Origin of the sequence: Sinosporangium album (genome assembly GCF_900100605.1) — a bacterium.
Classification (GTDB): domain Bacteria; phylum Actinomycetota; class Actinomycetes; order Streptosporangiales; family Streptosporangiaceae; genus Sinosporangium; species Sinosporangium album.
In genome coordinates this window covers 1-57,671 of record NZ_FNCN01000035.1, presented here as the reverse complement: position 1 = coordinate 57,671, position 57,671 = coordinate 1, and the positions used below count along the sequence as shown (strand labels likewise).

The 57,671-nt window shown below is 71.7% G+C and carries 50 protein-coding genes and 2 pseudogenes (1 of these 52 running past the window's edge); 39 read left to right on the top strand and 13 right to left on the bottom strand.

Annotation, left to right across the window (positions count from 1 at the left end):
• Nucleotides 1-432, top strand: the end of a protein-coding gene (locus BLQ73_RS25840; RefSeq protein ID WP_093174305.1) for an FHA domain-containing protein. The gene continues 1,107 nt to the left of window position 1, outside the view; 432 of the gene's 1,539 nt are visible here — the last part of the coding sequence; the start codon falls outside the window, past its left edge; it ends in the stop codon at nucleotides 430-432.
• 57 nt (nucleotides 433-489) lie between these two features.
• Here the strand turns inward: BLQ73_RS25840 and BLQ73_RS25835 are convergent, their stop codons facing one another.
• Nucleotides 490-1,587 (bottom strand): GNAT family N-acetyltransferase, encoded by a 1,098-nt coding sequence (locus BLQ73_RS25835; protein ID WP_093174303.1) that lies wholly within the window; start codon nucleotides 1,585-1,587, stop codon nucleotides 490-492.
• A gap of 98 nt (nucleotides 1,588-1,685) precedes the next feature.
• On the opposite strand from BLQ73_RS25835, the gene BLQ73_RS25830 reads away from it, so the two are divergent.
• From BLQ73_RS25830 to BLQ73_RS25795, 9 genes are all read left to right on the top strand, one after another.
• Nucleotides 1,686-2,537, top strand: coding sequence for a tRNA (adenine-N1)-methyltransferase (locus tag BLQ73_RS25830; RefSeq protein WP_093174301.1), 852 nt, complete (start codon nucleotides 1,686-1,688; stop codon nucleotides 2,535-2,537).
• 225 nt (nucleotides 2,538-2,762) lie between these two features.
• Nucleotides 2,763-4,526: a proteasome ATPase gene (gene arc, locus BLQ73_RS25825; RefSeq protein ID WP_093174299.1), complete on the top strand. Its 1,764-nt coding sequence runs from the start codon at nucleotides 2,763-2,765 to the stop codon at nucleotides 4,524-4,526.
• A gap of 167 nt (nucleotides 4,527-4,693) precedes the next feature.
• Nucleotides 4,694-5,845, top strand: a complete 1,152-nt coding sequence (locus BLQ73_RS25820) for an acyltransferase family protein (protein WP_245691414.1) — start codon at nucleotides 4,694-4,696, stop codon at nucleotides 5,843-5,845.
• Between the two features lie 85 nt (nucleotides 5,846-5,930).
• Entirely contained in the window at nucleotides 5,931-7,445 is a 1,515-nt protein-coding gene (gene dop / locus BLQ73_RS25815) for a depupylase/deamidase Dop (RefSeq protein ID WP_275936321.1), read from the top strand.
• A 311-nt stretch (nucleotides 7,446-7,756) separates the two neighbouring features.
• Nucleotides 7,757-7,999, top strand: coding sequence for a CbtA family protein (locus BLQ73_RS25810; protein ID WP_093174295.1), 243 nt, complete (start codon nucleotides 7,757-7,759; stop codon nucleotides 7,997-7,999).
• A gap of 13 nt (nucleotides 8,000-8,012) precedes the next feature.
• Nucleotides 8,013-8,183 carry a hypothetical protein gene (locus BLQ73_RS32800; protein ID WP_176955681.1) on the top strand — a complete coding sequence of 57 codons (171 nt, stop codon included), beginning with the start codon at nucleotides 8,013-8,015 and terminating at the stop codon, nucleotides 8,181-8,183.
• 133 nt (nucleotides 8,184-8,316) lie between these two features.
• Nucleotides 8,317-10,392, top strand: coding sequence for a putative cobaltochelatase (locus BLQ73_RS25805; RefSeq protein ID WP_093174293.1), 2,076 nt, complete (start codon nucleotides 8,317-8,319; stop codon nucleotides 10,390-10,392).
• Nucleotide 10,393: 1 nt separating this feature from the next.
• Nucleotides 10,394-10,993 carry a cob(I)yrinic acid a,c-diamide adenosyltransferase gene (gene cobO, locus BLQ73_RS25800; protein WP_093174291.1) on the top strand — a complete coding sequence of 200 codons (600 nt, stop codon included), beginning with the start codon at nucleotides 10,394-10,396 and terminating at the stop codon, nucleotides 10,991-10,993.
• On the top strand, nucleotides 10,987-12,474 hold the full coding sequence (locus BLQ73_RS25795; RefSeq protein ID WP_093174289.1) for a cobyrinic acid a,c-diamide synthase CobB: 1,488 nt from the start codon (nucleotides 10,987-10,989) through the stop codon (nucleotides 12,472-12,474). Before cobO ends, BLQ73_RS25795 begins: the two co-directional genes overlap by 7 nt.
• Before the next feature lie 147 nt (nucleotides 12,475-12,621).
• Here the strand turns inward: BLQ73_RS25795 and BLQ73_RS35135 are convergent.
• Nucleotides 12,622-12,807, bottom strand: a pseudogene (locus BLQ73_RS35135) (VOC family protein); the annotation flags it as partial.
• A gap of 18 nt (nucleotides 12,808-12,825) precedes the next feature.
• Nucleotides 12,826-13,689: a serine/threonine-protein kinase gene (locus BLQ73_RS25785; protein ID WP_245691413.1), complete on the bottom strand. Its 864-nt coding sequence runs from the start codon at nucleotides 13,687-13,689 to the stop codon at nucleotides 12,826-12,828.
• Nucleotides 13,690-14,155: 466 nt separating this feature from the next.
• On the opposite strand from BLQ73_RS25785, the gene BLQ73_RS25780 reads away from it, so the two are divergent.
• The 15 genes from BLQ73_RS25780 (at nucleotide 14,156) to BLQ73_RS25710 (ending at nucleotide 32,029) form a co-directional block, all read left to right on the top strand.
• Complete coding sequence (locus BLQ73_RS25780; RefSeq protein WP_093174285.1) at nucleotides 14,156-14,365, top strand: ubiquitin-like protein Pup; 210 nt, start codon at nucleotides 14,156-14,158, stop codon at nucleotides 14,363-14,365.
• 249 nt (nucleotides 14,366-14,614) lie between these two features.
• Nucleotides 14,615-15,460, top strand: coding sequence for a proteasome subunit beta (gene prcB / locus BLQ73_RS25775; protein WP_093174283.1), 846 nt, complete (start codon nucleotides 14,615-14,617; stop codon nucleotides 15,458-15,460).
• A 42-nt stretch (nucleotides 15,461-15,502) separates the two neighbouring features.
• Entirely contained in the window at nucleotides 15,503-16,396 is an 894-nt protein-coding gene (prcA, locus tag BLQ73_RS25770) for a proteasome subunit alpha (protein ID WP_176955682.1), read from the top strand.
• Between the two features lie 91 nt (nucleotides 16,397-16,487).
• Nucleotides 16,488-17,018 (top strand): hypothetical protein, encoded by a 531-nt coding sequence (locus BLQ73_RS25765; RefSeq protein ID WP_093174279.1) that lies wholly within the window; start codon nucleotides 16,488-16,490, stop codon nucleotides 17,016-17,018.
• 167 nt (nucleotides 17,019-17,185) lie between these two features.
• Complete coding sequence (gene pafA / locus BLQ73_RS25760) at nucleotides 17,186-18,544, top strand: Pup--protein ligase (RefSeq protein ID WP_093174277.1); 1,359 nt, start codon at nucleotides 17,186-17,188, stop codon at nucleotides 18,542-18,544.
• A gap of 175 nt (nucleotides 18,545-18,719) precedes the next feature.
• Nucleotides 18,720-19,673: an FKBP-type peptidyl-prolyl cis-trans isomerase gene (locus tag BLQ73_RS25755; RefSeq protein WP_176955680.1), complete on the top strand. Its 954-nt coding sequence runs from the start codon at nucleotides 18,720-18,722 to the stop codon at nucleotides 19,671-19,673.
• A 438-nt stretch (nucleotides 19,674-20,111) separates the two neighbouring features.
• The gene (locus BLQ73_RS25750; protein ID WP_093174318.1) at nucleotides 20,112-21,185 is read left to right on the top strand and encodes an S-methyl thiohydantoin desulfurase family protein; all 1,074 of its coding nucleotides are present in this window, start codon (nucleotides 20,112-20,114) and stop codon (nucleotides 21,183-21,185) included.
• Nucleotides 21,182-22,738, top strand: coding sequence for a hydantoinase/oxoprolinase N-terminal domain-containing protein (locus tag BLQ73_RS25745; protein WP_093174273.1), 1,557 nt, complete (start codon nucleotides 21,182-21,184; stop codon nucleotides 22,736-22,738). The genes BLQ73_RS25750 and BLQ73_RS25745 overlap by 4 nt, the downstream gene beginning before the upstream one ends.
• Before the next feature lie 26 nt (nucleotides 22,739-22,764).
• Nucleotides 22,765-24,396, top strand: coding sequence for an ABC transporter substrate-binding protein (locus tag BLQ73_RS25740; protein WP_093174316.1), 1,632 nt, complete (start codon nucleotides 22,765-22,767; stop codon nucleotides 24,394-24,396).
• A gap of 4 nt (nucleotides 24,397-24,400) precedes the next feature.
• A complete protein-coding gene (locus BLQ73_RS25735) occupies nucleotides 24,401-25,417 on the top strand; it encodes an ABC transporter permease (RefSeq protein ID WP_093174271.1) in 1,017 nt (338 codons plus the stop codon).
• The gene (locus tag BLQ73_RS25730; RefSeq protein WP_245691411.1) at nucleotides 25,414-26,382 is read left to right on the top strand and encodes an ABC transporter permease; all 969 of its coding nucleotides are present in this window, start codon (nucleotides 25,414-25,416) and stop codon (nucleotides 26,380-26,382) included. The genes BLQ73_RS25735 and BLQ73_RS25730 overlap by 4 nt, the downstream gene beginning before the upstream one ends.
• The gene (locus BLQ73_RS25725; RefSeq protein ID WP_093174269.1) at nucleotides 26,379-27,143 is read left to right on the top strand and encodes an ATP-binding cassette domain-containing protein; all 765 of its coding nucleotides are present in this window, start codon (nucleotides 26,379-26,381) and stop codon (nucleotides 27,141-27,143) included. Before BLQ73_RS25730 ends, BLQ73_RS25725 begins: the two co-directional genes overlap by 4 nt.
• Nucleotides 27,140-28,129, top strand: a complete 990-nt coding sequence (locus tag BLQ73_RS25720; protein WP_093174267.1) for an ABC transporter ATP-binding protein — start codon at nucleotides 27,140-27,142, stop codon at nucleotides 28,127-28,129. The genes BLQ73_RS25725 and BLQ73_RS25720 overlap by 4 nt, the downstream gene beginning before the upstream one ends.
• 106 nt (nucleotides 28,130-28,235) lie before the next feature.
• Nucleotides 28,236-30,272: a hydantoinase/oxoprolinase family protein gene (locus tag BLQ73_RS25715; protein WP_093174265.1), complete on the top strand. Its 2,037-nt coding sequence runs from the start codon at nucleotides 28,236-28,238 to the stop codon at nucleotides 30,270-30,272.
• 56 nt (nucleotides 30,273-30,328) lie between these two features.
• Entirely contained in the window at nucleotides 30,329-32,029 is a 1,701-nt protein-coding gene (locus BLQ73_RS25710) for a hydantoinase B/oxoprolinase family protein (protein WP_093174263.1), read from the top strand.
• A gap of 187 nt (nucleotides 32,030-32,216) precedes the next feature.
• On the opposite strand, the gene BLQ73_RS25705 is transcribed toward BLQ73_RS25710, so the two are convergent.
• A complete protein-coding gene (locus BLQ73_RS25705; RefSeq protein WP_093174261.1) occupies nucleotides 32,217-33,284 on the bottom strand; it encodes a DUF3866 family protein in 1,068 nt (355 codons plus the stop codon).
• Between the two features lie 101 nt (nucleotides 33,285-33,385).
• Here BLQ73_RS25705 and BLQ73_RS25700 point away from each other — a divergent pair, with 101 nt between their 5' ends.
• The 8 genes from BLQ73_RS25700 to BLQ73_RS32795 all read left to right on the top strand — a co-directional run bounded on the left by BLQ73_RS25700 (nucleotide 33,386) and on the right by BLQ73_RS32795 (nucleotide 41,031).
• The gene (locus BLQ73_RS25700; protein ID WP_093174259.1) at nucleotides 33,386-34,384 is read left to right on the top strand and encodes a helix-turn-helix transcriptional regulator; all 999 of its coding nucleotides are present in this window, start codon (nucleotides 33,386-33,388) and stop codon (nucleotides 34,382-34,384) included.
• 61 nt (nucleotides 34,385-34,445) lie between these two features.
• Complete coding sequence (locus tag BLQ73_RS25695) at nucleotides 34,446-35,423, top strand: helix-turn-helix transcriptional regulator (RefSeq protein WP_093174257.1); 978 nt, start codon at nucleotides 34,446-34,448, stop codon at nucleotides 35,421-35,423.
• Between the two features lie 11 nt (nucleotides 35,424-35,434).
• On the top strand, nucleotides 35,435-35,617 hold the full coding sequence (locus BLQ73_RS25690; protein ID WP_093174255.1) for a hypothetical protein: 183 nt from the start codon (nucleotides 35,435-35,437) through the stop codon (nucleotides 35,615-35,617).
• Nucleotides 35,618-35,683: 66 nt separating this feature from the next.
• On the top strand, nucleotides 35,684-35,995 hold the full coding sequence (gene tatA, locus BLQ73_RS25685) for a Sec-independent protein translocase subunit TatA (protein ID WP_093174254.1): 312 nt from the start codon (nucleotides 35,684-35,686) through the stop codon (nucleotides 35,993-35,995).
• Between the two features lie 103 nt (nucleotides 35,996-36,098).
• Nucleotides 36,099-36,920 (top strand): twin-arginine translocase subunit TatC, encoded by an 822-nt coding sequence (gene tatC / locus BLQ73_RS25680; RefSeq protein ID WP_245691409.1) that lies wholly within the window; start codon nucleotides 36,099-36,101, stop codon nucleotides 36,918-36,920.
• 3 nt (nucleotides 36,921-36,923) lie between these two features.
• On the top strand, nucleotides 36,924-37,826 hold the full coding sequence (locus BLQ73_RS25675; RefSeq protein ID WP_093174250.1) for a diacylglycerol/lipid kinase family protein: 903 nt from the start codon (nucleotides 36,924-36,926) through the stop codon (nucleotides 37,824-37,826).
• A 107-nt stretch (nucleotides 37,827-37,933) separates the two neighbouring features.
• Nucleotides 37,934-40,681 (top strand): DEAD/DEAH box helicase, encoded by a 2,748-nt coding sequence (locus BLQ73_RS25670; RefSeq protein WP_093174248.1) that lies wholly within the window; start codon nucleotides 37,934-37,936, stop codon nucleotides 40,679-40,681.
• A 182-nt stretch (nucleotides 40,682-40,863) separates the two neighbouring features.
• Nucleotides 40,864-41,031, top strand: coding sequence for a hypothetical protein (locus BLQ73_RS32795; protein ID WP_093174246.1), 168 nt, complete (start codon nucleotides 40,864-40,866; stop codon nucleotides 41,029-41,031).
• 95 nt (nucleotides 41,032-41,126) lie between these two features.
• On the opposite strand, the gene BLQ73_RS25660 is transcribed toward BLQ73_RS32795, so the two are convergent.
• Nucleotides 41,127-42,551, bottom strand: a complete 1,425-nt coding sequence (locus BLQ73_RS25660) for an RNB domain-containing ribonuclease (protein ID WP_093174244.1) — start codon at nucleotides 42,549-42,551, stop codon at nucleotides 41,127-41,129.
• Between the two features lie 85 nt (nucleotides 42,552-42,636).
• Nucleotides 42,637-43,326 (bottom strand): TetR/AcrR family transcriptional regulator, encoded by a 690-nt coding sequence (locus tag BLQ73_RS25655; protein WP_093174241.1) that lies wholly within the window; start codon nucleotides 43,324-43,326, stop codon nucleotides 42,637-42,639.
• Nucleotides 43,327-43,494: 168 nt separating this feature from the next.
• Here BLQ73_RS25655 and BLQ73_RS25650 point away from each other — a divergent pair, with 168 nt between their 5' ends.
• From BLQ73_RS25650 to BLQ73_RS25625, 6 genes are all read left to right on the top strand, one after another.
• Nucleotides 43,495-44,961: an MFS transporter gene (locus BLQ73_RS25650; protein WP_218126020.1), complete on the top strand. Its 1,467-nt coding sequence runs from the start codon at nucleotides 43,495-43,497 to the stop codon at nucleotides 44,959-44,961.
• Nucleotides 44,962-45,024: 63 nt separating this feature from the next.
• On the top strand, nucleotides 45,025-45,249 hold the full coding sequence (locus BLQ73_RS25645; RefSeq protein WP_093174239.1) for an SDR family oxidoreductase: 225 nt from the start codon (nucleotides 45,025-45,027) through the stop codon (nucleotides 45,247-45,249).
• Nucleotides 45,250-45,331: 82 nt separating this feature from the next.
• Complete coding sequence (locus tag BLQ73_RS25640; RefSeq protein WP_093174236.1) at nucleotides 45,332-46,039, top strand: DUF2306 domain-containing protein; 708 nt, start codon at nucleotides 45,332-45,334, stop codon at nucleotides 46,037-46,039.
• Between the two features lie 205 nt (nucleotides 46,040-46,244).
• A complete protein-coding gene (gene crtI, locus BLQ73_RS25635) occupies nucleotides 46,245-47,771 on the top strand; it encodes a phytoene desaturase family protein (RefSeq protein ID WP_093174234.1) in 1,527 nt (508 codons plus the stop codon).
• Nucleotides 47,768-48,817 (top strand): phytoene/squalene synthase family protein, encoded by a 1,050-nt coding sequence (locus tag BLQ73_RS25630; protein ID WP_093174232.1) that lies wholly within the window; start codon nucleotides 47,768-47,770, stop codon nucleotides 48,815-48,817. The genes crtI and BLQ73_RS25630 overlap by 4 nt, the downstream gene beginning before the upstream one ends.
• Entirely contained in the window at nucleotides 48,814-49,875 is a 1,062-nt protein-coding gene (locus BLQ73_RS25625; RefSeq protein WP_420820040.1) for a Rieske (2Fe-2S) protein, read from the top strand. Before BLQ73_RS25630 ends, BLQ73_RS25625 begins: the two co-directional genes overlap by 4 nt.
• A 6-nt stretch (nucleotides 49,876-49,881) precedes the next feature.
• Here the strand turns inward: BLQ73_RS25625 and BLQ73_RS25620 are convergent, their stop codons facing one another.
• The 7 genes and pseudogenes from BLQ73_RS25620 to BLQ73_RS32790 form a co-directional block, all read right to left on the bottom strand.
• Entirely contained in the window at nucleotides 49,882-51,441 is a 1,560-nt protein-coding gene (locus BLQ73_RS25620; protein WP_093174230.1) for an FAD-dependent oxidoreductase, read from the bottom strand.
• The gene (locus BLQ73_RS25615; RefSeq protein WP_093174228.1) at nucleotides 51,438-52,157 is read right to left on the bottom strand and encodes a class I SAM-dependent methyltransferase; all 720 of its coding nucleotides are present in this window, start codon (nucleotides 52,155-52,157) and stop codon (nucleotides 51,438-51,440) included. The genes BLQ73_RS25620 and BLQ73_RS25615 overlap by 4 nt, the downstream gene beginning before the upstream one ends.
• A 58-nt stretch (nucleotides 52,158-52,215) precedes the next feature.
• On the bottom strand, nucleotides 52,216-53,400 hold the full coding sequence (locus BLQ73_RS25610) for a lycopene cyclase family protein (protein ID WP_093174226.1): 1,185 nt from the start codon (nucleotides 53,398-53,400) through the stop codon (nucleotides 52,216-52,218).
• Between the two features lie 252 nt (nucleotides 53,401-53,652).
• The gene (locus BLQ73_RS25605; protein WP_338056652.1) at nucleotides 53,653-54,906 is read right to left on the bottom strand and encodes a saccharopine dehydrogenase family protein; all 1,254 of its coding nucleotides are present in this window, start codon (nucleotides 54,904-54,906) and stop codon (nucleotides 53,653-53,655) included.
• Nucleotides 54,907-55,054: 148 nt separating this feature from the next.
• Nucleotides 55,055-56,365, bottom strand: coding sequence for a flavin monoamine oxidase family protein (locus tag BLQ73_RS25600; protein WP_093174222.1), 1,311 nt, complete (start codon nucleotides 56,363-56,365; stop codon nucleotides 55,055-55,057).
• Nucleotides 56,355-57,008: a TetR/AcrR family transcriptional regulator gene (locus BLQ73_RS25595; protein WP_093174220.1), complete on the bottom strand. Its 654-nt coding sequence runs from the start codon at nucleotides 57,006-57,008 to the stop codon at nucleotides 56,355-56,357. The genes BLQ73_RS25600 and BLQ73_RS25595 overlap by 11 nt, the downstream gene beginning before the upstream one ends.
• A 180-nt stretch (nucleotides 57,009-57,188) precedes the next feature.
• A pseudogene (locus BLQ73_RS32790) lies at nucleotides 57,189-57,671 on the bottom strand (FAD-containing monooxygenase EthA); the annotation flags it as partial.

Genomic DNA, 57,671 nt, shown 5'->3' with positions numbered 1-57,671 from the left:
ACCCCGCACGCCCCCTACTGCGCCGTGTGCGGGGTCGCGCTCGTGCAGAGCACCCTGGTGCCCTACCAGGGGCCGCGCCCGCCGCTCGGCCTGCTGGTCCTCGACGACGGCACGACCCTGAAGCTGGACTCCGACCACCTGCTCGGGCGCGACCCCGAGCGCGCGCCGGAGGTGACCGGCGGCAACGCCAGGCCGGTCAAGGTGACCAGCCCCGACGGCTCGGTCTCGCGCCGCCACCTGCGGGTGTCGCTGGAGAACTGGGATGTCAACCTGGTGGATCTCGGGTCGGTGAACGGCACGCAGATCCAGCCCCCGGGCGATCCGAACTTCTACGACATCCCGCCGAACGAGCCCGTCACCATCCTGCCCGGCACGGTCGTGCGGATCGGCGTGTCGAGGACCATGCGCTACGACGGCCACCGCGACTGGTGACCCGCGGTCGCCCCGTCCCGGGGAAGGGCGGGCCCTCTCCCGGCCCCTGCGGGCCGATCAGGCCCGCAGCCGCGCCCACTGCACGTTGTCCAGGCGCGTGCCGTCGGGCCCGGGCAGCATGCCCCGCATGACCGCCTCCCGGGTGAAACCGGCTCGCTCCAGCACCTTCTGGGAGGCGGCGTTGCCGGGAACCGTGCCGGCGACCACGCGTGACAGTGCCGTGCGGGTGAAGGCCCAGTCGAGCAGCAGGTTCACGGCCCGGGTAGCGAGACCCCTGCCCCGGAAGGCCGCGACCAGGCTGTAACCGACCATCGCCTCACCGAGTTCGGGAGTGACGCGGGTGAGCTGGATGTGCCCGGCGAACCCGCCGCTCGCGGCGTCGCGGATCGCGAGCTCGGCCCGCTCGCCCGCCAGCCACCAGGCCGTCGTGTAGCGGCAGCGCCGCTCGCTCTCCGCGAGCGAGGGCGGGACGCCCGCCGCGGAGTGGCGCGCCACCGACGGGTCGCTCGTCATCGCGAGGTAGTCCGCCGCGTCGGCCGCGGTCAGCGGCGTCAGCCGTACGACCCCGTCGGTCAGCTCGCCGCCGGGCAGGGGCGGGAGGTACGGCATGAGCCGCTCGCCGTCGTCCTCGGCGAGCCTGCCGAACACCACCAGGTCGCGGCGCGGTCCCTCCCGGTCCGCCTCGCCCGCCCGCAGCACCCCTTCGCGCCGGAACCCCGCCGCCATCGCCACCCGCTGGCTCGCCGCGTTCTCGACGGCGGCCAGCAGTTCCAGGCGGGGGACCCCGGCGGCGAAGGCCCGCGCGGCGAGGGCGCGCAGCGCCGCGGTCGCCACCCCGCGCCCGCGGGCCCGGGGCGCCACCAGGTAGCCCACCTCCATGGACCCGCGGACGGGCGGCTTCAGCCCGATGTTGCCGAGCCACGCCCCCGTCGCCGCGTCGGCCATGGCGAACTCCGAACCTCCACGTTCGCGGGCCTCCTCCACGTGCTTCAGATAGGCCAGTGCGTCGCCCCGGGTGTAGTCCAGCGGGATAAGGGGGATGAAACGGACGATCTCCGGGTCTCGGCAGGCCCGGACCATCGCCTCGGCGTCCGCCTCGGCCGCGGCGCGCAGCACCACGGGACCGGCGGGGATGACTTCGTCGCGGGCGAACATCCCCCATGGCTACCAGTCCGGCCGAGCCCCTCGCCAGCCGATAAACGGCTCATTCCGGCGGGATCGGGTCGGCCGCGATCGGCTATACCCTTTCGCCCATGGGTTTTCGCAGGCACGGGCCCTTCCAGCCCGGAGATCAGGTTCAACTCACCGACCCGAAGAACAAGCGGCACACGGTGACGCTGAAGGAGGGCGGTGTCTTCCACACGCACAAGGGGTCGATCCCGCATGACGACCTGATCGGCCTGCCCGAGGGATCGGTGGTGCGCTCCTCGGGAGGGACGGCCTACCTGGCCTTCCGCCACCTGTTGCAGGACTACGCGGTGTCGATGCCGCGCGGCGCGGCCGTGGTCTACCCGAAGGACGCGGCGATGATCGTGGCCATGGCCGACGTGTTCCCCGGCGCGCGCGTGGTCGAGGCCGGGGTGGGCTCCGGGGCGCTGACCTGCTTCCTGCTGCGCGCGGTGGGGGAGAGCGGGCACGTGACATCCTACGAGCGCCGTGACGACTTCGCCGAGGTCGCCACGAAGAACGTGCAGAAGTTCTTCGGCGGGCCGATGGAGCAGTGGCGCCTGGTGGTGGGTGACTTCGTGGAGGCTCTCGACGAGAACGACGTCGACCGTGTGATCCTCGACATGCTCGCCCCGTGGGAGTGCGTCGACGCGGCGGCCAAGGCCCTCACCCCCGGTGGCGTGATTTGCTGTTATGTCGCCACGACCACGCAGTTGTCGCGAACTGTGGAGACTCTGCGCGAACACGGAAGTTTCACCGAGCCGCATTCGTGGGAGACCCTCATCCGCGACTGGCATGTCGAGGGGCTGGCCGTCCGTCCCGACCACAGGATGATCGGCCACACCGGCTTCCTCGTCACCGCCCGTCGCATGGCGGAGGGCGTCGTCCCACCGCCGAGGCGCAGGCGTCCCGCCAAGGGCAACGAGGCGGCTACATGACGATTCGGCCACAGGCGTGACCAGATCGCCGAGAACAGGGGTGAGTAGGGGTTAAGGCGGGAACACATCGCCGTGTTTACATGCTCCCATTACTAGACCGGCTCTTAACGACTGATCACTGGTTGCTTCGCGTAGCCCTGCGAACACAATCCGGCTAGGTTACGGAAAGCTCAGAGATAGGTAGGGTCTTGAGTAGTCGCCCTCGACTGGGAAGGAGGTGACGGCGTGGCAGCTCGCGACGACGCTGAAGCTCGGGCCGCGCAGCGCGAACGGGAGGTCGCCGACCTCACAACACAGGTCTCCTTCCTGCAGGAGGAGATCGCCGCTCTGCGCCGCAAGCTGGCGGAGTCCCCTCGTCAGGCCAGGGTCCTGGAGGAGCGCCTCCACGACGCGCAGGAGAAGCTGGCGGTCGTGACCGGCCAGAACGAGCGCCTCGTGGCAACCCTCAAGGAGGCAAGAGACCAGATAGTCGCACTCAAGGAGGAAGTCGACCGGCTGGCGCAGCCGCCGTCCGGTTTCGGGGTGTTCCTGGAGGCCCGCGAGGACGGCACCGTGGAGGTGTTCACCGGCGGCCGCAAGCTGCGGGTCAACGCCAGCCCCGCCGTCGATGTGACCACGCTCCGGCGCGGTCAGGAGGTCATGCTCAACGAGGCCCTCAACGTGGTCGAGGCCCTCGGCTACGAGTCCGTGGGCGAGATCGTCATGCTCAAGGAGCTGCTCGAGGACGGCGCCAGGGCACTGGTGATCTCCCACGCCGATGAGGAGCGCGTCGTACGGCTCGCCGAATCCCTCGCCGACCAGCCCATCCGGGCCGGCGACTCGCTGCTGCTCGAACCCCGCTCGGGCTACGTCTACGAGCGCATTCCGAAGTCCGAGGTCGAGGAACTGGTGCTGGAGGAGGTGCCCGACATCTCCTACGAGGAGATCGGCGGCCTCTCGCGCCAGATCGAGCTGATCAGGGATGCCATCGAGCTGCCCTACCTGCACGCCGACCTGTTCCGCGAGCACCAGCTCCGCCCGCCGAAGGGCGTGCTGCTGTACGGCCCGCCCGGCTGCGGCAAGACGCTCATCGCCAAGGCCGTCGCCAACTCCCTGGCCAAGCAGGTCGCGGAGAAGACCGGCCAGTCCGGCAAGAGCTTCTTCCTTAACATCAAGGGTCCCGAGCTCCTCAACAAGTATGTGGGTGAGACCGAGCGCCACATCCGGCTCGTCTTCCAGCGGGCCAGGGAGAAGGCGTCCGAGGGCACCCCGGTGATCGTGTTCTTCGACGAGATGGACTCGATCTTCCGCACCCGCGGCTCCGGCGTCTCCTCCGACGTCGAGAACACGATCGTCCCCCAGCTCCTGTCCGAGATCGACGGTGTCGAGGGCCTGGAGAACGTCATCGTCATCGGCGCCTCCAACCGCGAGGACATGATCGACCCGGCGATCCTGCGGCCCGGCCGGCTGGACGTCAAGATCAAGATCGAGCGGCCGGACGCCGAGGCGGCCAAGGACATCTTCTCGAAGTACATCACCACGCAGCTCCCGCTCCACGCCGAGGACCTCGGTGAGCACGGCTCGTCCCGCGAGGCCACCGTACTGGCCATGATCCAGCGCGTGGTCGAGAGGATGTACACCGAGAGCGAGGAGAACCGCTTCCTTGAGGTGACCTACGCCAACGGCGACAAGGAAGTCCTCTACTTCAAGGACTTCAACTCCGGCGCGATGATCCAGAACATCGTCGACCGGGGCAAGAAGATGGCAATCAAGGAGTTCCTGGACACCGGGGTCAAGGGCCTGCGGGTGTCGCACCTCCTGGCCGCCTGCGTCGACGAGTTCAGCGAGAACGAGGACCTGCCCAACACCACCAACCCCGACGACTGGGCCCGCATCTCCGGGAAGAAGGGTGAGCGGATCGTCTACATCCGCACCCTGGTCTCCGGGAAGCAGGGCACCGAGGCCGGCCGTTCGATCGACACGGTCGCCAACACCGGCCAATACCTGTAAGAGCTCACACGTCCGCGGCCCCGCACCGTCCCCGGTGCGGGGCCGCCGCCGTATCCGGGGCGAGCGCGTGAGTGACCATTGGGAGAATTGGGGCTTCTGGGGCGGAACCTGATCACTGGGACGGCCGTCCAAGGGTGCGTGCAAGAACGTTTCGGTGCGGTTCGCGGGTGAACCGCTCGGTCGCCGCGTCGGATGGCCGTCTCGCTGAGCTGGACCTGCTCCGGTTCCTTGCCGCGCTCGCGGTGATGGCCTTCCACTACTTCGTGGCCTTCAAGTCGGTCTGGGGCGAGCGCCCGGCCTCGCTCTTCCCGGAGATCGCCCCCCTGGCCGGGCTCGGCATCCTCGGGGTCGAGCTCTTCTTCGTCATCAGCGGCTTCGTCATCCTGATGAGCGTGTGGGACCGCGGGATCGGCCGGTTCGCTATGTCCCGGGTCGTGCGGCTCTACCCGGCTTACTGGCTCAGCGTGCTGGCCGTCGCCGCGCTCTACGGGTGGACGTCGGCCACGGCTCTGGACCCCAAGCTGACGCCGGGGGAGTACCTGCTGAACCTCACCATGGTGCAGCGCGGTGCCGGCGTGGCGGACGCCAACGGGGTCTACTGGTCACTCTGGGCGGAGCTCAGGTTCTATGTCCTGATCGCGGTGCTGATGCTCATCGGCGTGACGCTCAAGCGGTGCATGGCCTTCATGGGCGTGTGGCTGGCGGCCTCGGTGCTCGCCGGCTGGATCGGCGGCGAGCTGATGGACCTGCTGTTCATGCCCAAGTACGCGCCGTACTTCATCGCGGGGATGGCGCTGTACCTGATCCACAGGTTCGGGTCGTCGGTGCTCCTGTGGGGGTTCGTCGTGGTGTGCTGGGCTCTTGCCGTACTCGCCGCGACGACGCGAGTGGCGGGCCGTACCCAGCTGGTGGGGCCGGAGGCGATGCCGGTGCAGGAATGGTCGGTTGTGGCGGCCGTGACGGTGATTTTCGTATTGATGGCGCTGATGGCAGTGGGTGCTCTGAGAAAGTTGCGGTGGCGGGGTTTCGGCCCGCTGGGCGGGATCACCTATCCGCTCTATCTTTTTCACACCCCGGTGGCGGTGCTGATGGTGCCGTCACTGCGCGAGGGAATGTCGCCGTGGGCGGCTTCGATCATGGTCTCGGTGACCGCGGTCGCGGTCTCCTATCTGATCTACAGGCTGGCCGAGCAGCCGTTGCAGCGGTTGATGCGGCCTAGACTGAGGGCTTCTGCGAAATTCCGGCGGTCGGGAAGGCTCACACCGAGTGCCCTTCCCGACAAGGGGGACAAATCCAGCGAAAAGGCATCTGTGCCGTAACTCTTCGCTCGTTGGGGATGAAGAAGGGTCTAGGCTCGGGAATGTATACGGCGGACACACGGCTCCGGACGAACAGAGGATGCGCATGACGGTGCGTCGAGTGATGGGCATCGAGACCGAGTACGGCATTTCCGTGCCCGGTCAGCCAGGCGCGAACGCGATGGTGACCTCATCCCAGGTCGTCAACGCCTACCTCGCCGCCTCAGCGGCGAGAGCGCGCCGTGCTCGGTGGGACTTCGAGGAGGAGAACCCACTGCGCGATGCCCGAGGTTTCGATCTTGCCCGTGAGGTCGCCGATCCAAGCCAGCTGACCGACGAGGACCTCGGGCTCGCCAACGTCATCCTGACCAACGGCGCGCGGCTCTACGTCGACCACGCCCACCCCGAGTACTCCACGCCCGAGCTCACCAACCCCCGGGCGGCGGTGATCTGGGACAAGGCGGGCGAGCGGGTCATGCATGACGCCGCCGTCCGCGCGTCGGCGATGCCGGGCAACGCCCCGATCCAGCTCTACAAGAACAACACCGACAACAAGGGCGCCTCGTACGGCTGCCACGAGAACTACCTGATGCGCCGGGCCACGCCGTTCGCCGACATCGTGCGGCACCTGACGCCCTTCTTCGTCTCCCGGCAGGTCGTCTGCGGGGCCGGCCGCGTCGGCATCGGCCAGGACTCGCGAAGCGAGGGCTTCCAGATCAGCCAGCGGGCCGACTTCTTCGAGGTCGAGGTGGGCCTGGAGACCACGCTCAAGCGGCCGATCATCAACACGCGGGACGAGCCGCACGCCGACCCGGAGAAGTACCGCCGCCTGCATGTGATCATCGGCGACGCCAACATGTCCGAGCTGTCGACCTACCTCAAGCTGGGCTCCACCTCGCTCGTGCTCGCCATGATCGAGGACGGCTTCCTCACCCGCGACCTCGCTGTGGAGAACCCCGTCGGCGCCCTGCGGGCGGTCTCCCACGACCCGACCTGCAAATACGAGATCCAGCTCCGCGACGGGCGGCGCATGACCGCGGTGCAGCTCCAGATGGAATACCTGGAGCAGGCCCGCAAATACGTCGAAGAGCGCGGGACGGCCGCCGAAGAGGTCACCAAGGAGGTGCTCGACCGCTGGGAGTCGGTGCTCACCCGGCTCGCCGAGGACCCGTTCCTGCTCTCCCGCGAGCTCGACTGGGTGGCCAAGCTGGAGCTGCTGGAGGGATACCGCACCAGGGACAAGCTGCCGTGGTCGCACCCGCGTCTGCAGCTGGTCGACCTGCAATACTCCGACATCCGCCCCGAACGCGGCCTCTACAACCGCCTTGTGGCGCGGGGCCGCATGCAGCGCCTGGTCACCGACCAGGAGATCGAGCGCGCGGTGGAGAACCCGCCGAACGACACGCGCGCCTACTTCCGGGGGCGCTGCCTGCGCCAGTACAGCGAGTCCGTGGCCGCGGCGTCCTGGGATTCGGTGATCTTCGACATCCCCGGCCGGGAGTCGCTCCAGCGCGTCCCCACCTTGGAGCCGCTGCGCGGCACCAAGGCGCACGTGGGCGAGCTGTTCGACCGCTGCCGCACCGCGGCTGACCTGGTGGCCGCCCTCACCGGCGACCGCTGACCACCGACCGGAACACCGCCAGACCACCGCCGACCGACCGCCGACCGCTCCTCGGGCCCTCGCCGATGCGAGGGCCCGAGGCCGCCGGCGGCCTCCCCGGGTGTCCACGGCGGTGTCCGCTGTGTGGGACCGGCTTGACGCTGCGTGATAACCCGAGGTACGTTCCGGGTGTTTTTGTGACGGCGTGAGGGAAATCCGGTGAAAGTCCGGTGCGGTCGCGCCACTGTTGACCGGGTCGTCGAACCCGGGGAGCCAGGTCACTCGGCCGTCACGCACCGACAAGTGGGACGCGTCATCCCAAGGAGGTCGCCGTGAGCCAGCTCTCCGCGCGCTGGACGGCCGCGGGCGCGGCCTTCCTCGTGCCCGTCGCCGCCGCCCGGCTGCTCCTGCCCACCGTCGACGAGGTGCCCGCAGGGTTCCCCGCCACGCTGCTGTGGGACCTCCGCCTCGCCTCCCTCGACACGCAGGCCGTCCTGTGGCTCGCCATCGGCGGCCTGTACGGTTCGGCCGCCCTGCGCGCCGACCGCCGCACCCCCATCCCGGCCCCGGCCTGACCGGGCGCGGACGGTGAACCGGCCGACCCTCGTCCGCCACCCCGCCGTGGTCCGCGCTGCCGTGGCCCGTGCCGCCGTCCGCGTGCTGGAGGCGCCCCCCGCCGCGTTCCGGCGCCTCGACCCCGTCCCGCCGTCCCGCGCGGCCCTCAGCCGCAGGGAAGGGAGGCGGAACGTACGGCTGTGACCTCCCCACGGCACGCCCCCGCGTGCGGTTCCCCCACGTCAAGGCCCCCTCACGAAAGGCTTCTCCCCATGCCCGACCGGCACACCGCGCCCACGCCGCCGCGAACGCGGCCTTCACACGGCGGGAGGGCGGGATGAGCACCTATCCGTTCACCGCGGTCGTGGGGATGGACGACCTCAAGCTGGCGCTCATCCTCAACGCGGTCTCCCCCCGCGTCGGCGGCGTACTCGTCCGAGGCGAGAAGGGCACGGCCAAGTCCACGATCGTGCGGGCCCTGGCCGCTCTGCTGCCCGCCGTACAGGTCGTCCACGGATGCCGTTTCTCCTGTGACCCGTCCGCTCCCGACCGCGGATGCCCGGACGGGCCCCACGAGGCGGAGGCAAGGGCGCAGACGCGGCCGGCGGCCCTGGTGGAGCTCCCCGTCGGCGCCTCGGAGGACCGGCTCGCCGGGTCGCTGGACCTGGAGCGGGCCCTCACCGAAGGCGTCAAGGCGTTCGAGCCGGGCCTGCTGGCCGCAGCCCACCGGGGCGTGCTCTACGTGGACGAGGTCAACCTGCTCCACGACCACCTCGTCGACCTCCTGCTGGACGCCGCGGCCCTCGGCACCTGCTACGTCGAGCGTGAGGGCGTCTCGGTACGGCACGCCGCCAGGTTCCTGCTGGTCGGCACCATGAACCCGGAGGAGGGCGAGCTGCGTCCGCAGCTTCTCGACCGGTTCGGCCTGACCGTCGAGGTGCGCGCCTCACGCGACCCGGGCCCCCGCGCGGAGGTGGTACGGCGCCGCCTCGCCTTCGAGGCCGACCCCGAGGGGTTCGCGGCCCGCTGGCGCGACGCCGAGGCCGACCTGGCCGCGCGCATCGCGGCGGCCCGCGCCCGCGTGGCCGGCGTTGCGCTCCCGGACGCGGCCCTGCGCCAGATCGCCACGGTGTGCGCCGGTTTCGAGGTGGACGGCCTGCGGGCCGACCTCGTCACCGCCAGCGCCGCCATCGCCCACGCCGCCTGGCGCGGCGGCGACGCGGTGACCGCGGAGGACGTACGGCAGGCGGCCCGCCTGGCCCTGCCGCACCGGCGCCGGCGCAACCCGTTCGACGCCCCGGGGCTCGACGAGTCCCTCCTCGACGACCTTCTCGACCAGGCCGAGGAGGACGACCCCGACGACACGCCTCCGGGAGGCGGGGGCGGCGACGGCCCGGGGGACGCGCCGCCGGAGGGCGACGCGGGCGGAGCCTCGGAGACGGCGGGGCCCGACCGCGAGGACGCCTCCGCGGGCGATCCCGCGCCGCCCCGGAACCAGGCGGACACCGATCCCGGGGCCGCCCGGCAGGCCCCGCGGAGCGGTCCCGCGGCGGAGACGGCCGGAGACTCCTCCGGCGACTCCTCTGGCGGCGACGGGCCCGAGTCGGTCGCCGCGGTGGCGGAGCCGTACCGGGTGCGGGCACTGCGGGTGCCCGGCGTCGGCGAGGGCGCGGAGGGCAGGCGGTCGCGCGCCCGCACCGGCAAGGGCAGGGTGACGGCGGCCCGCACACCGCGCGGCAGGCTCCAGTCGCCGCACCTGCTCGCCACGCTGAGGGCAGCCGCGCCCCACCAGCGGGCGCGGGGCCGGGCGGGGGCCGGGCTGCTCGTGCATCCCGGAGATCTGCGCGAAGCCGTACGTGAGGGCACCGAGAGCAACCTCGTGCTGTTCGTCGTGGACGCCAGCGGCTCGATGGCGGCGCGGCGGCGGATGGGAGAGGTGAAGGGCGCGGTGATGAGCCTGCTGCTCGACGCCTACCAGCGCCGGGACAAGGTGGGGCTGATCACGTTCAGGGGGGCCGGGGCCGTCCTGGCCCTCCCGCCGACCTCGTCGGTCGAGGCGGGCGCCGCCCGGCTGCGCGAGCTGCCGACCGGCGGGCGCACGCCGCTGGCCGCCGCGCTGGTCAAGGCGGCCGACACCCTGCGTGTCGAGCGGATGCGCGACCCCGCCCGCAGGCCGCTGCTGATCATCGTGACCGACGGCAGGGCCACGTCGGGGACGCTCGACGACGTCCACCGGGCCGCCGGGCTGCTGTCGGGCACCGCGTCGGTGGTGGTGGACTGCGAGAGCGGACCGGTGCGCCTCGGCCTGGCCGAGGGGCTCGCGGTCAGGCTCGGGGCCGATGCCGTACGGTTGTCCGATCTCGCCGCGGGCGGGCTGGCGGGCATGGTGCGTGATGTGAGGAGGGCGGCCTGACATGCCGCAGGGCAAACCGTCGGTCGTGCCCGAGGACGGGCTGACGACCAGGCAGCGGCGCACGCGGCCGCTGGTCATTGTGCACACCGGTCCGGGCAAGGGCAAGTCGACCGCCGCCTTCGGCACCGCGCTGCGCGCGTGGAACCAGGGGTGGCCGGTCGGGGTGTTCCAGTTCGTGAAGTCCGCCAAGTGGCGTGTCGGGGAGGAGCGGGCGCTCCAGGTGCTCGGCCGGTCCGGCGAGGGTGGCACGGTGACCTGGCACAAGATGGGCGAGGGCTGGTCGTGGATCCAGCGGGGCGACCAGGAGGACCACGCGGCCGACGCCCGTGAGGGGTGGGAGCAGATCAAGCGGGATCTCGCCGCCGAGACCTACCGGCTGTACGTCCTGGACGAGTTCACCTACCCCATCAAATGGGGATGGATCGACGTCGAGGACGTGCTGGCCGCCCTCGCGGCGCGGCCCGGCTCCCAGCACGTCGTGATCACCGGCCGCGACGCCCATCCGGACCTGGTGGCCGCCGCCGACCTCGTCACCGAGATGGCCAAGGTCAAGCACCCCATGGACGCCGGGCAAAAGGGGCAGCGGGGCATCGAATGGTAGCCGTTCCCCGGTTGGTCGTCGCCGCCCCGGCCTCGGGCACCGGCAAGACCACGGTCGCCACCGGGCTCATGGCCGCGCTCGCTGACCGCGGCCACACCGTCTCCCCGCACAAGGTCGGCCCCGACTACATCGACCCCGGCTACCACGCCCTCGCCACCGGCCGCCCGGGACGCAACCTGGACCCGTGGCTCCAGAGCGAGGACCTCGTCGCGCCGCTGTTCCTCCACGGCGCGGCGGGTGCCGACATCGCCGTGATCGAAGGGGTCATGGGGCTCTACGACGGCGTGGTCGGCATGGGCGACCACGCCTCGACCGCGCACGTCGCCCGGCTGCTCGACGCCCCCGTCGTGCTGGTGGTCGACGCCGCGGGGCAGGCCAGGTCCGTGGCCGCGCTCGTCGCCGGGTTCGCCGGGTTCGACACCCGGGTACGGCTCGGCGGCGTCATCCTCAACGGGCTCGGCTCAGAGCGGCACGAGCGCATCTGCCGTGACGCCCTGGACGAGATCGGCGTGCCGGTGCTCGGCGCGCTGCGCAAGACGCCCGGCGTCGCGACGCCCTCCCGCCACCTCGGCCTCGTCCCGGCCGCCGAGCGCCGTGCCGAGGCCCGGCGCACCGTCGAGGCCCTCGGTGAGCTCGTGGCCGCCGGCTGCGACATCCCCGCCCTCGTACGGCTCGCGCACAGCGCCCCCGGCCTCGCCGCCCGCCCCTGGAACCCCGCCGACGCCCTCGCCTCCGCCGGGGGCTACGTGCCGGCCGCCGGGATTCCGACTGCCGGGATTCCGGCCGCCGGGGGAACGGCCTCCGGGGAAGGCAGAGGCCGCGAAGCAGGGGCAGTCGCGGCCGGTTCGGGTGCTGGAGCGGGGGGAGGGGCCCGCGCCGAGGACACGCGGCCGAGGTCGGGACCGGGTCGGCCGGTGGTCGCAGTGGCGGGCGGGGCGGCCTTCACCTTCGGCTACGCGGAGCAGAGCGAGCTTCTCGCCGCGGCCGGAGCGGACGTCGCGGTGTTCGACCCGCTGCGCGACGAGGCGCTGCCCGACGGCACGCGGGCCCTGGTCGTCGGCGGCGGCTTCCCCGAGGTCTACGCGGCCGAACTGTCGGCCAATGAGCCGCTGAGGAAAAGCGTGGCCGACTTCGACGGGACGATCGCCGCCGAGTGCGCCGGTCTCCTCTACCTCACCCGCGAACTCGACGGGCTGCCCATGTGCGGGCTGGTCGACGCCGTCGCCACCATGACCCCGCGGCTCACCCTCGGCTACCGCGACGCCGTAGCCGTGCGGGACACGGCCCTCACCCGCGTCGGCGAACGCTACCGGGGCCACGAGTTCCACCGCACCGCGGTCAGCCCCGGTTCGGCCGACCCGCCGGTATTCCGCTGGCGCGACGGTGCCGACGGATTCGCCCCGGGCCGCGTCGTCGCCTCCTACCTCCATCTGCACTGGGCGGCCACCCCGCACCTCGCCCACCGCCTCCTGACCGCCTGACGGCAGGCGCCGGGTCGGCTGTTCGGGCGGATTCCGGTGGCATATGCCGTACGGCAGATGCCGCATCAGGCAGGAGCACGCCAGATTGGCCCATCGGGTGATCGTCCGCGTGGACAGGCCTTGGCCGGGGTTGAGGTGGAACCGGTTGCCCTCATGGTCGGTGAACACCGCGGGCCGGCCCCAGGGCTCCTCGGTCGGGGGGTGGACGAAGGCGACGCCTCGGGCGGTGAGCTCGTCGTAGGCGCGTGTGATGTCGGCCGCGGAGAAGAGGACGTGGCTCGTGACTCCTCCGCCTCCTGAAGGAGGCGGCTTCTCGCTAAGCCGCTTCCGCAGCCCGGCCGGCAGGTGAATCTACGATGTAAAGGCGCTGGGCGGGACCGCGGGGAGCCGGTACGGCTCGACCGAGACGCCCGCCTCCCGCAGCAGTTCGCCGAGCAGGGTGACGGCGCGGTCGGTGGTGAGGCGGCGGCCGGGGTCGCTCTGGAGGAGCGCCTCCAGGACGGGCCACAGGGGGCCGGCCTTCTCGGGGGGCCTCGGGCCGGACTTGATGCCGCTGAGGACTGTGATGACGTCGGCGCCGGTGAACGGGGGGTGGCCCTCGACCGCGAAATAGAGCGAGGCACCGAAGGACCACAGGTCGGCCGCGGCGGTCGGGGTCTCGGCGGCGAAGCTCTCAGGGGCGATGTAGGCCGGGGCGGGGCGTACGGCTGCGGCCGGGGAGAGGCCGTCGCGGCCGAGGCCGGCCAGGCCGAAGTCCGACAGGACGACGCGGTTGCCGGTGAGCAGGATGGTGGTCGGGCTGACGGCCTGGTGGAACACTCCCAGACCGTGGGCGTGGCGCAGGGCGCCGAGGAGTTGGAAGCCGATCCAGGCGGTCCAGCGCGGCGGCAGGGGCCCCACGTGGAGGACGGTGTCGCGCAGGGAGAGCCCCTCGATGAGCTCGGTCACGATCCACAGGCGCCCGCCCTCCTCGACCAGGTCGTGCACCGTGATGATCGCCGGATGGCTGAGCCGCCCGGCCGAACGGGCCTCCCGCAGCGCCTGTCTGCGGGCCTCGCGCGGCCCGGCGCCGCCCGCGGCGGACGAGGTGCGGATCTCCTTGATCGCCACGTCGCGCCGCAGCCGGAGGTCGTAGGCCCGCCAGACCTGCTCGCCGCCCCGGTTGAGTTGCGACTTCACCTGGTAGCGCTCTCCCACGAGCGGTGCGCTGTCCACGCTCTGGCCTCCACCCACAACGAATCCGGGGCCCATTCCGTCACCGGCTGGGATTCCTGTCAAACCGGCGATCGCCCGACGCGGCGCGTGCCGCTGGGACCTGCATCGCCTCCACAGGCGTTTTACCTCTCCGCCGGCCCGGCGGCGAGGACGTCCCTTACATCCTGCCTCAAGATCAGTGGCGAGTGTTCCCGTATCGGGTTAAATCTTCCCAGGGGTTACCGCAGCTCTCCTTCGCTTCGTGGTGGTGTGTCCTGGAGTCGTCATGGGAGTCCGATGCCCGGAGCACCGGGCCGGTCGCGGGCCCTCGGCCGAGGGGGACGATCCTGGATTGGATGGTTCAGTCATCCAATCCAGGGCGAATTGCCGTTCCGTCAATCCCGGAGCGAGGAACAAGGCGCAATCCGGGCGGGTTCGGGGAAGATAAGTTGGCAGAGGGACCGTCCCCCATACGGAGGTAGTGCACATGGCGACCAAGGACACGGGCGGCCAGAAGCAGACAGGCCGGCGCGAGAACGAGGTAGAGGAGACCGAGACCCAGGCGTCCCCTGAGGTTCAGGAGCGCCACGAGAAACTCTCCGAAGACGTCGACTCCATTCTTGACGAAATCGACGAGGTCCTCGAAGAGAACGCCGAGGAGTTCGTTCGTTCATATGTGCAGAAGGGTGGCCAGTAGACCGGCCGCCCCCGAGGAGCCGGTTGATCGGAGGGCCGGTCCGGCCGAGGCCGCCGGACCGGCCCTCCGCGCTCTGAGGCGTGCGCCGTACCACGGGCGCCGCGGCCGGTTCCGTCCCGTCCGCCCCGGCCACCGGTGAAGACCGTCGGCCGGGGCGGGTTCACGCGTAGCTGATCGAGGGAAGTGCAAGCAGCACGGCAACATGAGTAGGGTCGGCCGTATAGGACGTACTGTTTTGGAGGGAGTCGCGTGGCACCGCACAGGGACCTGCCCGCCGGCTTGACGAACCACCTTTTCCATAACACGGGGAGCCCCTCGTTCACCGAGTTCGTCGGGACCTACGCGCCCGGGCTGCTGCCCGGCCGCCATGCCCCGGCCACCCCGATCGGCGACCAGATCCCGCACGCCACCACGATCGTCGCGGCCACCTGCGAGGGCGGTGTGGTGATGGCCGGCGACCGTCGGGCGACCTCGGGCAACCAGATCTCGCAGCGCGACATGGAGAAGGTCTTCCGGGCCGACGACCACTCCTGCATGGGCATCGCCGGAGCCGCGAGCATCGGCATCGAGATGGCCCGCCTCTACCGGGTGGAGCTGGAGCACTACGAGAAGCTGGAAGGGCGCACGCTCTCGGTCGCGGGCAAGGCCAACCGCCTGGCGGCGATGATCCGCGGCAACCTTCCCATGGCCATGCAGGGGATGGTGGTGGTACCGCTCTTCGCCGCCTACGACGAGGTGTCGGGCGCCGGCCGCATCTTCAGCTACGACGTGGGCGGCGGGCCGTACGAGCAGCAGCGGTTCCACACCATCGGCTCGGGATCGATCTTCGCCAGGGGCGCGCTCAAGAAGCTCTACCGGGAGGGCTCCTCGCCCGACGACACCGTACTCACGTGCCTGCAGGCGCTCTACGACGCCGCCGACGACGACTCTGCCACCGCGGGCCCCGATGTCACCCGCGAGATCTGGCCCGTCGTGGCGATCGTCACCGCCGACGGGTTCCGACGACTGCCCGACGGGGAGGTCGCGGGCCACGTCCGGACGCTGCTCGACGGGCGTATGAACGCCCCCGACGGCCCCGCCGCCGATCTGCGCTAGCCTGCCCGCACTCCACCACGAGAGGAACACACACCGGTGTCCATGCCCTTTGGATATGCCTCGCCTGAGCAGATCATGCGGGACAAGGCGGATTACGCGCGTAAGGGCATCGCGCGTGGCCGCAGCGTGGTCGTGCTGCAGTACGAGCACGGCATCTTGTTCGTCGCCCCCAACCCGTCCAGGGCGTTGCACAAGATCAGTGAGATCTACGACCGCATCGGGTTCGCTGCGGTCGGCCGATACAACGAGTTCGAGGCACTGCGGCTCGCCGGCATCCGCTACGCCGACATCAACGGCTACACCTACGACCGGGGCGACGTGACGGCCCGCGGCCTCGCCAACGTCTACGCGCAGAACCTCGGCCAGATCTTCACCGAGTCGGTCAAGTCCTTCGAGGTCGAGATCGTGGTCGCCGAGGTGGGCGAGACGCCCGAGTCCGACCAGATCTACCGCCTCACCTTCGACGGGTCGGTCTTCGACGAGCACGGCACCTCGGCGATGGGCGGGCAGGCCGAGGCCGTGAGCGGGCGCCTCAAGGAGCGCTACCGCGAGGGCATGCCCCTCGCCGAGGCGCTGTCGGCGGCCCTGTTCGCGCTGACCGAGCCGGGCGGGGACCAGCCGCCCGCCACGCAGCTTGAGGTGGCGGTGCTCGACCGCAACCGGCCGCACCGCAAGTTCCAGCGGCTCACCGGGGCGCGCCTGACGGCGCTGCTCGCCGAGGGCGAGGCCGCGGCCCCCGCCGCGGAGGGCGAGCAGGAGGGCCCGGCCGAGCCGGACAAGCCCGCGGAATCCGGTAAGCCGGCGGAATCCGGCAAGCCCGCCGCAGGGAAGACCGGCAACGGCAAGACCGCGAACGGCAGATCCGCGAAGGGCAAGGACGACAAGGCACCCCCGACCGCTCCCGAGGGCGAGATCGACACCGGTTCTGGCGATTGACCGAGGCCGGGCCGGGGTTGACGCGGATCATGTGACCCACATCACCTGATCCGCGTCAACCCCGGCCCCGCCAGGGTCGTCTTATCCGGATGTGAAGACTTCCACTCTTACCCGCCGTGCCGCCCTCACCGCCGCGGCCGCGGCCGTCTCCCTCGCGACCGTGGCGGGGCTCGCGCCCGCCGCCGTCGCCACCCCCATCCCCAACCTCCCCGAGCCCGCGCCGTACGGCAGGAGCTTCCAGAGCGACCCCGGCCACGACTTCACCAAGGGCATCAAACCCCGCCGCGACAGCGTCCTGCGAGGCTGGTTCACGGTCTACAGAGCCGGGACCGCGGAGTACGTCCCCGTCAGGTACAAGCGGGGCAAGCACGTCGACAGCTTCGTCGCTCCCCCCGAAGGCGATGTGACGGCCTACGCGGCCCCGATCGCCCGCAACGTCGTCTTCCTCAGCGCTTACGGGTGCGACATGACGAAGACGACGATGGACAAGCGCGGCGTCGGCACCAAGCGCTGCTCCCGCGCCGAGCTCCTCAAGCGCATCGCCAAGGGGCAGAAGCAGCCTTCGCTGATCTGGACGGTGAAGGGCAGGATCGTGAAGGTCGCCGAGATCTTCACCTCCTGAGCGATCCCTGAGTGATCCCTGGGCGGGCTCTGAGTGATCCCTGAGCGGGCCCTGGCCCGATCCTGATCGGTCGCGACCGGGCCCGCCGAGGCGCGGGCCCGTGATCGCGCACAAAACGCCGGGTAAGATCTCTCCCCCGCAGCCTCCGCACCACATAGTGTGTTGTGATGGATCGTCGCATCTTCGGGCTGGAGAACGAGTACGGCGTCACGTGCACGTTTCGGGGACAGCGAAGACTGTCTCCTGACGAGGTGGCGCGTTACCTGTTCCGGCGAGTGGTGTCCTGGGGTCGGTCGAGCAACGTCTTCCTACGCAACGGCGCGCGTCTCTATCTCGACGTGGGCAGCCATCCTGAATACGCCACACCCGAGTGCGACAACGTCGTGGAGCTGGTGACCCACGACAAGGCGGGTGAGCGCATCCTTGAGGGCCTTCTCGTCGATGCCGAGAAGCGGCTCCGCGAAGAGGGCATCGCCGGTGACATCTACCTCTTCAAGAACAACACCGACTCGGCGGGCAACTCCTACGGCTGCCACGAGAACTACCTCGTCGGCAGGCACGGGGAGTTCGGACGGCTCGCCGACGTGCTCATCCCCTTCCTGGTCACACGGCAGATCATCTGCGGCGCGGGCAAGGTGCTCCAGACGCCGCGCGGCGCGGTGTACTGCGTGAGCCAGCGGGCCGAGCACATCTGGGAGGGCGTGTCCTCGGCCACGACCCGCAGCAGGCCGATCATCAACACCCGCGACGAGCCGCACGCCGACGCCGAGCGGTTCCGGCGGCTGCACGTGATCGTCGGCGACTCCAACATGAGCGAGGCGACCATGCTGCTCAAGGTCGGCGCCACCGACCTCGTGCTCCGCATGATCGAGGCCGGCACCGTGATGCGCGACCTCAGCCTGGAGAACCCCATCCGGGCGATCCGCGAGGTCTCGCATGACATGACGGGCCGCAGGCGGGTGCGCCTGGCCAACGGGCGGGAGGCGTCCTCGCTGGAGATCCAGCAGGAATACCTCTCCAAGGCCAGGGACTTCGTGGAGCGGCGCGGCGGCGACGACGTGGCGCACCGCGTGCTGGAGCTGTGGGAGCGTACGTTGCGCGCGGTGGAGACCGGCGATCTGGACCTCGTCGCCCGCGAGATCGACTGGGTCACCAAATACCAGCTCATCGAGCGCTACCGGAAGAAGTACGATCTGCCGCTGTCGTCGCCGCGCGTGGCCCAGCTCGACCTGGCCTACCACGACGTGCACCGCCGGCGCGGCCTGTTCTACCTGCTCCAGCGCAAGGGAGCGGTCGAGCGGGTGGCCTCCGATCTGAAGATCTTCGAGGCCAAGTCCGTGCCGCCGCAGACGACGCGGGCCCGGCTGCGCGGCGAGTTCATCCGCAAGGCCCAGGAGAAGCGGCGCGACTTCACCGTCGACTGGGTGCACCTCAAACTCAACGACCAGGCGCAGCGCACCGTGCTGTGCAAGGACCCGTTCCGCAGTGTCGACGAGCGGGTGGAGAAGCTCATCGCGGGCATGTAGCCCGACGCCTCCGAGCGGGCGGGACCGGCCCCGTCCGCTCGGATTCCGGCGGCGCGCGGGCGGCTTTGAAAAGTCGGGTCAACTATCAGCATGGCAAGTGTTTGCTTAGCCCGGCCCTACACCGCACTCGGGTATGGTTGCGCGAACCTGCCGTCTTCCCCAGAGGAATCCAACTATGCGCCGCCCATTGGCCGTTCTCGCCGCCGTGCCATTGCTTTTCGCCGCCGCCTGCGGCACGGACAAGGGCACTGGAGCGGGCACCGCCACTAACGCGTCCTCGTCCGCCATCAAGGTCACCGGTGAGGCGGGTAAGCAGCCGCAGGTGACCTTCCCCGGCGGCAAACCGGCGACGACGTCGTCCGTCAACATGGTCAGCGAGGGGCAGGGCACACCCTTCAAGAAGGGCGACTCGGTCATCTCCAACCTCACCGTCTTCGATTGGGACGGCAAGAGCAACACCATGGCCGGCTCCACCTACAGCGCCAAGCCCGAGCTGATCAAGGTCGACGACAAGCTGCCCAAGGTGCTGTTCGACGCCTTCCACAAGGTCAAGCCCGGCGGCCGGTTCGTCGCGGTGGTCGCGCCCGGCGACAGCTACACCAAGCAGGATCTGGAGCAGGCCAAGCAGCAGGGCATCGACGTGAGCGTGCCCAAGGTCTTCGTGTTCGACCCGGTGAGCGTGGTGACGCCGAAGATCAGCGGCACCGCCGGCGACCCCGGGGTCAAGGGGATCACGTTGGAGAGCCCCGAGGGCGCCGCGCCCAAGCTGACCACCAAGACCGACGCCCCGGCGCCCAAGGAGCTCGTCAACAAGACCGTCATCGAGGGCAAGGGACCCAAGGTCGAAAAGGGGCAGACGGCTGTTGTGCAATACACCGGCAAGATCTGGGGCAGCGACCGCGAGTTCGACTCCAGTTGGAGCAAGGGCGGCGAGCCGGTCTCCTTCCCGATCGGCGTCGGCCAGGTGATCAAGGGCTGGGACCAGACGATCGTCGGCGCCAAGGTCGGCAGCCGCCTGCTGGTGTCCATCCCGCCGGACCTCGGCTACGGCAAGCAGGGGCAGCCCCAGGCGCAGATCAAGGGCACCGACACCCTGGTCTTCGTGGTGGACGTGCTCGGGGCCTACTGATCGGACCCGGCCCGGCACATCGACCCGATCTCCTGACCGGACACCCTGACCGCGCACCCTGACCCGATTCCGTGACCTCCTGAGCGCCTGGCCTGATCCGACCTGATCCGACCTGATTTCCTGGCCCGGTCTTCTGGCCTGGTCTTCTGGCCTGGCCTCCGGGTCTGACGTGCCGAATTGACTTTATCGATCTCACCGATCTGGCCGCCCAGCCGACCCGCTGGCGGCCATTTCGGCTGTTTCGGCTATTTCGGTCCTGCCGTTTCGGCCATTCTTGAAGATTCGCCCCTCCCGGCAATGCCGACGCGGTCCGTTATGCGGATCGACGACGGACATGTCGGGGCGGGTGATTCTGTTGTTATCAATCGCGAATAAAGTGCAATTTCATGTCGTTGAGGACCTTGAGACAGATGTCCTGATTGCTCCATGATCTTCATCATGGAGGCGACCAGGTTCCTCACGTTGGACGATGTCGCGCCGTTGGCCCGCGGCTGTGCCGTACTCGGCACGGGAGGGGGCGGTGACGTGCGCTCCGCCGCGCTCGCCGCCGGCCGGGCCATCCGCGAATACGGCGAGGTGCCTCTCGTCGGCCTCGACGACCTGGACGACGGCGACCTGATCCTCCCGCTGGGGAGCATCGGCGCCCCGACCGTCGGCCACGAGATGATCCACGGCGACGATGAGCCGGAACTCATCCGGCGGGAGGCCGAACGCCTCTTCGGGCGGGCCCCCGCGGCGGTCATGCCCTCCGAGATCGGGGGCGGCAACGGTGTCCACCCCGTCGCCTGGGCCGCCAGGCTCGGCCTGCCGCTGCTCGACGCCGACGGCATGGGCCGGGCCTTCCCCGAGGTCCAGATGGTCTCGATGTTCGTCGCGGGACTTCCCCCCACCCCGATCGTCATGGCCGACGTCGTCGGCAACGTGACCACCGTGCGGCCCGTCGACGGGCTGTGGGCCGAGCGGATCGCCCGCGCGGTGTGCGTCGCCGCCGGATCGAGCGCGCTGATGGCCGACTACATCCTGCCGGTCGGCGAGGCCCGCGGCGCGGTCATCGAAGGCACCGTCGGCCTCGCCCTCGCCCTGGGCCGCGCCGTCGAGCGCACCGCCGCCCCGCTGGCCGCACTGGCCGCGGAACTCGGCGCCAAGATCCTCGTCAACGGGAAGATCACCGATCTGAGGCGCGAGACCACCGGCGGATTCGCCCGGGGCACCGTCACGATCACCGGAGTCGGCGAGGACCGCGACCGCGCCCTCACCCTGGAGATCCAGAACGAGAACCTCGTCGCGACGGAGGACGGACGGGTCCTGGCGACCGTGCCCGACCTGATCGGCATCGTCGACACCCAGACCGCGTCGGCCGTACAGACCGAGGGGCTGCGCTACGGGCAGCGCGTCAGCGTGCTCGCTTGGCCGTGCGACCCGCTGTGGCGCACACCCCGCGGAATCGCGACCGCCGGACCCCGTGCTTTCGGCTACGACCTGGATTACATTCCCCTCGAGGACATCACGTGAGCGACGACGGCAGGGCAGGCTCCGCGCTGCGCGTGGGCATCGACGTCGGCGGCACCAACACCGACGCGGTGGTGCTCGACGCGGGCGACCGCATCGTGGCCAGGGCCAAGCGCCCCACCAGCCCCGACGTGACCGGCGGGCTGCGGGACGCGCTCGACGCCGTCCTCGCCGAGGTGGGAGAGCGGGGCCGCGAGGTGGGCCGGGTGATGCTCGGCACTACGCACGCCACCAACGCGATCCTGGAGCGGCGCTCGCTCGGCCGCGTCGCCGTCGTGCGCCTCGGCGCCCCGGCGACCCGGTCGATCCCGCCGCTCACCGGGTGGCCCGAGGACCTGCGGCACGCGGTGTCGGCCGGCGAGATCATCGTGGGCGGCGGCCACTTCGTGGACGGGCGCCCGATCGCGCCGCTGGAGCGTGCCGGGATCCGCCGCTTCCTCGCCGGGGTGGAGGCCGACGCGGTGGCGGTGACGGGGGTGTTCAGTCCGGCTAACCCCGACCAGGAACATGAGGTCGCCGAGATCGTCCGGGAGGAGCTCGGCGGCGGCACGCCGATCTCCCTCTCGCACGAGATCGGCTCGCTCGGGCTGGTGGAACGTGAGAACGCCGCCGTCCTCAACGCCGCGCTGTACGGCGTGGCCCGCGACGTGACCGGCGCGCTGCGCGACGCCCTGGCGGGCCGCGGCCTCGCCCCCGCCACCTACTTCACCCAGAACGACGGCACCCTCATGGCCGTGGACCACGCCGCCCGCTACCCGGTGCTGACCATCGGCTCGGGACCGGCCAACTCCCTGCGGGGCGCGGTGTTCCTGTCCGGCGTGCCGGACGCGGTCGTGGCGGACGTCGGCGGCACGTCCACCGACCTCGGCGTGCTCGTGGGCGGCTCCCCCCGGGAGTCGTCCGCCGCCGTCGACATCGGCGGGGTCACCACCGGCTTCCGCATGCCCGACATCCTGGCCATCGCGCTGGGCGGCGGCAGCGTCGTCCGCGACGGGGCCGTCGGCCCGCGCTCGGTGGGCCACCGCCTCACGCGCGAGGCCCTGGTGTTCGGCGGGCCGACGCCGACGATGACCGACGCCGCCGTCGCCGCGGGCCGCGGACGCGTGGGCACGCGCCCGGTCCCGGCGGGGGAGGACGTGGCGAGGCGCCTGGCGGCAGCCGTACGGCGTGCCGACGCGATGGTGGCCGACGCGGTGGACCGCGTGTTGTTCGGGCGGGCCGACCGGCCGCTGGTCGCGGTCGGCGGCGGGGCGTTCATCGTGCCCGGCGCGATCCCCGGCGTGGGAGAGGTCGTACGGCCCCGCGACGCCGACGTGGCCAACGCCGTGGGCGCGGCCGTCGCCCTGGCCGGAGGGCGGTTCGACACGATCGTCGGGGCTCGCGGGGACAGGGAGGCCGCCATCGAGCGGGCCGGGAGGGAGGCCGCGGACCGGGCGGTGGCCGCGGGCGCCGACCCGTCGAAAGTGGAGATCGTCGAGCTTGCCGAGGTGCCGCTCAGCTACCTCGAAGGGCCCGCCGTCCGTGTGCATGTGAAGGCGGTCGGCCCGCTGAAGTGATCAGTGACGGAAAGGAACCCCCCACCATGCGCTGGCAGAGATGCCTGCTCGCCGCCGGAACCGCCGCCGCCCTGGCCCTCGCCGCCGCATGCGGCGGCGGGCAGGTGCGCGGAGCGGGCGACCGCTCCTCGGCCCCCTCGGGGGCGGGCGGCGCCGCGCCGCCCGCGACCGGCACCACCTTCGTCTACGCCCCCAACCTGGACGTGGTCACCGACTGGGACCCCGCCAGCTCGTATTCCAACGAGATCGTGGCGATGCAGAACATCTACGAGTCGCTCACGAAGTACAACATCCGGACGCAGAAGGTCGAGCCGCGCCTGGCCACCGCGTGGGAGTCGTCCAAGGACGGCAAGACCTGGACGTTCACGCTGCGCGAGGGGGTGAGGTTCCACACCGGCAAGCCGCTCACCGCCGAGGCGGCCAAGGACGCGATCCAGCGCACCAAGGACAAGGGGGCCGGCGCGGCCTACATCTGGGACTCGATCAAGAAGATCAAGGCCAAGGACGACCTCACGCTGGAGTTCAAGCTTAAATATCCGGCGCCGCTCGACCTGCTGGCCTCCGCGGACTTCGCGGCCTACATCTACGACACGGCGGCGGCGGGGTCGGGCGACCTGGAGAAGTGGTTCGCCGAGGGCAGGGACGCCGGCACCGGCCCCTACACGGTCGACTCCTGGCAGAAGGGCAAGGAGGTCGAGCTCAGCCTCACGGCGTTCGACGGCTACTGGGGCGGGTGGCAGGGCGCCAAGTTCACGCGGGTCGAGTTCCGCGTCACGCCCGAGCTGACCACCGCGGCCCAGCTCGTGCAGCGCGGCGAGGTGAGCTTCGTGCCGCGCCTCAACCCGCAGCTCTTCGCCCAGGCCGCCGCCCAGGGCGCGCAGACCACCCAGGCGCCGTCGTTCCAGAACCTCCTCGCGCTGTTCAACACCGAGAGCGGCCCTCTGAAGGACGAACGGCTGCGCAAGGCCGTGCAGCAGGCCATCGACTACGACGGCCTGGTCGCCGCGCTCAAGGGCGCGGGGGTGGCCGCCAGCGGCCTGGTGCCGCAGGGGCTGTTCGGCCATGTGGCCGGACGCACGCCCAAGCAGGACCTGGCCGGGGCCGAGGCGCTGCTGAAGGAGGCCGGGCACGGGCCCGGCGGCAAGCCGCTCACGCTCACCATGACCTACGCGCAGGGGGACGCCGACCAGCAGCTCCTGGCCACCCTCCTCAGCTCCACCCTCAGCACCCTCAACGTGAAGCTCGAGGCCGAGCCGCTCCAGTGGACCACCCAGTGGGACCGGGGCAAGTCCGCCGACACCGGCAAGCGGCAGGACATCTTCGTCATGTACTGGTACCCGGACTACGCCGACGCCTACTCGTGGTTCGCCAACGTGTTCCGCAGCTCCGACACGCCGTCGTTCAACCTCACCTACCTGAAGGACGACACGTTCGACGAGGCCGTTGACAAGCTCAACGAACTGGCGGCGGTGGACAAGGAGGCGGCGCTCACGTCGTACGCCGACCTGCAGACCCGGCTCATCGACGAGCTGGCCGCGGTGGCGGTGCCGTACGTCATGAACTACCAGCGGGTGCTGGCCGGGGGTATCGGCGGCTACGTGGACAACCCCGCCTACCCGAACGTGGTGTTCGTCTACGATCTGACGCCCGGCGCGTAATCCCGTGCTGCGCTATCTGACCCGCCGGCTCGGCCAGGCGGTCCTGGTCGTGGCCGGCGTGGTCACCCTTACCTTCACCGTCATGCGGCTGGTTCCCGGCGACCCCGCGGTGGCGTTCGCCGGCCCCCGGGCGACCCCCGCCGAGCTGGCGGCGGCGCGGGAGAGGTTCGGGCTGGACGACCCGCTGTGGACGCAGCTCTGGAACTACGCCCGCGACCTGGCCGGCGGCGACTGGGGCACCAGCCTGCACACCAGGCAGCCGGTCGCGCGGGATCTGACGCTGGCCTTCCCCGCGTCCCTGGAGCTCGTGGGCGCGGCACTGGTGGTGGCCGTCGCGGCGGGGGTGCCGCTCGGGGTGCTCGCCGCGAGGTTCAAGGCCGGGCTGCCGGACCTGTCCGTACGGTTCACCTCGATGCTGGCCGTGTCGGTGCCGGTGTTCTGGCTCGCGCTCGTCGTGCAGACGGTGTTCGCCGGAAACCTCGGATGGTTCCCCGTCGCCGGGGAGTACGACAGCTCGCTCGACCGCACCAGTCCGCTGACCGTCTACACCGACATCACGATCGTGGACGCGCTCATCACCGGCAACTGGCCTGTTTTCACCAGCACACTGTGGCACCTGGCGCTGCCGGCGCTTGTCGTCGCGGCCTACCCGGCCGGGGTGATCGCGCAGATGACGCGGGCGGCGCTCATCGAGGAGAGCGGGCAGGACCATGTACGGCTTTCGCGGGCCCTCGGGTTCGGGCGCACCGCCGTACTCGTCCGGTTCGCGCTGCGGCCCGCCGCCGGGCCGGTGCTGTCGCTGATCGCGCTGGTGTTCGCCTATGCGATCGTCAACGGGTTCCTGGTCGAGGCCGTGTTCAACTGGCCGGGGCTCGGACGCTACGCGGCCGCGTCGATCCGGTCGCTCGACACCCCGGCCATCGCCGGGGTGACGCTGCTGGTGGCGCTGCTGTACGTCGGGTCCAACCTCCTGGTCGACCTCGTGCAGGGCGTGCTCGACCCCAGGGTGAGGACGCGGTGACGGCGAGCCCCGAACCGGCCGGACCCGCCGAACCGGCCGGACCCGCCGAACCGGCCGGACTCGCCGGGCTCGCCGGACCCACCGGGCTCGGTCGGCGGCCGGCGCGTCCGCTGCGGCTTTTGCTGCGGCGTTTGCTGCGTACGGCCCGCGCCGATGTCCTCGCCGCCGCAGGGGCGGTCCTGCTGCTGGCGATCGTGGCCTGCGCGCTGCTCGCGCCGTGGATCGCGCCCTACCCCGAGGACGGCGGCACGGCCACCCACCCCACCGAGGCGCTGCTGCCGCCGAGCGCCGACCACTGGTTCGGCACCGACCAGGTCGGCAGGGACATCCTCAGCCGGGTGCTGTTCGGCGCGCGGACCTCGCTGTTCATCGCGGTGGCCGTGCTGGGCCTGGCCGCGGCGGCGGGCGTCACCCTGGGTGTGGTCGCCGGCTACGCGGGCGGCTGGATACGCGACGTGATCATGCGGGTCACCGACGTGTTCCTGGCGTTCCCCGCGCTGCTGCTGTCGCTGGCCCTGGCCGTCGTGCTCCAGCCGAGCGTCACCACCGTCGTGGTCGCCCTGGCGGCGACCTGGTGGCCGTGGTACGCCAGGCTGACGGCCTCGGTCGCCCAGTCGGTGGCCACCCGCGGCTACGTGGACGCCGCCCGCTGCCTCGGCGTGCCCGCGCCGCTGATCGTGTTCCGGCACGTGCTGCCGAACTCCGCCACCCCGGTGGCCGTCCAGCTCTCCCTGGACGCCGGCGGGGTGATCCTCACATCCGCCGCCCTGTCCTACCTCGGCATCGGCGTGCACGATCCGACCGCCGAGTGGGGGCTCATGGTCCAGCAGGGCCAGACGCTGTTCACGACCGACTGGTGGGTGGTGACCTTCCCCGGCCTGGCGATCCTTGTGACGGCGTTCGCCTTCAATGTGCTCGGCGAGGGCCTGCGCCAGGCCCTGGACCCGAGGGGGGCGACCCGGTGATCGAGATCCGTGACCTCGTGGTGCGCGCCGGAGGCCGGGTGATCTCCAGTGTCCCGGAGCTCGACCTCGCCGCCGGGCGCTGCACGGCCCTGGTGGGGGAGAGCGGCTCGGGCAAGACCACCGCGCTGCTCGCCACCCTCGGCCTCGTCGAGGGCGCCGAGGTCACCGGCAGGGTCACCGTGTGCGGCACCGAGGTCCTCACTGCCTCCGAACGTGCTCTGCGGGACCTGCGGGGAGCCAAGGCCGCCCTCGTCATGCAGAGCCCGCAGGCGGCCCTCAACCCCGTCATGCGCCTCGGCACGCTCATGCGCCGCGCCCTCGCCCGCCACGGCGTGAAAGGCGCCGCGGCGCGGGCCCGCGCGCACGAGGCGGTCTCCGCCGTGCTGCTCGACCCCGCCGTCCTGCGGCGCTACCCCCACCAGGTGTCGGGCGGGCAGGCGCAGCGGTTCGCCCTCGCGCTGGCCCTCGCGCTCGGCGCCGACGTCATCGCCGCCGACGAGCCGACCAGCGCGCTCGACGTCACCGTCCAGGCCGAGGTGGTCGCCGTGCTGCGCCGCCTGCGCGACGAGCGCGGCCTGGCCCTGCTGCTGGTGTCCCACGACCTCGCCCTCGTCTCCACCGTCGCCGACGACGTCGTCGTCATGAAGGACGGGCGGGTCGTGGAGAGCGGCCCCACCGCCCGCGTGCTCACCGAGCCTGCCCACCCCTACACGCGCGACCTCGTCGCGGCCGTCCCGCGGCTCAAGGAAGTGGAGCTGTGACCACCCCGAGCACCCCGCCCGCCCCGCCCGCCCCGCCCGTCTCGACCTCGCCCCCCGTGCTCGCGGCCGACGGCGTCACGCTCGCCTACGGGCCCGTCCCCGTCGTCCACGGCGTGTCGCTCGCCGTCGACGGCGGAGGCACCGGCCTCATCGGCGAGAGCGGCTCGGGCAAGACCACCCTCGCACGCGCCCTGCTCGGCCTCCTGCGCCCCCGCTCCGGCCGCGTCCTGTACGGCGGAGCCGACCTGGCCGGGCTGCCCCGCCGCCGGCGGGCCGAGTTCCGCGCCGCCGTACAGCCGGTCTTCCAGGACGGCAGCGAAGCCCTCGACCCGCGCATGAGCATCGGCGCCTCCATCGCCGAAGGCCTCACCGCGCACCACCGCCTCGCCGCCTCCGCGCGGCGGGCCAGGGTCGCCGAACTGATGGCCGACGTCGGGCTGGAGCCGGGCCTCGCCACCCGCCGCCCCCACCGGCTCTCCGGCGGGCAGCGGCAGCGGGCCGTGATCGCGAGGGCCCTCGCCGTACGGCCTCGCGTGCTCGTGCTGGACGAGCCGACCAGCGCGCTCGACGTCACCGTGCAGGCCAGGATCCTCGACCTGCTGGAGGGGCTGCGGGCCGGACACGGACTCGGCTACCTGCTCATCACGCACAACCTCGCCGTGGTCGACCGGCTGTGCCGTACCTCGCACGTGATGTTCGCCGGGCGGGTCGTGGAGAGCGGCCCGACGGGCGACCTGCTGGCGCGGCCGGCGCACCCCTACACGCTGGCGCTGCGCGACGCGGTGCCGCGCATCGGCGGCCCGCCGCCCGCCGCCGGAGGCCGCACCGAGATCGCGCCCGCCGGCAGCGGATGCCCGTTCCGGCTGCGCTGCCCCCTCGCCGACGACACCTGCCGCGAGCTCGCCCCCGACCCGCGCCCGCTGCTCGGACGCACGGTGGCCTGCCACCGGGCGGAGGAGGTCCTCGACGGTGCCGTACGACGGTGACCTGCCGCGCACCCCGCCCGGCCGGGGCGGGACGGGCGATGGTCCGCGCGCCGCGCGCAGGCGTGACCGCCCAGGCGTATCCACACCGAGGGTACGGTCCGGGGCTATGACGACGATCGGGGTTGACGTCGGCGGCACCTTCACCGACCTGGTGTCGCGCGACACCGACACAGGACAGATCACCGTGGCCAAGCGGCCCACGACCCCGGCGGCGCCCGAACTCGGGGTGCTGGCCGCCGTGGACGCCGCCGTACCGCCCGAGTCCCTGGCGCGCTGCGCCTACTTCGTCCACGGCACCACCGTGGGCCTCAACGCGCTCCTGGAGCGACGCGGGGCCACGGTCGGCCTCATCACCACCGAGGGGTTCCGCGACGTCCTGGAGATCCGCCGCGGCGACAGAGACGACCCCTACGACCTGTTCTGGACGCCCCCGCCGCCGCTCGTGCCGCGGCGGCTGCGCCGGGAGGTCGCCGAGCGGGTGGCGGCGGACGGGACGGTGGTGCGGGAACTCGACCCCGAGGGCGTACGGCGGGCCGCCGCCGTCTTCGCCGCCGAGGGCGTGGACGCGGTGGCCGTGGTGCTCATCAACGCCTACGCCAACGCGGCGCACGAACGCGCGGTGCCGGCGGCGCTGCGCGACGCCGGCTTCGCGGGGGAGGTGTCGCTGTCGCACGAGGTGTCCGGGGAATACCGCGAGTACGAGCGCACCACCACGACCGTCGTGGACGCCTTCGTACGCCACCGCATGGGCCCCTACCTCCGCAACCTCGACCGCGGGCTGCGGGCGCGCGGGTTCACCGGCAGACTGCTCGTCACGCGCTCGGGCGGCGGCGCGCTGACACTGGAGGAGGCCGCCGCCCGCCCCTTCGAGACCATCCTGTCCGGCCCGGTCGCCGGCGCCGCCGCCACCGCGCGCCTGGCCTCCTCGCTCGGCCGGTCCACCGCCATCGCGGCCGACGTCGGCGGCACCAGCTTCGACACCGCCCTCATCGAGGACGGCGTCCTGCCGCTGCTGTTCCAAGGGGAGGTCGGCGGCCTGCCCCTGCAGAGCCCGTGGGTCGACGTCCGCTCCGTCGGCGCGGGCGGCGGCTCGGTCGCCTACGTGGACGCGGGCGGGCTGCTGCGGGTGGGGCCGCGCAGCGCGGGAGCCGTACCGGGGCCCGCGTGCTACGGGCGCGGCGGCACCGAGCCGACGGTCACCGACGCCGCGCTCCACCTCGGCCTCATCCCGCCCGGTCCCCTCGCCGGAGGCATCGACCTGGACCGGGACCTCGCCACCGCGGCCCTCGCGCCCCTGGCCGCCCCCTGCGGGCTGCCCGGCGCCGACGCCGTCGCCGAGGGCGTCATGCGCATCGCAGCGGCCCACATGGCTCACGCCGTACGCGGGGTCACCGTGGAGCGCGGCGTGGACCCGCGGCGGGCGGTCCTCGTGGCCTTCGGCGGCGCGGGGCCGCTGTTCGGGTGCCTGCTCGCGGGCGAACTCGGCGCCTCGGCCGTCGTCGTGCCGGCGAACGCCGGCACCTTCTCCGCCGTCGGCCTCGTCCAGGCCGACCTGGTGCGCGGCGCGGCCCGCACCCTGGTGCGGCCTCTGACCGACGCCGCGCTCGCGGAGGCCCTCACCCTCGCCGGCGCCCTGTTCACCCGCCTGTTCACCCGCCTGGCCGGGCGCGGGGGCGGGGGCGAGCCGGCGGACGCCGTACGGGAGATCGACCTCGATCTGCGCCACCTGGGGCAGGAGCACACGCTGGCGGTGCGCGTGGAGCCGGGCGACACCGCGGGCGGCGTGCGCGCGAGGTTCACCGCGCGGTACCGCCGTGCCTACGGCCACGACATGCCTGGGCCCCTGGAGATCGTGACCGTGCGGGCCACCGTGCGGGCCGGGCTCCCGGGCGGGCCCGCCCCCCTGCCCGCCCCTGCCGCCGCCGGGGCGCCGGGGGAGCGACGCGACATCGACCTGTGGTCGTTTCACCGCAAACGATTCGTGCCCTCCCGGGCCGTGCCCCGCGCCGCCCTCACCCAGGCGACGCCGGGGCCGCTCGTGGTGGTCGAACCCACCTCCACCACCTACGTCGACGCCGGTTTCACCGTGGCCCCCCACGAGTGCGGGACGCTGCTCGTCACCAGGGAGGAAAAGACCTTGTGAACCCCGTGAACCCCGTGAACTCTGGGAGCTCTGGGAGCTCTGGGAATGGTGGGGGCGTGGTGAGGACCGCCTTCGCCGCGGCCGGCCCCGCGCCCGGCGCCGACGCCGACCCGATCACCACCGAGATCGTGCGGCAGGGGCTCAACGCCGCCGCCGACCACATGAAGCGCGCCCTCACCCGCACCGCGTTCTCGCCGATCATCTACGAGGCCCTGGACTTCGCCGTGGCCTTCTACGACACCGATATGTGCATGCTGGCCCAGGCGCCCACCCTGCCCGCCTTCATGGGCACCCTGGGCTTCTGCGTGCGCGCCGCCGTCGAGGGCGTCGGCGGGCCCGGCTCCCTCGCCCCCGGCGACGTGATCCTCTACAACGACCCGTACGGCACGGGCTCCCATCCGCAGGACGCCGCCATGGTCGTCCCGGTCTTCGCCGGCGGAGAGCTGACCGCCTACTCGGTGATCAAAGCGCACTGGCTGGACATCGGCGGCAAGGACCCCTACTCCACCGACACGCTCGACGTCTACCAGGAAGGCACGATCTTTCCCGGCGTCAAGCTGTACGACGCCGGACGCCTCGTGGGCGACATCTACCGCATGATCCTCGCCAACAGCCGCATGGCGGACATGGTCATCGGCGACATCAACGCGATGGTCGCCGGCGCCCGGGCCGGGGGAGAGGCCCTGGCGGCGATCGTCGACCGGTACGGCAAAGCCGAGTTCACCGCGTGCGTCGCCCGCATGTACGCCCACGGCGAGGCCCTGGTGCGCGACTGGTTCGCCGCCCTCCCCGACGGCGTGTACACCGCGAGCGGGGCCATCGACTCCGACGGCGTCAGCGGCGTGCCCGTGCCGTTCTCGGTGAAGGTCACCGTCGAGGGCACCCGGATCGAGGTGGACCTCACCGACTGCCCCGACCAGACCCCCGGCCCGATCAACTGCCCGCTGCCCTCCACCGTGGCGGCCTGCCGTCTCGCGGTCGCCTTCCTCGCCGGGGCGGGCGAACAGCCCAACGAGGGCCACTTCCGCCCGCTCGACGTCCTCACCCGCCCCGGGTCGCTGTTCCACCCTCGGCGCCCCGCCCCCTGCTTCATGTACGGCATCCCCGCCGACCACGCGATCGAGCTCGTCCTGGCCGCGCTGGCGGAAGCCGTACCGGACGTGCCGGCCGCCAGCGGCGGCGACATCAACGCCCTGGTGTGGTGGGGGGAGCGCGAGGCCACCGGCACGCCGTGGACCGACGGCGCGCCGCATCCCGTCGGGCAGGGCGCCTCGCCGCGCGGCGACGGGGCCGGCGCCCTCATGTACCTCTCTCAGTCGGCCACCCGCCTCACCCCGGCGGAGGTGTGGGAGGCGCGCAACCCGTGGCGGATCGAGAGAATGGCCCTGGCGGAGGACTCCGGCGGGCCGGGCACCCACCGGGGCGGGCCGGGGCTGGACCTGTCGTTCCGCTGCCTGGAGGACCACTACCTGACCAGCGCCCTGGCCCGCACGCGGACCGCCCCGTGGGGGCGTGCGGGAGGGCACGCGGGGAGGCCGGGCGGCCTCACCGTGGAGCACCCCGACGGCACCGTCGAGGAGCACGCGCTGCGTACCCGCATTCCCTTGGCCAAGGATGCCGTCGTACACTTGCGCACCGGCTCGGGTGGCGGATTCGGCCCCCCGAGCGGGCGAGACCCGCAGGCGGTCCAGGCCGACCTGCGCGAGGGTTACATCACCGAGGAGCACGCGCGTCGCCATTACCCGCACGCGCTTTGACCCCCCCGGGGGCCGCACTGTGGCGGGGCGGCCCCCGGGGGGCTCCCCACGGCGCTCATCCGCCCGCGGCGCTTATTCCGCGCTCATCCCGCGCTCATCCCGCGCCATCGGCCCGCAGCGCTCATCCCACGCCGCTCAGAGGGCCTGCCGGGGGCCCCAAGGGAGCCGGTGGGGGCTCGCCGGGGGCTCAGGCGAGCAGCGACGCCGCGTGCCTGCCCGCCGCCGCGGCCGTGAGGAACGCCGCGGCGTCCTTGTCCATCCCGCGGCCCATCGTGGACAGCCGCACGGGAGAGGCGGCCAGCGCCTCCTCCAGGCCCTCCACGCCGACCTCGACGAGCTCGTGCCGCTCGCCCAGGGCGGCGGCCTGCGCCCGCAGGCGGGCGCCGAACGCGCCGGGCAGCAGCGGCACCACCACCTGCGCCCGGGCCAGGGCGACCCGCCCGTAGGCGGTCAGCGAATGGTGCGAGACCCCGACGTGCCGCTCACGCTGATCTCCCTCGCTGACCCGCAGGGAGGCCACGGGGCGCCCGCCGAGCACCGACACGGCGTTGACCGCCTCGCCCGCCGACACCCCCGAGAACCCCCACCGGGTGCCGGTGCCGAGGTTGCCCGGCCCCTGCGCCACGATCGCGACATCGGCCCCGAGCACGTGCCTGGCCGCCAGCAGCCCCGTGTGCAGGGTGACGGTCTCCAGGTCGCCGCCGAACGCCTGCCCGGTCGTCACCGTGCCGCACAGCCACCCCGCGTCGCGCAGCGCCGCGGCCGACATCGAGAACCACGCGGGCAGCGCGCCGCCGTCGGGCATCACATAGGCCGTCCGGGTGCCGGGGCGCGCCGCGAGCAGCCCCGCCAGGATCGCCGGCACCGCCGAGTGGAGATCGGCGACCACCACCGGCATCCCGGTGAGCGTGTCCGCCTCGCGCAGCGTCTCGTGATGGGGCGAACCCTGCTCGTCCGCTCCGAGCACGGTTGCCTGCAATGGGGTGTAACGTGCTTTCACGAGGTGCCCGGGGCCGATCGGATCTTCGGGCAGCCGGCCGGGGATGGCCACCACCATGGCATACCCTCCGGTGCCGAGACCCATCGCCAAGGCGGTGGTGTTGAGGAGCACCTCGTCGCCCGGTTCCGGGCGTCCCACCAGCGGCGGATAGGCCAGTGCCCGGCATCCGCCCTCCTGGAGGGCGACGTCCAGTTCCATCGCGCCCGGCCACTCGCGCCGGACCCGTTCGACCGTTCCCTTGCGCCATCTGATCACGTGGGGAAGGGTAGCGTTCCTCCGCCGATCCCCACGGAGGAAATCGCGAGGCGGGCCCGCCGGGGAGCGGCGCGTCCGACAGCACAAGGAGGTAGGCCCGGATGTCGCGCCGCAAGACCGAGCGGTTGCTCAACCTCGTCATCTGCCTGCTCGCCACCCGCAGGCCGCTGCCGGCCGAGCAGATCCGCCAGGCGGTGCCCGGCTACGACAGGGACAGCGACGAGGCTTTCCAGCGCATGTTCGAGCGCGACAAGAACGAGCTGCGCGAGATCGGCATCCCCATCGAGGTCCATCGCGACGCATGGGAGGACGAGCCGGGCTACCGCATCGCCCCCGAGGCCTACGAGCTGCCCGAGATCACGCTGGAGCCCGACGAGGCCGCGGTGCTGGGCCTGGCCGCCCGGGTGTGGCAGCGGGCCAGCCTGGCCGAGGCAGCCAGCGGCGCGCTGCTCAAACTGCGGGCCGGCGGGGTCGCCGCCGACGAGCCCGCCCTCGGCGGGGGAGCCCTCGAACTCCGCGTCGACACCCGCGACCCGTCCTTCCCCGCCCTGTGGGAGGCGGTCCGCGACCGCCGGGCCGTCCGCTTCGGCTACCGCGTGGCCGCCGGCCCCTCCGCGGCGACCCGCACCGTCGAGCCCTGGGGCGTCGTCTCCCGCCGTGGCAAGTGGTATCTCGTCGGGCACGACCGCGACCGGGCCGCGCAGCGGGTGTTCCGCCTCAGCCGCATCATCGGCGAGGTCGCCACCGTGGGTCGCCCCGGCGTCGTCCGGGTGCCCGAGGGCGTCGACCTGCGAGCCCTGGTCAGCCCGTGGGAGGAGCGCCAGGCCGAGCGCCTCGCCACGGTCGCCGTGCGCAGGGGCGCCTGCCAGGGCCTGCGCCAGCTCGCCCGGGCCGTCCGCGAGGGCGGCGACTGGGACGAGGCCGACCTCGCCTTCGTCGACACGGGCCGCCTGGCCGCCTGGATGGCGAGCCTCGGCCCCGACGTCCGCGTCCTCACCCCGCCCGACGCCCGCGACGCCGTCATCGCCGTCCTCAAGGGCGCCCACGAAGCCAACGCGCAAGGGAGTGACCATGAGTTTGGAGCGAGCCCGACGCAGTGAGCGGAGTGGGCGGTTGAGGGACGAGGCCGGCCGCGTAGCGAATGAGGAGTGGTGAGCGACCATGAGCACAGCTGACAGATTGCCCAGGCTGCTCGCGCTCGTGCCGTACCTGATGTCGCATCAGGGGGCGCGGGTGGACGAGGTGGCCGAGGTGTTCGGGCTCAGCGAGAAGCAGCTCATCGACGATCTCCAGCTCGTCTGGATGTGCGGGCTGCCGGGGCACACGCCGGGCGACCTGATCGACGTGTCGTGGGACGGCGGCGAGATCCTGATCGACAACGCCGAGACGATCGCGAGGCCGCTGCGGCTCGGCATAGACGAGGCGAGCGCCCTGCTCGTGGCGCTGCGGCTGCTGAACGAGCTGCCGCTCGGCGAGTCGCCGGAGGGCGGGCAGCGCGACGCGCTCACCCGGGTGATCGCGAAGCTGGAGCGCGCCGCGGGCGAGGGCGCCGCGGCGGTGAGCAGCCAGGTGGCGGTGGAGATGGACGTCGCCCCGGACGCCTTGGCCACGGTGAACGACGCGCTGCGGCGCGGCAGGCGGCTGTCGCTGCGCTACTACGCCCCGGGGCGCGACGAGGTGACGAGCCGCGAGGTCGATCCGCTGCGGATCGCGGTGGTGGACGGCCGGTCGTATCTGTCGGGGTGGTGCTATCGGGCCGAGGCCGTACGGCTGTTCCGGTTGGACCGCATCCAGCACGTCGAGGCGTTGGACGTGGCGGCGGCCCCTCCGGAGGGGGCCGAGCCGACCGATGTCACCGACGGGGTGTTCAAGCCGTCGCCGACCGATGAGCTGGCGGAGCTGGAGCTGGCCCCGGCGGGGCGCTGGGTCGCGGAGTACTACCCGTGTGAGAGCGTCGAGGAGCTCGGCGAGGGCCGCCTGCGGGTGGCGCTGCGCGCCCGGGACACGGACTGGCTGCTGCGGCTGGCGCTGCGCCTCGGCGAGACGGGCCGCATCATCGCGCCCGCCCGCCTCGCCGCCATGGCGCGGGACCGGGCGGCGCTCGCCCTGGCGCACTACGAGGAGGCCGGGCAGCGGTAGGGTCGGGCGCCATGACGTGGATTCTCGTGGCGGCCGGCCTTGTGGGACTCGCAGTGATCGCCGTCCCGGCGGTCCGGGTCGCGCTCGCGGCGCGCGGTCTCGCCAAGGAAATCGAGCGGTCCCGCGCCCTCCTCGCCCCCAGGCAGGCTCTTCTCAGGGAAAAGATCGGTGCGAACCACCCCACGGACGGATGAGTCTGCTCGCCTGGGCGCGTACCATCGGCTCTGAGACCTGCATGCCGCTCGGACGAAGGAAAGATCATGCCTGTAGGACCCACCGAACTCATCATCATCGGGCTCATCATCGTGCTGCTGTTCGGGGCCAAGAGGCTGCCTGACACCGCCCGCGCCATCGGCCGTTCGCTGCGCATCTTCAAGTCGGAGACCACCAAGCTGCGCGACGACGACGACTCGTCCCCCAAGCCCCAGACCGCCCAGCCCGCCTCGGAGTCGGCGCCGCTCACCGGCCAGGTGCTCACCGAGGGCGACCGCATCCGCAAGCTCGAGGAGGAGAACGCGAGGCTTCGCGCCGCCCAGAGCACGCCCGCGCCGCACGACGTGAACCGCGGCTAGGCCGCGCCCCCTCTCCGCCCCCAGCCCGACTCGCCGAACCAGGACACCGATGGCGCTGCTCAAGCGGTCCAAGTCATCAGAGAAAGCCGATTCCGAAGGACGCATGCCGCTCATCGAGCATCTTCGTGAGCTGCGCACGCGCCTTGTGCTCGCCATTCTCGCCGTCGTGGTGGGCACCATCGTGGGGTTCACGCTGTACGACCCCATTTGGGCACTTCTATCTGAGCCTTACTGCAGCCTGCCCAACGCGAACGAGCTTGGGTCCTGTTTCGCCAACAGGGGCGTGTTCGCCCCGTTCTTCGTCGCGCTCAAGGTCGCGGCGATCTTCGGCCTGGTGGTCTCGTCGCCGTTCTGGCTCTACCAGGTCTGGGCCTTCGTCACGCCGGGGCTCTACCGCAACGAGCGGAAATACACGATCAGCTTCCTGGCCATCGCCGTCCCGCTGTTCGCGGCCGGCGCGGCCCTCGCCTACTTCGTCCTCGACAAGGGCCTGGCGCTGCTCCTCTCCTTCGTGCCGGCCAACTCCGCCACGCTGATGGAGCCGACCGAGTACCTCGACTACGCCCTGGTCATGCTGATCGTGTTCGGTGTCTCGTTCGAGCTTCCGCTGCTGATGGTCTTCCTCAACCTCATCGGGGTGCTCAAGCAGGCCACGGTGAAGAAGCACCGGCGCATGATCATCTTCGCGATGTTCGTCTTCGGGGCCGTCGCGACCCCCGGCAGCGACCCCATCGCGATGATCGCGCTGGCGGTCCCCATGGTGGCGCTGTTCGGCCTGGCCGAGCTGATCATGTACCTGCGGGAGCGCAGACTCCCGGCGGGAGAGGACTACTCGAACCTGTCCGACGACGAGGCGTCCGAGCTCGCCGACGAGGACAGGCCTTTCGACCAGGAGACCTCCGACCCGCCCACGTCGGGGAGATAGCCCATTACCGGTGAGATCGCCCTGCTGGTCAACCCCGCGGCCAGGGGCGGGCGCACCCGGCGCCACGTCGGACGCGTCGTCGAACGGCTCCGCCGCGGCGGCCTCCAGGTCTCCCTGATCGTCGGGCGCTCCGCCGCCGACACCCTCCAACGGGCCCGTACGGCCGCAGCCGCCCGACCCGACGCGCTCGTCGCCTTCGGCGGCGACGGCATGGTCCACCTGGCCGTCCAGGCCGTCGCCGGCACCGGCGTCCCCCTCGGCGTCATCCCCGCCGGCACCGGCAACGACTTCGCCGCCGCCCTCGGCCTGCCCCTGCCCCGCCTCGGCGACGGCGGCGCCTCCCTCCTGCGGGCGGCGAGCATCGTGCTCGCCGGCCGCGCCAGGCGGGTGGACGCGGCCAGGGTCGGCCCCGGCACCTGGTTCGCCGGGGTGGTGGCCTGCGGGTTCGACTCGCGCGTCAACGAACGCGCCAACGGCCTCACCTGGCCGCCCGGCACGGCCAGGTATCTCCGCGCCCTCGGCCAGGAGTTGCGCTCGTTCCGCCCGATCCCCTTCACGATGGTGCTCGACGGCGAACGCGTCGAGCAGGAGGCCGTGCTGGTCGCGGTCGCCAACACCGGCTCCTACGGCGCCGGCATGCGGATCTCGCCCCACGCCCGCCCCGACGACGGGCTCCTCGACGTCGTGGTGGTCGGTGCGGTCTCCCGCGGCGAACTGCTGAAGACCTTCCCCCGCGTCTACCGGGGCACCCACCTCGCCCATCCGGCGGTCGCCGTACACCGGGTCCGGGAGGCGGTCCTGGACGCCCCGGGCGTGATCGTCTACGCCGACGGGGAACGCGTCGGCCCCGCCCCGGTGACCTGCCGGGTGGAGCCGGGGGCCCTGCGGGTGATCTGCCCCGGCTGACCGCCGCTCCCGGGGGCCGGATCGGCCGCGGAGCGGGGGCTTTACCGTACGGTGAAGATCGGGCCCGATCGGACCGACCGGAATGGTCATATCGGTAGGCTGGCGTTATGACAACTCCAGCGGAGCGGTATGCGGCCTTCCAGGAAATGCACGCCGGTGACGGGCCCGCCCTCCGTGCCTTTCGCGGACTCTACGACTTCGACCTCGACGAGTTCCAGCTCGACGCGTGCCGCGCGCTGGAGGCGGGGGACGGGGTGCTGGTGGCGGCGCCGACGGGCTCGGGCAAGACCGTGGTGGGGGAGTTCGCCGTCCACCTCGGCCTCGCCGAGGGGCGCAAATGCTTCTACACCACCCCGATCAAGGCGCTCTCCAACCAGAAGTACAACGACCTGGTGCGCCGCTACGGCGCCGCCAAGGTCGGCCTGCTCACCGGCGACAACAGCGTCAACGGCGACGCGCCCATCGTGGTGATGACCACCGAGGTGCTGCGCAACATGCTCTACGCGGGCTCGTCCACCCTCGACGGGCTCGGCTTCGTGGTCATGGACGAGGTCCACTACCTCGCCGACCGGTTCCGCGGCGCCGTCTGGGAAGAGGTCATCATCCACGTGCCGGACTCGGTACGGCTGGCCGCCCTGTCGGCCACCGTCAGCAACGCCGAGGAGTTCGGCGAGTGGCTGGGCGAGGTCAGGGGCGACACCACCGTCATCGTCGACGAGCACAGGCCGGTGCCGCTGTGGCAGCACATGCTGGTCGGCAGCCGGCTCTACGACCTGTTCTCCCTCGACGAGCAGGAAGGCGACCCGCGCAACGGCAGGCCCCGGCTCAACATCTCGCTGCTGCGCGCCACCCGCGACCAGGAGCGCTTCGCGGCCCCGAAAGGCCGCCGGGGGTTCAGCCGCCCGGCCCGTCCGAGGCCGCCGGACCGCGCCGCCGTCATCGAGCGCCTCGACGCCGAGGGGCTGCTGCCCGCGATCACGTTCATCTTCTCCCGCGCCGGCTGCGACGCGGCCGTCATGCAGTGCCTCTACGCCGGCATCCGCCTCACCGACGAGCAGGAGCGCCACGAGATCCGCCAGATCGTCGACGAGCGTACGGCGCACCTGCCCGACGAGGACCTCGCCGTCCTCGGCTTCCTGGAGTGGCGCGACTGCCTGGAGCGGGGCCTGGCAGCCCACCACGCCGGCATGCTGCCGACCTTCAAAGAGGTCGTCGAGGAGCTGTTCACCCGCGGCCTGGTCAAGGCGGTGTTCGCCACCGAGACCCTCGCGCTCGGCATCAACATGCCCGCCAGGTCCGTGGTCATCGAGAAACTCGACAAGTGGAACGGCGAGACCCACGCCGACCTCACCCCCGGCGAGTACACCCAGCTCACCGGCCGCGCGGGGCGGCGCGGCATCGACGTCGAGGGCCACGCGGTGGTCATCTGGCAGCCGGGCATGGACCCGGTGTCGGTGGGCGGCCTGGCCGGCACCCGCACCTATCCGCTGCGGTCCAGCTTCCGCCCGTCGTACAACATGGCGGTCAACCTCGTCGGCCAGGTCGGCCGCGAACGCGCCCGCACCCTGCTGGAGTCGTCGTTCGCGCAGTTCCAGGCCGACCGGGCCGTGGTCGGCATCGCGCGGCAGGTCCGCAAGGCCGAGGACGCCCTGTCGGGCTACCTGGAGGCGATGACCTGCCACCTCGGCGACTTCGAGGAGTACTCCACGCTGCGCCGCCGCCTGTCCGACCGCGAGTCGGAGCTGTCGCGCCGGCGCGGCGCGGCCCGCAGGCTGGAGGCGATCCGGTCCCTGGAGGCGCTCAAGCCGGGCGACGTGATCCGCATCCCCGGCGGTCGCCGCGCCGGCCTGGCCGTGGTGCTCGACCCGGGCCGCAACCCGAGGAACGCCGAAGGCCCCTCGCCGCTGGTGCTGACCATCGGCAGGCAGGTCAAGAAGCTGTCCCCGGCGGACTTCCCGGTGCCGGTCGAGCCGATCGACAGCCTGCGCATCCCCAAGAACTTCAACTCGCGCAGCCCCAAGGAGCGCGCCGACCTCGTGTCCACCCTCAACGCCAAGATCGGTGACCGTGACCTCGGCAAGCCGCCGCGGGTGCGCGACCACGCCGTCGAGGACGACGAGGTCAACGATCTGCGGCGGGCGATCAGGCAGCACCCGTGCCACGGCTGCTCGGACCGGGAGGAGCACGCCCGCTGGGCCGAGCGCTACCACAAGCTGCTGCGCGAGACCGAGGGGCTGCGCCGCCGGGTGGAGAGCCGCTCGCACGTCATCGCCCGCACCTTCGACCGGGTGTGCGGGGTCCTCGACCAGCTCGGCTACCTCGACGGCGAGACCGTCACCGCAGAGGGCAGGCGGCTCGGACGCCTCTACACCGAGCTCGACCTGCTCACCGCCGAGTGCCTGCGCGGAGGGCTCTGGGAGTCCCTGGACCCGGCGGAGCTGGCCGCCTGCGTGTCGGCCCTGGTGTTCGAGTCGCGGCAGGCGGATGAGGCCCGCAGGCCGAAGATCCCGGTGGGGACCTGCGCCGAAGCCCTCACCCACATGGTGCGCCTGTGGGCCGACCTGGAGAGCATCGAGCGCGACCACGGGCTGGCGTTCATCCGCGAGCCCGACCTGGGCTTCGCCTGGGCGTCGTTCCGGTGGGCCAAGGGGCATTCCCTGGACGCGGTGCTCACCGACGGCGTCAACGGCACCGAGCTGGCCGCGGGCGACTTCGTGCGGTGGACCAAGCAGCTGATCGACCTGCTGGGGCAGGTCTCGACGGCCGCGCCGCAGGGGAGCAAGGTCAGGCAGACCGCCGACAAGGCGGTCGACGCGCTGAAGCGGGGGGTCGTCGCCTATTCGTCGGTGACGTGAGACGGGCCTCGCCGCACTGACCGACCGGTCAAGGACTGGTAGTGGTTAGTGCGCAGAAGGTTACCTTTTGGGTCAGTTTTTTGGGTGATTACGGAGGAAATCCCCTAAGGGAAACGATTGACCTTTCCGGACAGCGGCCTCGGAAAGAGGGACCGGTGTCCGGTCCGGCCCGGGAGGTAGGGATGTCAGCCCTCGTCGCCGCAGTGTTGTTCCTCCTCGCCCTCATCTTCGAGATCGCCGACGTCGCCGTCGGAAGCGTCGTCACCGTCACGACCCTCACCACCGCGGGCCTGCTGTTCGTGGCCCTGCACCTGGCGGGGCTCGGCGGCTCGTGGAGCCTGAAGAAGTAGACGAGCGGCCCGCGCGTGAGGCGGGCCACCGACGGGCCATGCGCAGCGGCCCCCCGCTTCGCGCGGCCCGTCGCCACGTGCGGGGGAGCCCCGGGTCAGGCGGGCGCGAAACGCACGTCGCGGGTCGCCGGATCGGCCCGCGTCAGCCGTACGGTCACCGCCTCGCCCAGCGGCAGGCCGTCCCCGTCGAAGCGCGCCACGACCGCCGGGTCGGTGAGCTGCACCAGGCCGCCGCCCTCGGCGACATCGACGACCACGGCCTCGAACGTCTGCCCCACCCGATCGCGCAGCACGAACGCCTCCACCAGGTCCAGGCAGGCCCGGTCGACCCCGCCCGACCGCCGCGCCCCGGCCTCCATGAGGGCCGGCAGCGCGCCCAGCGCCTCCCGCACCCGCTCCGGCACGTCCTCGCCCGCCGCGACCGCCAGGCACACCTCCGTCGCGTAGCGGTCCGCGAGCCGCCGCAGCGGCGCCGTCACATGCGTGTACGGCGCCGCCACGGCGGCGTGCTCGGCCCTGCTGGGCGGCGCGCCGTCGAACGCCACGTAGCCCGCGCCGCGCAGCAGCGACCGCGACTCGTGCAGGAACGCCGCCTGCGCCGGCTCCCTGGGATCCACGCCGTGCACCACCTCGCCGTATCCGGCGCCCTCCGGCCACTCCACCCCGAGCGCGACCGCCACCCGGCGCACCCGCTCCACCCGCGACGACGACGCCCGCGGAAGCACCCGCAGCACCCCCACCTCGGCGTCCAGCATCATCTGCGCCGCGGCCATGCCGGTCAGCAGCGAGATCTGGGCGTTCCACGCCTCCGCCGGCAGCGGCGCCCGGAACTCCAGCCGGTAGGCGCCCCCGCTCTTGACGACCTCCTGCTCGGGGACCGGCAGCGTCACCCCGCCCCGGGCCCGCTCCAGCGCGAGCCGGAGCCGGCCCACCTCGGCCAGCAGCCGCAGCGTCCCGTCGGCCGTGCCGGTGTCCACGGCGGCCTGCGCGTAGTCGTAGTCGAGCCGTTCGCGGCTGCGCACCATCGCCCGCGTCACATCCGCCCCCACCACCACGCCGTCGGCGTCGAGGTCCACACACCACAGGGCCGCCGGCCGGGCCACCCCCGGCAGCAGGCTCGCCGCCCCCTCCGACAGCACCGGCGGGTGCAGCGGGATCCGCCGCTCGGGCATGTAGACCGTCCCGGCCCGCAGCCTGGCCTCGCGGTCGATCGCCCCGCCCGGGCCGACGAAGGCCCCGACATCGGCGATCGCATACCACACCCGGTAGCCGCCGCCCCGCCGCTCCTCGATCAGCAGCGCCTGGTCGAGGTCCATCGCCCCGGGCGGGTCGATGGTGACCAGCGCCAGATCCGTGCGGTCGAGCGAAGGCGCGACGGGCGCCTTGGCCACCCAGTCCGCCTCGTCGAGGACCTCGTCGGGAAAACCACACGGCAGTTTGAACTCCCGGTGGATCCGGTCGAAGCCGTCTTCGAGCCGGGGATGGCAGGTGCCCGGGACCCGGATGCTCGTATGCGACACGCGCCAAACCTACCGCCGCGCCCTCCGACCCGCCCGAGCGGCGTGCCCCGACCGCCGGCCGGGCGGCGACGATCGGCGTGCCCGACTACACGAGGGTTCTTTCGATGAGGACTTGCACCTCGTGCTCGAAAAGGGCGTCAACGTCGATGGTCATCGCTGAGAGGCCGCCGCCGAGTTCGAGGCTGACGATGCCGTGCAGGCATGACCACACGGCCACGGCGAGATGGAACTCCGAGGCGCCTGCCGTTCGGGCGGTGAGCACGTCCTCATTCTGGTAGGTCCCTGACCGTGGCTCTGTGGCCGGAGGCGTGTCTTCGCGGTCGAGTTCGGCGAGGACCCCCAGCAGCAGCGCCATGAGCGATCGGGCCGCGGCGGCCAGGGGTTCGGCGTGCGCGTCGTAGCCCGGTAACGGGGGCTTGAACAGCAGCTCGTAGCGGTGCGGTTCGGCCAGAGCCCAGGCTCTATACGCATGGGCCAGCGCGCGAAAACGCTCGTGCGGCGTGCGGCTGGGTGCGCCGGCGCGGAGTTCGTGTGCCAGGGCGTCGTGCAAGTCCTCGTAGGCGTCGATGACCAGTGCGGTCAGCAGGTCGTCCCGGTTGGCGAAGTAGCGGTAGAGCGCCGGGCCCGACACCCCCAGGTGCTTGGCGATGGCGTTGATCGAGATGGCCTGGGCTCCGCCCGCGGCGAGCTGGTCCAGGGCTGCCGCCTTCACGTCCTCGCGAACCTGCTCACGGAACCGCTCTCGCATGGAGCTGCGGGGGGCTGGTGTGGGCATCGTGTCCTCCTAGGATCTAGCGATCGTAACATGCCTGAACGGAAACTAAGAGACCTTCGCTTTGTCTTGAGTTGTCACCTTAAGTGATGCATACTTCGTGACGTTAGACCCTCTAGCGAATTGAAGAGAGTCTTGTGCGCCTCTCTCGGTACCGAAGGAGACCCAATCGTGGGCATCACCGCAGACAGCTCACAGCGTGCCCGCCGGGTGGTCCCACGCGGCCTGGCCATGGCCGGTCTGGGCACGGCCGCCGGAGTCGTGATCCTCGACGCCTCGATGGTGAACCTGGCCACGCCCGCCATGCGGACCGCCTTGAATCTGTCGACGACCGAACTGTCGTGGGTCGTGGACGGCTATCTGATCGCCTTCGCGGGCCTGCTGCTGCTCGGAGGACGGCTCGCCGACGTGCTCGGCGGCCGGAGAGTGTTCCTGTCCGGCGTCGCGATATACGTGGTCGCGTCTGCGGCGTGCGCTCTCGCCCTCGACGCGACCACGTTGATCGCCGCGCGGATCTTTCAAGGAGCGGGGGCGGCGGTCGTCACCCCCGCCGCACTCTCACTCATGCTCGGCCTCTACCCCGGGGCCGGAGAACGGCGCCGCGCACTCGGCATGTGGGGCGGGGTCGCCGGTGCGGGAAGTCTGCTCGGTGTCGCGCTCGGCGGAGTGGTGACCCAGACCATGGGCTGGCCGGCGATCTTCTGGCTTCCGGTGCCGATCGAGATCATCACGGCCGTCGTGGTGTGGTACGCGGTACCGCCTTCCCCGGCCCGACCGGGACGGTTCGACCTGTCCGGAGCGGCCGCCATCACCGTGGGGATCTCAGCGCTGGCCCTCGGGCTGATCTCCGCGCCCGAAGTCGGATGGGGCTCCGCGCGCACCATGGCGAGCCTGGCGGTCGGCGCTGTCTCATTGGGGGCGTTCATCGTCGCCGAGCTGCGCTCCGACCAACCCCTCGTCCCGCTCGGCGTCTTTCGCCGGGTTCCGGTGGTCATCGCCAATACCGTGATGCTCCTGCTGGGCGCGGTGTCGGTGGGCCTGTTCTACTTCCTGTCCCAGTACCTGCAGCACGTCCTCGGCATGTCGCCGACCACGGCCGGTCTGAGCCAGCTGCCGATCGCGGTCCTGATCACACTGGGCGGCTTCGCCGCCCCCTGGACGGCCCGGCTGGTGGGATTCCGGTCGGCGATGGCGGGCGCGCTGGTCGCGTTGTCCGCGGGGCTGTTCTGGCTCGCCCAAAGCGACGCCACCAGCGAGTTCGTCCCCTCGCTGCTGGGGCCGTTCCTGCTGATCGGCGCCGGTCTCGGCCTCGGATTCGTCTACGCGACGACCATTGCGGTCTCCGGTGCCGCCATGGGGGAGACCGGCCTGGTCAGCGGTCTGATCAATGCCACGCGCCAGCTCGGCGGCGCCCTCGGCCTCGCAGCTCTGATCGCCGTGGCCGCCGCCTCGGGGCCGGAGGCGGCGGCCGGGGCGGGCGACGGCATCGCCTACACCAACGCCTTCCTCGGCGCGGCGGTGCTCGCACTCACCGCCGCTGTCCTCTCCCTCGCCCCGGCGGCCCACCGCGAGCCGGCATCCGGCGAAAGAGACCGCTCTGATCGCGGCAGCGGGAGGCGTCCTACGGTCCCGCGGTGACCCGCGGCCACGCAGGTTCGACAGCAGTCCCTTGCGGTGATCGGCAGTTCCCAGGAGGAGACCGTGGAGACATCGACGATATTGGTGGTCGGCGCGACAGGAGGAATCGGTTCGCAACTCGTGCCGGCGTTGCGGGCGCGCGGCGTACGAGTGCGCGCGATGACACGCACGCCCGAACGAGCGGCGGCCCTCCCGGACGGAGTCGAACCCGTCCTGGCGGACCTGCACGACCCGCACACCATCGCCAACGCGCTGCAGCCCCCGCGCACCGCCCTGCACCAGCGATGACCCGCGCAGGCCGGTCCGACACCCGACAGCCAGGCACCGGCTTACCGGTGCCGGTCCCTCAAACCAGCATCGGAGAGCCCTGATGACCGCTCCGTCCACCCCCAAGACCAACCGCCGCAACCGGCGGTGGGCGCTGTGGGGGCTGATGGCCATATCCGCGATCGGCATCGCCGCCTACGCGGTGCCGCCCTACCTGTCGGGGAACTCTGCCGACAGCAATGTGCCGATCGACCCGGACGTGGCGCTGCACTACCTGTCCCTCGCCGTGCACGCCCTTCCCGGCGGCCTTGCCCTGATCATCGGCCCTTTGCAGTTCCTGACCCCGCTGCGCGTCCGCAGACCCCGACTGCACCGTCTCCTCGGCCGGATCTACATGATCTGCGTCCTGATCGCCTCCGGCGCGGCGGTGTTCGCCGCCACGTTCTCGCTCGGCGGCTTCTCGATCCAAATCGCGTTCTACCTGCTCGTCGTCGGCTGGCTGTACACACTGGCCAAGGCATACCTATGCATCCGCCGCGGCGAGGTGCAACTGCACCGGATCTGGATGATCCGCAACTACACCCTGACGTTCGCCGCCGTCACCCTGCGCGTCTACCTACTCCTCGGCCTGATGCTGAAGCAGACGTACACCTCGCTGCCGTTCGACGAGATCTACAACGCCAGCGGGTGGGCATCCATCCTGGTCAACGTCGTTGTGGCCGAGTACTTCATCATTCAGCGCACGCTGGCACCCCTGGCCCGCCGCCGGCAGCGCCGGGAGGCCGCACCGGTCACCACCTCGGCTTCATGATGCTCAACGCCCTCCGCGAGACCGACGGCGCCCAGGCCGCCATCGCCCAGGCCGCCCACACCTTGCGCACCGCCCTGCACCAGCGATGACCCGTGCAGGCCGGTTCGATACACGAGTGACACCGGCGTGCCCGAGGTGAATCCGTACGGCGTGCCCCGTCCGAAAGATCGAGTACCCCCTCGACCGACACGGCGAAGGGAACGCGATGAGGACTCTGCCGGGCCGTACGGACCACGTGGTGGTGGTCGGCGCAGGGCTGTCGGGCCTGTCCGCGGCACTCCATCTGCTTGGCGCGGGGCGGCGCGTCACGCTCGTCGAGCGGTACGGCGTGCCCGGCGGACGGGCCGGCCGCATCGACCTGGGCGGCTACCGCGCCGACACCGGGCCCACCGTACTGACCATGCCGCACCTCGCCGAGGAGGCGTTCGCCGCGGTGGGCGAGTCGCTCCGCGGTCGCCTCGACCTCATCGGCCTGCACCCCGCGTACAGGGCCCGCTTCGTCGACGGCGCCGCCCTCGACGTGCACACGGACGCGGCGGCGATGGAAGCCGAGGTGGAGCGCTTCGCCGGCGCCCGGGAGGCCGAAGGGTACCGGCGGCTGCGCACCTGGCTGGAACGGCTGTACCACGCCCAGATGCGCCGCTTCATCGACGCCAACTTCGACTCGCCGTTCCAACTGCTCTGCCCGGACCTGGCAAGGCTCGCCGCGCTCGGGGGTTTCGGCAGGCTGGACACGCGCATCGGCGGATTCCTCACCGACGAGAGACTCCGCAGGGTCTTCTCCTTCCAGGCGCTGTACGCGGGAGTGGCGCCGGCCCGGGCCCTGGCCGCGTACGCGGTGATCGCCTACATGGACACGGTCGCCGGCGTGTATTTCCCCAGGGGCGGCATGCACGCCCTGCCGCAGGCCATGGCGGGTGCGGCCCGGGACGCCGGAGCGGACATCCGGTACGGGTACGCCGTGACACGCCTGGAACGGGCCGGCGGGCGGATCACCGCGGTCGTCACCGACCGGGAACGCATCCCGTGCGACGCCGTGGTGCTCACGCCCGACCTGCCCATCTCTTACCGCCTTCTTGGCCGTCGGCCCCGGCGAGTGCTACCGCTGCGTTACTCCCCGTCAGCGATGATCATTCACGTGGGCACCGACCGTACGTGGCCGGAGCTGGCCCATCACACCATCTCGTTCGGTGGCGCATGGAAGAGCACCTTCCACGCCCTCACCCGAACCGGAGACCTGATGACAGATCCATCGCTTCTCATCACACGGCCCAGCGGCACCGATCCCTCGCTTGCGCCGGACGGCCGCCACCTGCACTACATCCTGGCCCCGTGCCCCAACACCGATGTCGGCCCGGGCACGCGGGAATGGGCCGAGCTCGGCCCCCGCTACCGCGACCGGCTCATCGCCGAGCTCGACCGGCGCGGCCTCACCGGGCTGGGCGCGTCCATCGAGCAGGAGTGCCTGGTGACCCCCGCCGATTGGGCCGCCGAGGGGCACGCCGCGGGCACGCCCTTCTCGGCCTCTCATACCTTCTCCCAGACCGGCCCCTTCCGCCCTCGCAATCTCGTGCGCGGCACCGAGAACGCGGTCCTCGCCGGGTGCGGCACCACCCCCGGTGTCGGTGTGCCGACCGTCCTGATCTCCGGGAAACTCGCCGCCGCCCGCGTCACCGGGCCCGGTGGCCGCCGGGCGCGCCTCACGCCGCCGCGGCGAGGGCCCTCGGCATGAGGGTCCTGTGCCGTACGAGCCGCCGTGAGCTCGACGCGGCGGGCATCACCGATCCCGCTCTGCGCGCGGCGTACGACCGCTGCCGCCGGCTCAACGCGCGCCACGGCCAGACGTACTTCCTCGCCACCCGGCTGCTGCCCGTCGAACGCAGATCCGCCGTGCACGCCCTGTACGGCTTCGCCCGCCGGGTCGACGACATCGTCGACGACCCCGGCGACGCCGCCCCTGAAGCACGCGCCCCCGCGCTTCTGACGCTGCGGGACGAACTCGACTCCGCGCTGCGCGGAAGCGGAAGCGGAAGCGGAAGCGGAAGCGGCGCCGAACCGGTCGTGCGGGCACTCGCCGACACGGCCCGCCGCTATGGCATCGACCCCGCCTACTTCGCGGACTTCATGGACTCCATGCTCGCCGACCTGGTGGTCACCGACTACCCGACCTACACCGACCTGTGCCGCTACATGCACGGCTCCGCCGCCGTCATCGGCCTGCAGATGCTGCCCGTCCTCGGCACCGTGACCACGCGCGAGGAGGCGGCGCCGTACGCGGCGGCCCTGGGGGTCGCGTTCCAGTTGACGAACTTCCTCCGCGATGTGGGGGAGGACCTCGACCGCGGCCGGATCTACCTGCCTGCCGACCTGCTCACCGCGCACGGCGTCGACCGGGAACTGCTCACGTGGAGCAGACGGACCGGCAATCGAGACCCCCGTATCACCGATGCGCTCCGGGCGGCGGCCGACCTGACCCAGGGGGTGTACGGCGACGCCGCTCCCGGTATCGCCATGCTCGACCCGGCCGCGCGTCCCTGCATCCGCACCGCCGTGATCCTCTACCGGGACATCCTCCGCGCCATCGAGGCCGACGGGTACGCCGTCGTACACCGCAGGGCCGTCGTGTCCCGTGCGCGCCGGGGGGCAGTGGCGTGCCGAGGGCTGGCCGAGGTCGCGGCGGCCCGTGTCCGGGCCCGGGGGAGGAGGCGGGGGCGCGCCGCCGTTCCGCCCGGCGCCCGCGGCCGACCGCGCCGAGGCTCCGGCGAGGAGACGGCGTGACCGGGGGAGGCGACGGCCCGGGCCGCTTCCCGCTGCGGCTCCGCCGTACCCCCGTCCCCTGGGAGAGGCAGCGGCCCACCTGGCAGGAGGCCAGACCGGGGCTCATCCAGGACGCTCTCGAACGCGCCCAGACCCGTCCCGCCGGAAACTGGTACGTCGTCGGAGCCACCCGCGACCTGCCCCCGGACCGCCCCCCGGACCGCCCGCTGGGCCGCACCGTCGCGGGCACCGAAGTCGTGCTCTGGCGCGACGCCGCCGGAGCCCTGCGGGCCGGCCCCGGCGCCTGCCCGCATCTGGGGGCGCCGCTCAAGGACGGCCGGGTGCGCTGCGGAGTCCTGATCTGCCACTGGCACGGACTGGCCCTGAACGGCGGGTCGTTCGCCGGGTGGGAGCCTTTTCCCGCCTACGACGACGGGGTGCTGCTCTGGACACGGCTGGACGACGCCGGCGGAGAGGAACCGCTGGACCGGCCCGTCGTGCCCGAGCGGCCGGATCTCTCCGGCGCCGTGAGCGCCGTCTACACCGGCTTCGGCCGATGCGAACCCGAAGATGTCATCGCCAACCGGCTCGACCCCTGGCACGGCGCCTGGTTCCATCCGTACTCCTTCGCCGACCTCACCGTGCTGGACCCCGCCGTCGGCGGGCACGGCGGTGGCGCTGACGGCAACGGTGCTGACGGCAACGGTGCTGACGGCGGCGGCTTCGCCGTGGAGGTGTCCTTCAAGATCGCCGGGCGTGCGGTGGTGCCCGTCAGGGCCGTCTTCCTCGCTCCCGGGCCGCGCACGATCGTCATGCGCATCACAGAAGGCGAGGGCCGGGGGTCGGTGGTGGAGACGCATGCCACGCCGTTGACCCCGCAAGGGTGGACCAGACCGCGCACGGCGGTCGTCGAAGCCGTGGTCGCGGCCTCCGGCCGCCGGGGCTTCTCCCTGGCCCGCGCGGCGGCTCCGCTGACGCGTCCACTGATACGGGCGGCTGCCGCCCGCCTGTGGCGAGACGACCTCGCCTACGCGGAACGCCGGTGGGCGCTGCGCAGCACGGGCCGCCTCCCGGGCTGACCTGGCTCACCGCGTGCCGGCCAGCCGGGCCAGGACGCGCAGGGGAGCCGAACGTCCCCGCGGCGGGACGGTCCACAACGGGTGGCCGCGGACACCCCACCGCTGAAGGAGCGCGTTCGCGGCCAGGAACCCGGTCGTGGCGGCCCGCTCCATCAGGGCGACGGGCAGGCCCGTGCGCACGAGGTCGCCCGCGACCACGACCGCCGGATCGGGGGTGCGTACGGTGGGCCGGTCGCGGTAGCCACCCACAGAGAAAAGGGGGCAGTCCGCGCGCCACACATGCCGCTCGTCGACGACACCGGCCCCGCGTGTCTCCGGATAGGCGCAACGCAGCTCCTCCAGCAGCCGCTTCTGCACGGACTGCCTGCCGGCCGCCGCCTCGACCGCGTAGGCGTGCAGCTCCACCACCGACCCGCCGGTGCCGTCCGCCCAGCGGGCCGCCTCGCCCTCCCAGCGTTCGAGCGCGCTGATGTTGTCGAGCCGGCCGTATCGGGCGGTGCCCAGGAAACCGGGCCGGTCCGCCGCGACCGGACGGTCGAGCCAGAACCGCGAGACCAGGAACGCGGGCGCCGTACGCAGCCGCAGGACGCGCTCCCGCCACAAGCGGTCCCCGAGGCCGGGGGAGGCCGCCACGACATCCCGCAGGCCGCCGGTGTCGAGCGCGAGGACCACAGCGTCATGGCGCTCCGTCCCGCCCGCACTGTGTACGGCCGACCCGCCCGCCGGCAGCGGCTCCACCGACGCCACCGCCGTCGAGGTGCGCACTTCGACGGCCAGCCCGGCCAGGTATCGCGCGAGCGGCTCCCACAGAGCCTGCGGGAACGGCTCGCCCGGCACGTCGAAAAGCAGCCCTTCGCTGGAACCGAGAAAGTAGATGTGGAACATCAGGGCCATTTCCGCGGCGGACAGCTCGCGGGGATCGGCGAAGAAACTCCGGGAGAACACCTCGAACGCCAGGTGGTTCGCCGCCTCGGGGAACCGGATACGGGCCAGCAGCTCCTGGGCGCTGACACCGTCGAGCCTCTCGTACACCTCGGGAACGCGCACGTCGAGCAAGGGCAGCGCCGCACGGACGTTCACCGCGGTGAGATCGCCCCAGCCGAAGGACGGGCTGAGGGCCACGAAGCCGAGCGCGCTCCAGGGCGGCGTGCGCGGGACACGGGCGAAACCGTCGTGCATCCCGTCGCTGTGGCGCAGTGGATAGTCCGGCAGGCCGGTCAGCATGCCCAGCCGCGGGTCGACCCGGCGCAGCAGCGCGCGAAGGTTGTAATACTGACGGAAGAACGCGTGAAAGCCCCTGGTCATGGTGGCGGCGGAGCCGTCGGCGAGCTCGACGGGCCACCCTGCGAGCCGTCCGCCCAGGCCCGGCTCGCGTTCGTACAGCGTCACCTCCACGCCGCGCTCCGCCAGTGCGGTGGCCGCCGCGAGCCCGGCGATCCCGCCGCCGACCACCGCCACGCGGGGAGAGGCGCCGTCGAAGCGCGCCCGCCCGGGCGGCGCCTCGATGAGACGGGCTTGCCGGTCACGGCCCGGCCGGGCGTCAGGGCCGGTACGGCGGGCGGTCACCGGCCCGCTCCCGGAACCGCACCCACCACCGTGTGGACGATCCCGGTCTGCCAGCCGGGCATCGGCAGCACCCGCACACGCGTGAATCCGGCCCGCCGGACCCGCTCACCGAACCGCGCCGCCGTGTCGAAGCCGAGCACACTGCGGTACAGGTGGCGGTACAGCTCCCCATCACCCGCGAGCGCCCCGGCGGGGAGCACCACCCCTGTGCACACGGCACGCCACACCGCCCGGTCCGTCGCCCGGCCGCTGAGGGTGAACTCGTGTACGGCGAGCCGGCCGCCCGGCACGAGCAGCCCGCGCACCCGGGCGAGCAGCGTGTCGGGGTCGGCCACATTGCGGAACAGGTAGGCCGCGAACACCGCGTCGAACGGGCCCGCCACGCCCGCTTCCGCGAGCCTCTCCGCACTGCCGTGGACGAAGGAGACACTCGGCGGCCAGCGTTTGGACACCGCCCGCTCCAGCATCCCGGCCGACGCGTCCACGGCGACGATCTCAGCCGCCGGCACCGCGCGGACGAGCGCCCGCGTCGACGCGCCGGTGCCGCAGCCGAGGTCGAGCAGCCGCAGCCCGCCACCGGGCCGCCGCAGCCCCAGCCGGCGGGCCGAGCGGCGCAGATGCGCGTGGTAGCCGGGGTTGAGCGCGACCAGGCGGTCGTAGGCGGAGGCGGCACGGTCGAACGCCTCGGACAGCTCGCGGTCACGCAGCAGGCTCATCGGCCGTTCCCTCCCTGATCGCGTCCACGGGGATCACGCGGCAGGGCGGCCTCGGGCGTCATCGCGGAGCCGCCGCGGGGCGCCGGGGCAGCCAGGGGAGCTCGGCCACCGTGCGCAGCATCGGCAGCACCGGGGTGCGCAGCCCGATCGCCAGATCCTCGTGTATCCGGGTGTCGCCGTCCAGGAAGCGCAGCAGCCGCTCCATCGGCACCCGGCGGAACAGGTGAGTGAAGAAGTCGGCCCCCCGCACCCGCCCGACGGCCAGGGCGCGCAGGAGCACCGCGTCCATGGCACGGGCGCGCCCCGAGTACGCGGGAGGAGGAACCGGGGGCCGCCCGTGCTGGAGGGCGAGAGCGACGGCCCGGGTCTGCCGCTGCACGGCGGCGAACGTGTAACCGGTCGACGGCCGTGTGGCGCCTCCGGCCGTACCGATGCGGAACACCGACGCGCCCACCCGGCGCGGATAGCGCCCGTCGCTCATCGGGATCACCCCGTGCTCGGCGGCGGTCACCGTGAAGTCCGAGAGCCCGAGCACCTCCCCTGTGTAATGCCGCAGCGCCCGCTCGTATCCTTCGGCGTCGAGCACAGCGGGCGAGAACTCCGTGTATTCGACGAGGGCCTCGCGGTCGCTCAGCGGCAGCACGTAGGCGAACGACAGGCCCCGCGCGGGCTGGCGGGTGCGGAAGTCCATCAGATCGGCGACGGCCGGCTCGAACACCGGACGGGTGGCCCGCACGAACCAGCCGTGGAAGTGCTGGAGCAGCGTCGTGCGTGCGGGCGGCAGCACGCGCGGCGGACGCGAGTCGAACACCCACCGGGCACGCACCTGCATACGCTCACCTCGCGCCGTGACACCGCGGACTTCGGCGCCCCCCGGCAGGTCGTCGATCGCGTCTACTGCCGCCTCGACCCGCCGCACCCCGGGCGTGCGCTCGCGGACCGCCCGTTCGAACGGGCCGGAGCGCAGCATCTTGTACACCAGGGGAGTGGGACGGCCGGACAGGCATTGGCCGTCCCGCCCGCACACCCGCAGCCGTTCCCACGACGCGGTGAGCAGGTCGTCGTATTCGCCGCCGGGACCCTCCCAGAAGCACCAGGTGCGTTCCGGGGGCCGCAGAGGTCCGGGCGGCGAGTCGACCAGCGTCACATCGAAGGGACGGCGGGCCGACGGTCCGCAAAGCCGGTGCGCGAGTGAAAGCCCCGCCGCCCCCGCCCCCACGATGACGACCTGCGTGTCATGCACCGCCGCCCCCTCCCAGCCGCATGCGCCAAGGATGCCAGGCCGCCACGTCCCCCAACGCGGATCTGCTCGGCGTGGCGCACGCAGCGCGCTGCGGGCGGCAACACACGTTTCTGATGAATCATGGTCCGGCGGTGCACTGATAGTTCAGATGATCTCGTCTGCGACGACCCTCTGTGGATTGATCCACGGCCCTGATCACGAGCCTCGCGAAGTGCACGGACCTTAGGTACGGCGTTTCACGACCGGGCTCTGTCACTCGTTGAGGAAGCGAACGGGGCCTTCGCCATCGGAGGTCGAATCACGCACGATGTGGGGTGCCAGACGTGCGAAGAAGCGGTCGGGGTCAACACCCGCCTCAGGTGCGAACACTCCCCGTCGATCGATCTCGTCCTCGGCCAGCATCGTCAGCATGATCGTGGTCGGGATGCAGGTGGCCGCAGCCATACCTCCAGGGATATACCCATTGAGGGCTGTGGCTCTGGTCTCACGGCGACCTGCACGCCTACCGGTCGCCAGGGCGAAGATCTGCGGGAGGTAGTCCTTCCCGGTGACCCGTTCACGCGCCGCGGCGGCACCAGCACGAACAGCACCCCGCATGCCTCCGGGGCCGATCTGGCCGTCGTACAACGCCCCGGTCAGCTGTCGCGAGGCCTCAGACACCGAGAGGCGACCTGAGGTGACGGAACGGATGGTCTCCTCCAGCAGCACCACGACCGCTCTGGGCATGTCGAAGACGTTGATCGAGTGGCGGATCGCCGGGAAGTAGCGCGGCAAGGTCACCGGTTCGGGGTGCCCCACGGTGTAGGCGGTGATGGGCGCCGAGCCGGGCAGGCGTATCGAGGTGGGCGCCATGGGCTTTCCCTGGACCTGCCGGCCGTCGTCCTGGATCGGGATGGGGCCGACGAGTTGGGAGACCCAGTGCTCGACCGCGGCCGATGCTCCACGGTGAGAGGGTTCTTCTTCCGGATCATCCTCCTGGCCGCCTGTGCCCCAGCCGGTGATAAGCGTGTCGATCTCCTCCAGTCCCTCGATCGCCTTGAGCGCGAGAAGGTTGCTGATGCCGGGGCTGGCTCCGGCGCCCACGATGGCCGTGACCTTGGCCTCTCGTGCGGTCGCGTCGCGGGAGAGAAGCTCCAGGGTCGGGGCCGGGTCATCGCAGATGTCCACGTAGTGGCATCCCATCTGCACGGCGGCATCGAGAACGGCGGCCCCGATCCGGAAGAAGGGCCCCACGGTCGAGACCACGACGTCGGCTTCCTCCAGAACGGCCTTCAGCTGGTCACGATTCGTTGCGTCGATGTGAGCCGGCCTGGCCTTCCGCCCGAGGGTCTCGGCCACGCTCCTGGCTCCCTCCTCGTCGAGATCGCCGATCACCAAGTCGTGGACGAAGGGCAGTGCGGCGAGCTGGATGGCCGCATATCGGCCCATGTGCCCGGCGCCGAGGACGACAACGTTCATAGTGGTAGCTCCCTTTACTGATGCAGAAAAGACCGCTTGGGTGCCAATGCTCGGCAGGTGTCAGGCAGGTGCGCCGGGAGAGGCGAGTGCGGTTCGGGTGCAGGCATCTTCTGCGGCAGGGCAGCGGTGGGGCAGCGGTGGGGCAGCGGTGGGGCAGCGGTGGGCGCTGTCCGTCGGTGCCGACCTTCCCCTCACCTCAGGTCGCTTCCGTGGCTTGTACGTGGGAGGCGGCACGCAGCCCACTGATGATCGCGCCTTCGATCGAGGGGATGGACAGGTAGTCGCCGCAGAACGCGATCTTGCCGAGCGGGGTCGCGAGCAGCGACATGAGCGGCAGATGGCCGGGCTCCCACGCCGGATAGCCTGGATCCCATCGCTGGACGTGGGAGCCGCTGAGCACGTCGGGTAGCCGCGGGTACACCTGGGAGATCTCGGCCGCGAAACGCTGGACCACCTGGGCGTCGTCCAGGTGCCAGACCTCGCGGCAGCCGTCCTCGCCGGCGTAGGAGGACAGCACCTGCCCATCCCCGGATCCTGTCAACACTGCGGGGTTGAGGAGTGTGGAGACCACGGGAAGATCGCAGGGGACGGCCCATCCCCCTTCCCAGATCGGCTCACGCAGGAAGAGGGCGACGGCCAGGAATCTGCCATAGCGAATGCGCTGTAGTGCCTCACGGCGGAGAGCAGGGAGAGCCGCCACGATCTGTGAGACCTCTGGTGCCGGCACCGCCACCACGCATGCCCGTGCCGTCAGACGGTGTCGTTCGCCTCCCTGCCGGTAGTTGATCTCGACCCCCGAGGGGCCCGCTTCGATGCCGGTTACCCGGGAGCTGAGCCGGATACGCCCGTCCAGTGCACGGGTGAAAGCCTCCAGCACGTCCCGCATCCCGCCACGCGCCCGGTAGTTGCCGCCGAACGCCTTACTCTTCTCCGAGCCGAGCATCGTGTAGGCGTACAGGGCCGAAAGATCCGCAGGCTTCTTACACGCCAGCGAACGGATCAAGGTCGTGTAGAACGATTGCACTTCTGGACGACGCTGCGCGATCGCTTCTGCGAAGGACCGTTCATCCAACAGCGCCGCTCGGGCGGGCAGATCCATGGTGGAGGCTGACGGGTCTCCCAAGGCCGTGACAAGGCTCGACACCTCCGCGGATTCCCGCTCGATCGCCGCGATGTCGGCCAGGCCGCCCGGGCCGACACGGAGAGCGCGCATGAGTGAGGTGGCCGTCCCCCGTCGCAGCCGGCCGCGAAGAAACAGGTCGTTCTCTTTGGGCAGGCGTATCCGCTCCACGCCGAGCTGATCGAAAAGCTCGGCGCTCGTCGCCCCGGCGAGGAACTGAGCCCCGAGGTGGTACGGCACGCCCTTGTGTTCGCCCGTGCGCACGCGCCCGCCGATACGATCGTCGGCCTCCAGCACCACTACCCGGCGGTTACGTAGCCGGTAGGCTGCGGCCAACCCTGCGACCCCGCCCCCCACGACGACGACATCAACCTGCTCAGAGGTCATCGGATCGGTTCTCCTGCCTGTTGTCGGTCGTGCTCGGCCGGTCGGCGGTCTGCGGCCGGCTGCCGCCGTACTGGAGCAGATCGGCTGCCGTGGCGACGTATCGATCTGTGTCAAAGCCGGGATCGCACAGTTGCCGGATGATGAGGCCTTCGGCCATCGCGTGGAGGATGTCGGCCAGCGCGTCGCGAGGGTGGCGCCGGGTGTCGATCTCTCCGCGTTGACCTGCTGCGTCCACGATGAGGCGGACGTAGCCGACGAAGGAGAGCGTCAGCTGCTCCAGCGTCGCTGCCGCGGACTCCGATCGCGGGGCCAGGTAGAGGACGCGGTAGACGTCTTGCTGCTGTGCCGTATCGGCGGCCACGGCGTTCAGGAGTCCGGGCACGAGGGGGCCCTGGCCGTCGAGACCGGCTACGCCCGCGTCGAACGTCGCCTGCAACCGTGCCACGCAATGCTCGAGCACCGCGGTGTAGAGGGAGTCCTTGGAGTCGAAGTACCAGTACAGGCTGCCTCGGCTAAGGCCGGATTCACGCACGACATCGTCGAACGTCGTTTCGAAGAAACCCTTCCTGCCGAAACAGGTCGCACCGGCACTCAGCACTCGGGCAACCCGGTCCTGAGGCGTCCCATGCTTACTAGATCTCATAGTCTAATAGCTTAATAGGCGCGTAAATCTATTTGCAAGATAGCGTTTCGATCGCCGCATGGGCCGGTACCGTTCCCGGATGCCCGAAAGCCGTGGGCGAACCCGGCCGCCAGGCTGGTGAGCGTCGCGACCGCCGGCCGGCCCATGGCGGCGGCGCTCAAGGAGATCACGCGGTTGCCGCTACCCACCGAAGACCATCTCCTTGCCGATGTCGAGGAACGCGAAGCGCATCCGGTCGATCACATAGTTGTCGGTGATCGCCCACGGGTCGCGTTCGCCCTGCCGGGGGAACAGATGTCCGTCGCGCTGGACATAGGTGGAGGTCAAGCCGAGCAGTGGGCTGCGGGCGCTCTCGCGCGGGAAAGCCGGCATCGCGGTCTTCAGGCCGTGGCGCCTCAGGTGCCGAAGCAGCCGGACGACGTAGCGGGAGGACAGGTCGGCCCGCAGCGTCCACGAGGCGTTGGTGTAGCCGACACAGAAGGCCAGGTTGGGCACGCCGCTGAGCATCAGCCCGCGGTAGGCGGTGGTATCGGCCAGGTCGATCGCCTCCCCGCCCATCGACAGCCTGATCGCGCCGAGGGGGACCAGCGACAGTCCTGTCGCGGAGACGACCACGTCGGCGTGTATCTCGTCGCCGGACTCCAGCGCGATCCCGTGCTCCAC

Coding starts and splice junctions, on each gene's coding strand:
- BLQ73_RS25835 (WP_093174303.1), bottom strand. CDS start 1,587: ATGTTCGCCCGCGACGAAGTCATCCCCGCCGGTCCCGTGGTGCTGCGC.
- BLQ73_RS25830 (WP_093174301.1), top strand. CDS start 1,686: ATGGGTTTTCGCAGGCACGGGCCCTTCCAGCCCGGAGATCAGGTTCAA.
- dop (WP_275936321.1), top strand. CDS start 5,931: ATGACGGTGCGTCGAGTGATGGGCATCGAGACCGAGTACGGCATTTCC.
- BLQ73_RS25805 (WP_093174293.1), top strand. CDS start 8,317: ATGAGCACCTATCCGTTCACCGCGGTCGTGGGGATGGACGACCTCAAG.
- cobO (WP_093174291.1), top strand. CDS start 10,394: ATGCCGCAGGGCAAACCGTCGGTCGTGCCCGAGGACGGGCTGACGACC.
- BLQ73_RS25795 (WP_093174289.1), top strand. CDS start 10,987: ATGGTAGCCGTTCCCCGGTTGGTCGTCGCCGCCCCGGCCTCGGGCACC.
- BLQ73_RS25780 (WP_093174285.1), top strand. CDS start 14,156: ATGGCGACCAAGGACACGGGCGGCCAGAAGCAGACAGGCCGGCGCGAG.
- prcA (WP_176955682.1), top strand. CDS start 15,503: ATGCCCTTTGGATATGCCTCGCCTGAGCAGATCATGCGGGACAAGGCG.
- pafA (WP_093174277.1), top strand. CDS start 17,186: ATGGATCGTCGCATCTTCGGGCTGGAGAACGAGTACGGCGTCACGTGC.
- BLQ73_RS25755 (WP_176955680.1), top strand. CDS start 18,720: ATGCGCCGCCCATTGGCCGTTCTCGCCGCCGTGCCATTGCTTTTCGCC.
- BLQ73_RS25750 (WP_093174318.1), top strand. CDS start 20,112: ATGGAGGCGACCAGGTTCCTCACGTTGGACGATGTCGCGCCGTTGGCC.
- BLQ73_RS25740 (WP_093174316.1), top strand. CDS start 22,765: ATGCGCTGGCAGAGATGCCTGCTCGCCGCCGGAACCGCCGCCGCCCTG.
- BLQ73_RS25715 (WP_093174265.1), top strand. CDS start 28,236: ATGACGACGATCGGGGTTGACGTCGGCGGCACCTTCACCGACCTGGTG.
- BLQ73_RS25700 (WP_093174259.1), top strand. CDS start 33,386: ATGTCGCGCCGCAAGACCGAGCGGTTGCTCAACCTCGTCATCTGCCTG.
- BLQ73_RS25695 (WP_093174257.1), top strand. CDS start 34,446: ATGAGCACAGCTGACAGATTGCCCAGGCTGCTCGCGCTCGTGCCGTAC.
- BLQ73_RS25690 (WP_093174255.1), top strand. CDS start 35,435: ATGACGTGGATTCTCGTGGCGGCCGGCCTTGTGGGACTCGCAGTGATC.
- tatA (WP_093174254.1), top strand. CDS start 35,684: ATGCCTGTAGGACCCACCGAACTCATCATCATCGGGCTCATCATCGTG.
- tatC (WP_245691409.1), top strand. CDS start 36,099: ATGCCGCTCATCGAGCATCTTCGTGAGCTGCGCACGCGCCTTGTGCTC.
- BLQ73_RS25670 (WP_093174248.1), top strand. CDS start 37,934: ATGACAACTCCAGCGGAGCGGTATGCGGCCTTCCAGGAAATGCACGCC.
- BLQ73_RS32795 (WP_093174246.1), top strand. CDS start 40,864: ATGTCAGCCCTCGTCGCCGCAGTGTTGTTCCTCCTCGCCCTCATCTTC.
- BLQ73_RS25655 (WP_093174241.1), bottom strand. CDS start 43,326: ATGCCCACACCAGCCCCCCGCAGCTCCATGCGAGAGCGGTTCCGTGAG.
- BLQ73_RS25640 (WP_093174236.1), top strand. CDS start 45,332: ATGACCGCTCCGTCCACCCCCAAGACCAACCGCCGCAACCGGCGGTGG.
- crtI (WP_093174234.1), top strand. CDS start 46,245: ATGAGGACTCTGCCGGGCCGTACGGACCACGTGGTGGTGGTCGGCGCA.
- BLQ73_RS25630 (WP_093174232.1), top strand. CDS start 47,768: ATGAGGGTCCTGTGCCGTACGAGCCGCCGTGAGCTCGACGCGGCGGGC.
- BLQ73_RS25615 (WP_093174228.1), bottom strand. CDS start 52,157: ATGAGCCTGCTGCGTGACCGCGAGCTGTCCGAGGCGTTCGACCGTGCC.
- BLQ73_RS25600 (WP_093174222.1), bottom strand. CDS start 56,365: ATGACCTCTGAGCAGGTTGATGTCGTCGTCGTGGGGGGCGGGGTCGCA.
- BLQ73_RS25595 (WP_093174220.1), bottom strand. CDS start 57,008: ATGAGATCTAGTAAGCATGGGACGCCTCAGGACCGGGTTGCCCGAGTG.